This is a genomic window from Streptomyces sp. NPDC097595, assembly GCF_044761525.1.
GTDB lineage: Bacteria > Actinomycetota > Actinomycetes > Streptomycetales > Streptomycetaceae > Streptomyces > Streptomyces drozdowiczii_A.
Genome location: NZ_JBIWCN010000021.1, coordinates 57,232 through 111,921, shown reverse-complemented (window position 1 = coordinate 111,921; position 54,690 = coordinate 57,232). Strand labels below are relative to the sequence as shown.

52 protein-coding genes and 1 pseudogene (2 of these 53 cut by a window edge) are annotated in these 54,690 nt (G+C 72.8%); 22 read left to right on the top strand and 31 right to left on the bottom strand.

Annotation, left to right across the window (positions count from 1 at the left end; all coding sequences use genetic code 11):
- The 4 genes from ACIQZN_RS28440 to ACIQZN_RS28425 form a co-directional block, all read left to right on the top strand.
- Nucleotides 1–2,602, top strand: the 3' portion of a protein-coding gene (locus ACIQZN_RS28440; RefSeq protein ID WP_403999633.1) for a glycoside hydrolase family 2 TIM barrel-domain containing protein. 287 nt of this gene lie to the left of the window's left edge; the window shows 2,602 of its 2,889 coding nt (coding positions 288–2,889); the start codon falls outside the window, past its left edge; it ends in the stop codon at nucleotides 2,600–2,602.
- 151 nt (nucleotides 2,603–2,753) lie between these two features.
- Entirely contained in the window at nucleotides 2,754–3,818 is a 1,065-nt protein-coding gene (locus ACIQZN_RS28435) for a hypothetical protein (protein WP_403999630.1), read from the top strand.
- A gap of 14 nt (nucleotides 3,819–3,832) precedes the next feature.
- Nucleotides 3,833–4,996, top strand: coding sequence for a hypothetical protein (locus ACIQZN_RS28430; protein WP_403999627.1), 1,164 nt, complete (start codon nucleotides 3,833–3,835; stop codon nucleotides 4,994–4,996).
- A 75-nt stretch (nucleotides 4,997–5,071) separates the two neighbouring features.
- Complete coding sequence (locus ACIQZN_RS28425; RefSeq protein WP_403999624.1) at nucleotides 5,072–6,007, top strand: pseudouridine synthase; 936 nt, start codon at nucleotides 5,072–5,074, stop codon at nucleotides 6,005–6,007.
- Between the two features lie 5 nt (nucleotides 6,008–6,012).
- Here the strand turns inward: ACIQZN_RS28425 and ACIQZN_RS28420 are convergent, their stop codons facing one another.
- From ACIQZN_RS28420 to ACIQZN_RS28410, 3 genes are all read right to left on the bottom strand, one after another.
- Nucleotides 6,013–6,642, bottom strand: coding sequence for an MBL fold metallo-hydrolase (locus ACIQZN_RS28420; protein WP_403999621.1), 630 nt, complete (start codon nucleotides 6,640–6,642; stop codon nucleotides 6,013–6,015).
- The gene (locus tag ACIQZN_RS28415; RefSeq protein ID WP_403999618.1) at nucleotides 6,642–7,727 is read right to left on the bottom strand and encodes an S-(hydroxymethyl)mycothiol dehydrogenase; all 1,086 of its coding nucleotides are present in this window, start codon (nucleotides 7,725–7,727) and stop codon (nucleotides 6,642–6,644) included. Before ACIQZN_RS28415 ends, ACIQZN_RS28420 begins: the two co-directional genes overlap by 1 nt.
- 105 nt (nucleotides 7,728–7,832) lie before the next feature.
- Nucleotides 7,833–8,534, bottom strand: coding sequence for a FadR/GntR family transcriptional regulator (locus ACIQZN_RS28410; protein WP_403999615.1), 702 nt, complete (start codon nucleotides 8,532–8,534; stop codon nucleotides 7,833–7,835).
- 142 nt (nucleotides 8,535–8,676) lie between these two features.
- Here ACIQZN_RS28410 and ACIQZN_RS28405 point away from each other — a divergent pair, with 142 nt between their 5' ends.
- Together ACIQZN_RS28405 and ACIQZN_RS28400 are read left to right on the top strand one after the other, a co-directional pair.
- Nucleotides 8,677–9,186: a gluconokinase gene (locus tag ACIQZN_RS28405; protein WP_365686364.1), complete on the top strand. Its 510-nt coding sequence runs from the start codon at nucleotides 8,677–8,679 to the stop codon at nucleotides 9,184–9,186.
- A gap of 11 nt (nucleotides 9,187–9,197) precedes the next feature.
- Nucleotides 9,198–10,595 carry a GntP family permease gene (locus ACIQZN_RS28400; protein ID WP_403999612.1) on the top strand — a complete coding sequence of 466 codons (1,398 nt, stop codon included), beginning with the start codon at nucleotides 9,198–9,200 and terminating at the stop codon, nucleotides 10,593–10,595.
- Here ACIQZN_RS28400 and ACIQZN_RS28395 read toward each other — a convergent pair.
- Together ACIQZN_RS28395 and ACIQZN_RS28390 are read right to left on the bottom strand one after the other, a co-directional pair.
- Nucleotides 10,581–11,198 (bottom strand): cytochrome b/b6 domain-containing protein, encoded by a 618-nt coding sequence (locus tag ACIQZN_RS28395; RefSeq protein ID WP_403999609.1) that lies wholly within the window; start codon nucleotides 11,196–11,198, stop codon nucleotides 10,581–10,583. The two genes, ACIQZN_RS28400 and ACIQZN_RS28395, sit on opposite strands and share 15 nt — an antisense overlap.
- 13 nt (nucleotides 11,199–11,211) lie before the next feature.
- A complete protein-coding gene (locus ACIQZN_RS28390; RefSeq protein WP_403999606.1) occupies nucleotides 11,212–11,964 on the bottom strand; it encodes a molybdopterin-dependent oxidoreductase in 753 nt (250 codons plus the stop codon).
- 112 nt (nucleotides 11,965–12,076) lie between these two features.
- Here ACIQZN_RS28390 and ACIQZN_RS28385 point away from each other — a divergent pair, with 112 nt between their 5' ends.
- On the top strand, nucleotides 12,077–12,517 hold the full coding sequence (locus ACIQZN_RS28385; protein ID WP_403999603.1) for an ASCH domain-containing protein: 441 nt from the start codon (nucleotides 12,077–12,079) through the stop codon (nucleotides 12,515–12,517).
- Between the two features lie 7 nt (nucleotides 12,518–12,524).
- Here ACIQZN_RS28385 and ACIQZN_RS28380 read toward each other — a convergent pair whose 3' ends face one another.
- Both ACIQZN_RS28380 and ACIQZN_RS28375 read right to left on the bottom strand, forming a co-directional pair.
- Nucleotides 12,525–13,766, bottom strand: coding sequence for an aromatic acid exporter family protein (locus ACIQZN_RS28380; protein WP_403999600.1), 1,242 nt, complete (start codon nucleotides 13,764–13,766; stop codon nucleotides 12,525–12,527).
- Between the two features lie 114 nt (nucleotides 13,767–13,880).
- Nucleotides 13,881–15,536: an FAD-binding dehydrogenase gene (locus ACIQZN_RS28375; RefSeq protein ID WP_403999597.1), complete on the bottom strand. Its 1,656-nt coding sequence runs from the start codon at nucleotides 15,534–15,536 to the stop codon at nucleotides 13,881–13,883.
- A 181-nt stretch (nucleotides 15,537–15,717) separates the two neighbouring features.
- Here ACIQZN_RS28375 and ACIQZN_RS28370 point away from each other — a divergent pair, with 181 nt between their 5' ends.
- From ACIQZN_RS28370 to ACIQZN_RS28355, 4 genes are all read left to right on the top strand, one after another.
- Nucleotides 15,718–16,608: a DMT family transporter gene (locus tag ACIQZN_RS28370; protein WP_403999594.1), complete on the top strand. Its 891-nt coding sequence runs from the start codon at nucleotides 15,718–15,720 to the stop codon at nucleotides 16,606–16,608.
- A gap of 68 nt (nucleotides 16,609–16,676) precedes the next feature.
- Nucleotides 16,677–17,204 carry an NUDIX hydrolase gene (locus tag ACIQZN_RS28365; protein ID WP_403999591.1) on the top strand — a complete coding sequence of 176 codons (528 nt, stop codon included), beginning with the start codon at nucleotides 16,677–16,679 and terminating at the stop codon, nucleotides 17,202–17,204.
- A 28-nt stretch (nucleotides 17,205–17,232) separates the two neighbouring features.
- Nucleotides 17,233–17,628, top strand: coding sequence for a YidH family protein (locus ACIQZN_RS28360; protein ID WP_403999588.1), 396 nt, complete (start codon nucleotides 17,233–17,235; stop codon nucleotides 17,626–17,628).
- The gene (locus ACIQZN_RS28355; protein WP_403999585.1) at nucleotides 17,625–17,936 is read left to right on the top strand and encodes a DUF202 domain-containing protein; all 312 of its coding nucleotides are present in this window, start codon (nucleotides 17,625–17,627) and stop codon (nucleotides 17,934–17,936) included. The genes ACIQZN_RS28360 and ACIQZN_RS28355 overlap by 4 nt, the downstream gene beginning before the upstream one ends.
- Nucleotides 17,937–17,945: 9 nt before the next feature.
- On the opposite strand, the gene ACIQZN_RS28350 is transcribed toward ACIQZN_RS28355, so the two are convergent.
- Together ACIQZN_RS28350 and ACIQZN_RS28345 are read right to left on the bottom strand one after the other, a co-directional pair.
- On the bottom strand, nucleotides 17,946–18,890 hold the full coding sequence (locus ACIQZN_RS28350; RefSeq protein ID WP_403999582.1) for an NADP-dependent oxidoreductase: 945 nt from the start codon (nucleotides 18,888–18,890) through the stop codon (nucleotides 17,946–17,948).
- Nucleotides 18,891–18,937: 47 nt separating this feature from the next.
- Nucleotides 18,938–20,227 carry a glucarate dehydratase family protein gene (locus tag ACIQZN_RS28345; RefSeq protein WP_403999578.1) on the bottom strand — a complete coding sequence of 430 codons (1,290 nt, stop codon included), beginning with the start codon at nucleotides 20,225–20,227 and terminating at the stop codon, nucleotides 18,938–18,940.
- A 152-nt stretch (nucleotides 20,228–20,379) separates the two neighbouring features.
- On the opposite strand from ACIQZN_RS28345, the gene ACIQZN_RS28340 reads away from it, so the two are divergent.
- Both ACIQZN_RS28340 and ACIQZN_RS28335 read left to right on the top strand, forming a co-directional pair.
- On the top strand, nucleotides 20,380–21,402 hold the full coding sequence (locus ACIQZN_RS28340) for a phosphotransferase family protein (protein WP_403999575.1): 1,023 nt from the start codon (nucleotides 20,380–20,382) through the stop codon (nucleotides 21,400–21,402).
- A gap of 8 nt (nucleotides 21,403–21,410) precedes the next feature.
- On the top strand, nucleotides 21,411–22,625 hold the full coding sequence (locus ACIQZN_RS28335; RefSeq protein WP_403999572.1) for an acyl-CoA dehydrogenase family protein: 1,215 nt from the start codon (nucleotides 21,411–21,413) through the stop codon (nucleotides 22,623–22,625).
- Between the two features lie 4 nt (nucleotides 22,626–22,629).
- On the opposite strand, the gene ACIQZN_RS28330 is transcribed toward ACIQZN_RS28335, so the two are convergent.
- Nucleotides 22,630–22,794, bottom strand: coding sequence for a hypothetical protein (locus ACIQZN_RS28330; RefSeq protein ID WP_403999569.1), 165 nt, complete (start codon nucleotides 22,792–22,794; stop codon nucleotides 22,630–22,632).
- Between the two features lie 74 nt (nucleotides 22,795–22,868).
- Here ACIQZN_RS28330 and ACIQZN_RS28325 point away from each other — a divergent pair, with 74 nt between their 5' ends.
- Nucleotides 22,869–23,756, top strand: coding sequence for a LysR family transcriptional regulator (locus ACIQZN_RS28325; RefSeq protein WP_403999566.1), 888 nt, complete (start codon nucleotides 22,869–22,871; stop codon nucleotides 23,754–23,756).
- Here ACIQZN_RS28325 and ACIQZN_RS28320 read toward each other — a convergent pair.
- Genes ACIQZN_RS28320 through ACIQZN_RS28310 form a run of 3 tightly spaced genes read right to left on the bottom strand, consistent with a single transcriptional unit; the run spans nucleotide 23,746 to nucleotide 26,802 of the window.
- Nucleotides 23,746–24,339, bottom strand: coding sequence for a TetR/AcrR family transcriptional regulator (locus ACIQZN_RS28320; protein WP_018103668.1), 594 nt, complete (start codon nucleotides 24,337–24,339; stop codon nucleotides 23,746–23,748). The genes ACIQZN_RS28325 and ACIQZN_RS28320 overlap by 11 nt on opposite strands.
- Nucleotides 24,340–24,382: 43 nt before the next feature.
- The gene (locus tag ACIQZN_RS28315; RefSeq protein ID WP_403999563.1) at nucleotides 24,383–26,041 is read right to left on the bottom strand and encodes a class I adenylate-forming enzyme family protein; all 1,659 of its coding nucleotides are present in this window, start codon (nucleotides 26,039–26,041) and stop codon (nucleotides 24,383–24,385) included.
- Nucleotides 26,038–26,802 (bottom strand): SDR family oxidoreductase, encoded by a 765-nt coding sequence (locus ACIQZN_RS28310; RefSeq protein ID WP_403999560.1) that lies wholly within the window; start codon nucleotides 26,800–26,802, stop codon nucleotides 26,038–26,040. Before ACIQZN_RS28310 ends, ACIQZN_RS28315 begins: the two co-directional genes overlap by 4 nt.
- Nucleotides 26,803–27,003: 201 nt before the next feature.
- Between ACIQZN_RS28310 and ACIQZN_RS28305 the strand changes: the two genes are divergently transcribed.
- Entirely contained in the window at nucleotides 27,004–28,296 is a 1,293-nt protein-coding gene (locus ACIQZN_RS28305) for an exo-beta-N-acetylmuramidase NamZ domain-containing protein (protein ID WP_403999557.1), read from the top strand.
- A gap of 88 nt (nucleotides 28,297–28,384) precedes the next feature.
- Here the strand turns inward: ACIQZN_RS28305 and ACIQZN_RS28300 are convergent, their stop codons facing one another.
- Complete coding sequence (locus ACIQZN_RS28300) at nucleotides 28,385–31,222, bottom strand: penicillin acylase family protein (protein WP_403999554.1); 2,838 nt, start codon at nucleotides 31,220–31,222, stop codon at nucleotides 28,385–28,387.
- 229 nt (nucleotides 31,223–31,451) lie between these two features.
- Here ACIQZN_RS28300 and ACIQZN_RS28295 point away from each other — a divergent pair, with 229 nt between their 5' ends.
- Entirely contained in the window at nucleotides 31,452–32,063 is a 612-nt protein-coding gene (locus tag ACIQZN_RS28295) for a hypothetical protein (RefSeq protein ID WP_328899441.1), read from the top strand.
- A 48-nt stretch (nucleotides 32,064–32,111) separates the two neighbouring features.
- On the opposite strand, the gene soxR is transcribed toward ACIQZN_RS28295, so the two are convergent.
- Nucleotides 32,112–32,627 carry a redox-sensitive transcriptional activator SoxR gene (gene soxR / locus ACIQZN_RS28290; RefSeq protein ID WP_403999551.1) on the bottom strand — a complete coding sequence of 172 codons (516 nt, stop codon included), beginning with the start codon at nucleotides 32,625–32,627 and terminating at the stop codon, nucleotides 32,112–32,114.
- A 288-nt stretch (nucleotides 32,628–32,915) separates the two neighbouring features.
- On the opposite strand from soxR, the gene ACIQZN_RS28285 reads away from it, so the two are divergent.
- A complete protein-coding gene (locus ACIQZN_RS28285) occupies nucleotides 32,916–33,377 on the top strand; it encodes a MaoC family dehydratase (protein ID WP_161207181.1) in 462 nt (153 codons plus the stop codon).
- A 67-nt stretch (nucleotides 33,378–33,444) separates the two neighbouring features.
- On the opposite strand, the gene ACIQZN_RS28280 is transcribed toward ACIQZN_RS28285, so the two are convergent.
- The 3 genes from ACIQZN_RS28280 to ACIQZN_RS28270 all read right to left on the bottom strand — a co-directional run bounded on the left by ACIQZN_RS28280 (nucleotide 33,445) and on the right by ACIQZN_RS28270 (nucleotide 35,655).
- Entirely contained in the window at nucleotides 33,445–34,068 is a 624-nt protein-coding gene (locus ACIQZN_RS28280; protein WP_018103660.1) for a TetR/AcrR family transcriptional regulator, read from the bottom strand.
- 85 nt (nucleotides 34,069–34,153) lie between these two features.
- Complete coding sequence (locus tag ACIQZN_RS28275) at nucleotides 34,154–34,444, bottom strand: YiaA/YiaB family inner membrane protein (protein ID WP_028425698.1); 291 nt, start codon at nucleotides 34,442–34,444, stop codon at nucleotides 34,154–34,156.
- Nucleotides 34,445–34,503: 59 nt separating this feature from the next.
- Nucleotides 34,504–35,655 carry an acyl-CoA dehydrogenase family protein gene (locus tag ACIQZN_RS28270; protein ID WP_403999547.1) on the bottom strand — a complete coding sequence of 384 codons (1,152 nt, stop codon included), beginning with the start codon at nucleotides 35,653–35,655 and terminating at the stop codon, nucleotides 34,504–34,506.
- 65 nt (nucleotides 35,656–35,720) lie between these two features.
- On the opposite strand from ACIQZN_RS28270, the gene ACIQZN_RS28265 reads away from it, so the two are divergent.
- Entirely contained in the window at nucleotides 35,721–36,383 is a 663-nt protein-coding gene (locus ACIQZN_RS28265; RefSeq protein WP_403999544.1) for a TetR/AcrR family transcriptional regulator, read from the top strand.
- Here the strand turns inward: ACIQZN_RS28265 and ACIQZN_RS28260 are convergent.
- The 8 genes from ACIQZN_RS28260 to ACIQZN_RS28225 all read right to left on the bottom strand — a co-directional run bounded on the left by ACIQZN_RS28260 (nucleotide 36,380) and on the right by ACIQZN_RS28225 (nucleotide 46,351).
- A complete protein-coding gene (locus tag ACIQZN_RS28260) occupies nucleotides 36,380–37,339 on the bottom strand; it encodes a hypothetical protein (RefSeq protein ID WP_403999541.1) in 960 nt (319 codons plus the stop codon). The two genes, ACIQZN_RS28265 and ACIQZN_RS28260, sit on opposite strands and share 4 nt — an antisense overlap.
- Nucleotides 37,340–37,348: 9 nt before the next feature.
- Nucleotides 37,349–38,428, bottom strand: coding sequence for a Zn-dependent alcohol dehydrogenase (locus ACIQZN_RS28255; RefSeq protein ID WP_403999538.1), 1,080 nt, complete (start codon nucleotides 38,426–38,428; stop codon nucleotides 37,349–37,351).
- Nucleotides 38,429–38,471: 43 nt separating this feature from the next.
- Nucleotides 38,472–39,866 (bottom strand): aldehyde dehydrogenase family protein, encoded by a 1,395-nt coding sequence (locus ACIQZN_RS28250; RefSeq protein ID WP_403999535.1) that lies wholly within the window; start codon nucleotides 39,864–39,866, stop codon nucleotides 38,472–38,474.
- Nucleotides 39,867–39,972: 106 nt separating this feature from the next.
- A complete protein-coding gene (locus tag ACIQZN_RS28245; protein ID WP_403999532.1) occupies nucleotides 39,973–41,331 on the bottom strand; it encodes an ABC transporter ATP-binding protein in 1,359 nt (452 codons plus the stop codon).
- Between the two features lie 138 nt (nucleotides 41,332–41,469).
- Entirely contained in the window at nucleotides 41,470–42,087 is a 618-nt protein-coding gene (locus tag ACIQZN_RS28240) for a TetR family transcriptional regulator (RefSeq protein ID WP_403999529.1), read from the bottom strand.
- Between the two features lie 33 nt (nucleotides 42,088–42,120).
- On the bottom strand, nucleotides 42,121–43,431 hold the full coding sequence (locus ACIQZN_RS28235; RefSeq protein WP_403999526.1) for a hypothetical protein: 1,311 nt from the start codon (nucleotides 43,429–43,431) through the stop codon (nucleotides 42,121–42,123).
- Entirely contained in the window at nucleotides 43,428–44,228 is an 801-nt protein-coding gene (locus ACIQZN_RS28230) for a hypothetical protein (protein ID WP_403999523.1), read from the bottom strand. The genes ACIQZN_RS28235 and ACIQZN_RS28230 overlap by 4 nt, the downstream gene beginning before the upstream one ends.
- Entirely contained in the window at nucleotides 44,225–46,351 is a 2,127-nt protein-coding gene (locus ACIQZN_RS28225) for a hypothetical protein (protein ID WP_403999520.1), read from the bottom strand. The genes ACIQZN_RS28230 and ACIQZN_RS28225 overlap by 4 nt, the downstream gene beginning before the upstream one ends.
- 119 nt (nucleotides 46,352–46,470) lie before the next feature.
- Between ACIQZN_RS28225 and hmgA the strand changes: the two genes are divergently transcribed.
- Genes hmgA through ACIQZN_RS28210 form a run of 3 tightly spaced genes read left to right on the top strand, consistent with a single transcriptional unit; the run spans nucleotide 46,471 to nucleotide 49,942 of the window.
- Entirely contained in the window at nucleotides 46,471–47,799 is a 1,329-nt protein-coding gene (hmgA, locus tag ACIQZN_RS28220) for a homogentisate 1,2-dioxygenase (RefSeq protein WP_403999517.1), read from the top strand.
- Between the two features lie 29 nt (nucleotides 47,800–47,828).
- Entirely contained in the window at nucleotides 47,829–48,629 is an 801-nt protein-coding gene (locus tag ACIQZN_RS28215) for a GntR family transcriptional regulator (RefSeq protein WP_403999514.1), read from the top strand.
- A gap of 32 nt (nucleotides 48,630–48,661) precedes the next feature.
- Nucleotides 48,662–49,942 carry a type ISP restriction/modification enzyme gene (locus tag ACIQZN_RS28210; RefSeq protein WP_403999511.1) on the top strand — a complete coding sequence of 427 codons (1,281 nt, stop codon included), beginning with the start codon at nucleotides 48,662–48,664 and terminating at the stop codon, nucleotides 49,940–49,942.
- 14 nt (nucleotides 49,943–49,956) lie between these two features.
- On the opposite strand, the gene ACIQZN_RS28205 is transcribed toward ACIQZN_RS28210, so the two are convergent.
- The 4 genes from ACIQZN_RS28205 to ACIQZN_RS28190 form a co-directional block, all read right to left on the bottom strand.
- On the bottom strand, nucleotides 49,957–50,565 hold the full coding sequence (locus ACIQZN_RS28205; RefSeq protein WP_403999508.1) for a TetR/AcrR family transcriptional regulator: 609 nt from the start codon (nucleotides 50,563–50,565) through the stop codon (nucleotides 49,957–49,959).
- Nucleotides 50,566–50,731: 166 nt separating this feature from the next.
- Nucleotides 50,732–50,995, bottom strand: coding sequence for a hypothetical protein (locus ACIQZN_RS28200; protein WP_026171590.1), 264 nt, complete (start codon nucleotides 50,993–50,995; stop codon nucleotides 50,732–50,734).
- Nucleotides 50,996–51,179: 184 nt separating this feature from the next.
- Complete coding sequence (locus ACIQZN_RS28195) at nucleotides 51,180–51,962, bottom strand: SGNH/GDSL hydrolase family protein (RefSeq protein ID WP_403999736.1); 783 nt, start codon at nucleotides 51,960–51,962, stop codon at nucleotides 51,180–51,182.
- A 167-nt stretch (nucleotides 51,963–52,129) separates the two neighbouring features.
- Complete coding sequence (locus tag ACIQZN_RS28190; RefSeq protein ID WP_403999505.1) at nucleotides 52,130–52,504, bottom strand: GntR family transcriptional regulator; 375 nt, start codon at nucleotides 52,502–52,504, stop codon at nucleotides 52,130–52,132.
- 69 nt (nucleotides 52,505–52,573) lie between these two features.
- Here ACIQZN_RS28190 and ACIQZN_RS28185 point away from each other — a divergent pair, with 69 nt between their 5' ends.
- Nucleotides 52,574–53,494, top strand: coding sequence for a GNAT family N-acetyltransferase (locus ACIQZN_RS28185; protein ID WP_403999502.1), 921 nt, complete (start codon nucleotides 52,574–52,576; stop codon nucleotides 53,492–53,494).
- A 62-nt stretch (nucleotides 53,495–53,556) separates the two neighbouring features.
- On the opposite strand, the pseudogene ACIQZN_RS28180 reads toward ACIQZN_RS28185, so the two are convergent.
- Nucleotides 53,557–54,690 (bottom strand): annotated as a pseudogene (locus ACIQZN_RS28180) (trifunctional class I SAM-dependent methyltransferase/NUDIX hydrolase/VOC family protein); it runs 227 nt beyond the window's last position.

Here is a 54,690-nt window from a genome sequence, read left to right as displayed (position 1 = left end):
CGATCCGCCGAGGGTGCCGTCGGAGAATCCGACCGGCGACCATCTGCGGGTCTTCGAGCTGCCCGGCGACTGGCCGGACGGCGGCGGGAGCGTGCTGCGGTTCGACGGGGTGGAGTCGGCCGCCCGGGTGTGGCTGAACGGGGTGGAGCTGGGCGATTTCAAGGGTTCGCGGCTGCCGCACGAGTTCGCCGTGGGCGAGCTGCTGCGGCCGGGTGCCAACGTTCTCGCGGTACGGGTGCACGCCTGGTCGTCCGGCAGCTATCTGGAGGACCAGGACCAGTGGTGGCTGCCCGGGATCTTCCGGGACGTGACGCTGCTGCACCGCCCGGCGGGGGCGCCCGGCGACTTCTTCGTGCACGCCGGTTACGACCACCGCACCGGCTCGGGGACTCTGCGGGTGGAGTGCGAGGGTGCGGAGGGGCGGGTCCTGGTGCCCGGGCTCGGCCTGGACATCGCGGCGGGCGAGACGGTGACGCTGCCGGTCGAGCCGTGGACCGCCGAGACGCCCCGGCTGTACGACGGGGAGCTGGTGACGCCCGGCGAGCGCGTCCCGCTGCGCATCGGCTTCCGTACGGTCGCCGTGGAGGACGGCGTCCTGAGGGTCAACGGCCGGCGGCTGCTGTTCCGGGGCGTGAACCGGCACGAGTTCCACCCGGAGACGGGCCGGACGGTCGACGCGGAGACCATGCGGCGCGATCTGGTCCTGATGAAGCGGCACAACGTCAACGCCGTCCGCACCAGCCACTATCCGCCGCACCCCGCCTTCCTGGACCTCTGCGACGAGCTGGGCCTCTGGGTGATCGACGAATGCGACCTGGAGACCCACGGCTTCGCGGAGGTGGACTGGCGGAACAACCCGGTGGACGACCCGCGCTGGACGCCCGCGCTGCTGGACCGGGCGGCCCGGATGGTCGAGCGGGACAAGAACCACCCCTCGGTGATCGTCTGGTCACTGGGCAACGAGTGCGGCACGGGCGCCGGCCTGGGAGCGATGGCCCGGTGGACGCGGGAGCGCGACCCAAACCGCCCGCTGCACTACGAGGGCGACCCGTCGTGCGCGGACGTCGACCTGTACTCGCGGATGTACGCGTCGCACGCCGAGGTGGAGCTCATCGGACGCCGCGCCGAGGAGCCGCTGGAGGACCCGGAGCTGGACGCCCGGCGGCGCGCGATGCCGTTCGTGCTCTGCGAGTACGGGCACGCCATGGGCAACGGACCGGGCGGACTGAGCGAGTACCAGCGGCTGTTCGAGCGGTACGAGCGCTGCCAGGGCGGTTTCGTCTGGGAGTGGATCGACCACGGCCTCGCCCACCCGGAGCTGGGCTTCGCGTACGGCGGCGACTTCGGCGAAGAGCTGCACGACGGGAACTTCGTGTGCGACGGGCTGCTCTTCCCGGACCGCACCCCGTCCCCCGGCCTCGCCGAGTACAAGAAGGTCGTCGAGCCGGTGCGCATCGCCCCGGGCACCGCGCCCGGCACGTTCACCGTCACCAACGGCTACGACTTCACCGGCCTGGACCACCTGGAGTTCCGCTGGTCGCACGAGGCGGACGGCGTCCTCGTCGCCTCGGGCACCCTCGCCGTGCCCCCGCTCGCCCCCGGCGCCTCGGCCGAGGTGGCTCTCGACGCCCCGCCCGGCGACGGGCTGTGGACGCTGCGGGCGGTCCTCGCCGGGGCGACAGCCTGGGCCGGGCGCGGCCACCTGGTCGCCTGGGGCCAGAGCGAGACGGGCACCCCGGCCGCCCCTCCCCCAGCCACCGGAGCGCGCCCGCGCCTCTCCGGCTCCACGGTCACGCTCGGCCCCGGCACCTTCGACGCGGCTACCGGGGCGCTCCTGCGCATCGGGGACCTCCCGGTGGAGGGGCTGCGTCTCGACGTGTGGCGGGCGCCCACCGACAACGACAACGGGGCCGCGTGGCAGCCGGACGAGCGGTACGGGCTGCTGTGGCGGGAGTGGGGGCTGCACCGGATGCGCCATCGCCTGGACGCCGTGGAGGCGGGCGCGGACGCGCTGACCGTGCGCACCCGGGTGGCGCCGGCCGCCCGCGACGTGGGGCTGCGGACCGTGTACCGGTGGACGGCCGACGGGGACCGGCTCGGGCTGACGGTGTCGGTGGCGCCGGAGGGCGACTGGCGGGTGCCGCTGCCCCGGCTCGGTGTGCGGTTCGCGCTGCCCGCCGCGTACGACGCGGTGCGGTGGTTCGGCGGCGGTCCCGGCGAGGCGTATCCGGACACCCGCGCGGCCGCGATGCTCGGGCAGTGGTCCAGGGGCGTGGACGAGTTGCAGACCCCGTACGTCCGGCCGCAGGAGAACGGGGCGCGGGCCGGGGTGCGGTGGGTGGAGCTGACCGACGCGGGCGGGGGCGGGCTGCGCACGGAGGGCGGGGCGCCGTTCTCGTTCACGGCGCGGCGGTGGACGGGCGAGGAGCTGGACGCGGCGGAGCACCTGACGGATCTGGTGGCCGGGGACCGGGTCCATGTGGGCCTGGACCATGCGGTGCAGGGCATCGGCTCGGGGTCGTGCGGGCCGGGCGTGCTGCCCGGGTACCGGCTGGACGCGGCGCCCGCGGAGTTCACCTTCGTGTTCTCGGCGCGGGGCTGAGGTCTCCGGGGCGGGCCCGGTGCCGTACGGAATCGGCAACCGGGTCCGTTCTGTGCCGAGTTGGCCGCGCGACCCCCTTCCGCAGGGTGACCGGTGACGTCGTAGCATCGGCACTTTGCGCGATCTTTACTGCTTCGCAAGGGGGAATGTGATGGGCGTCGGCAGGCGACGGGCCTCGGTCATCGCCGGGGTGGTGGCCGGGGCGGTGCTGGCGACGGGCACCGTCCTGTGGGCCACGGACAGCGGGCCGTTCCGGGGCAGTTACTGCTGGGGGGCGTGGGAGCAGAACAGCGGCCCGTCGTTCCTCGGTGACGAGGCGCTGGGGAAGTCCGGCTCCGAGCGCGGCGCCACCCAGTCCGCCGCGCCCTCGGCGGCCCGCCCGCACGGCACCTGCACGGTGTCCGTCACCTCATCGGTCGAGGACGACGACTCGGACGAGCCGCTGACCTTCGAGGAGTCGGTGACCCTGGAGTACGGGCCGGTGCCCGCCGGGGCGAAGGAGCGGCGGGCCTGGCTGGCGCACTTCTTCCACGGCTCCGCATCCCCGCTGCCGGACGGGCTCGACGGCCTGGTCGGAGGGGACCGGGGCATGCTGGTGCTGCCCTCGTCCTGCGACCGGGACGGCACGCCGTCCGTGGTGACGATCCGCAGCGAGAGCACGGGCGACGGCCATCTCGGCAAGATCCCCATGCCGTTCACGATCGCCACGCGCCCCGATGTGGTCCGGATGCTGCTCGCCGCCGCCAACACCGGCATGGAGAAGGCGGGATGCGCGCCGTCGCAGCCGCTGCGCAGCAGCTCCCCGCTGGTGACGGTGGCCGAGGACGAGGAGCCGGCGGCGTCGCCGCTGTGCCGGATACCGGGCATGACCTTCGATTACGGCGAGGGCTCGCGCTACCAGCAGCAGGTGGGCGCGGTCACCGACCGGCTCCAGACGTGCTCGGTGGTGTGGAAGCAGCTGCGGATGCCCGTGGAGCCGTCCGCGCAGTACGTGATGGCCAACGGAGCCCGTCTGACGGCCCTGTTCAAGGGCCTGCCGGAGGGCACGGAGCAGGGGTTGGTGCGCCGCAGCTGCGACGGGCGGCGGACGGTGTTCTACGGGCATGTGGAGGCGGGTCTCCAGGACCGGGGACGCCCCTCCGACCAGCGGGTCTTCGAACGGTTCGTGGAGTCCGTGGGGCAGCGCATCGGATGCGGAAGCGGTGAGGACGCGTGAGCGAGGAGAACGCCGTGACGGACACGGAGACCCCGGCCGCCCCGGAGGCCCCTGAGGCCCCTGAGGCCCCCGAGGCACCCCGACCCCCGCTCGTCCGCCGTCTGCTGCGCAGCCGTACCGTGCGGGCCGCGACCGCCGCCGCGCTGGCCGGGGTCCTGCTGGGCGCGGGCACGGTCGCCTGGCGCACGGACACGCTGCCGCTGCTCGGGCCCTCCCCCTGCTGGGACTCGCTGGGTTCCGGTTCCATGGACGCCCTGTTCGGCGACCGCCGGACGGAGGTGGAGGAGCAGTCGCTGCTCAACGACCCGATGGGCGACACCGGTTCGTACGGCCAGTGCCGCATCACGAGCTACGAGGGCGACCGGGCCCGCCGCCAGGTGACAGTGAACGTGCGCCGGCTGGACGGGCTCCGGGGCACCGACGCGCAGGACTGGCCGAGCGAGTTCCTGTCCTCGGGGATGGTGCCGCTCGGCGAGGGCCTGCCCGGCATGACCTCGTCGTCGCGCGCCTGGATCGCGCTGCCGCAGGCGTGCACCGGGCGCGACGACTTCACCGGGCCCACAGTGGTGGACATCGGCATGGGCCGGGCGGACTTCGAGGTGTCCTCCGAATACACCCTGCGCGACCGGGCGGCCCTGACCGGGGCGCTGATCGACGCGGTCAACGGCGTCATCGAGGACTTCGGCTGCTCCGGCACGTACCGCGAACCGCGCGATCTGCACCCACCCGTCGAGTGGGACACCACCCGGACCTCCGGCTTCTGCGGGACCAAGGGCCTCACCCTCCCGGCGGCGTACCGGAAGGACCTGCGGGAGACCCGCGTCAGCGGCGAGGGCGGCCCGGCCCGGATCTGCACGGCGGGGTACGGCTCCGACGAGACGTCCGTGCGACTGACGACGGTGACCGACCCGGTGCTGGCCGAGATCTACTCGTCGGACGCGCTGCACTCGGGCGCCCCCGTCAAGGGGACCCGGGGCTACGGCAAGGTGGGCGGGAACCGGGCGGTGTACCGGGCGGTCTGCCAGACGGGCCAGGTGGTGTTCGTACTGGAGCAACTACGCCCGGCAGGCCCGGCCAACCGCTTCACGTTCACCCGCGACCTGCTCCCGGCATACGTGGCGACGGAGGCCGAACGCATCGGCTGCGCCCCGCAGAAGCTGACGGTTCCCGAGTCCTGAGGCCCCCCGGCTCCGTGAAAGGATGCCCGGCACCATGAGAACGATTAGCTTTCCGGTGCCGGGCAGGGCCCCCCGGTGAGGGGCCGCGCGAAGCCGCCGCCGTCGCCGCTTTCCCAGCGTGACGGTGTCGACCCCGTCCGGGTCCGGCTCCCCGCCGACCCGGACGGGCGGTGGGCGACGGTCGAGGATCATCTCCTCGACCGGTTCGCCGGGGCCATCGGTGCGGACCGGGTGGTGGCGCTCCTCGCGGGCGGGCGGTTCGTGTTCGCGGAGGGGCCGGTCCTCGGCGATGAGCCGTACACGGCGGGGCGCTACCTCTGGTTCCACCGGGACTTCGCGCCGGAGGTGCCCGTGCCGTTCCCGGTGGGGGTGGTGTACCGCGACGCGCATCTGGTCGTCGCGGACAAGCCGCACTTCCTGGCGACGATGCCGCGTGGTCGGCACATCACGGAGACGGCGGTGGCCCGGCTCCGCCGCGAGCTGGGCCTGCCCGAGCTCCAGCCCGCGCACCGGCTGGACCGGCTCACGGCGGGGCTGGTCCTGTTCGTGGTGCGGCCCGGGGAGCGCGGGGCGTACCAGACGCTGTTCCGGGACCGGCTGGTGCGCAAGGAGTACGAGGCGGTGGCACCGTACGATCCGGGGCTCGCCCTGCCTCGTACGGTGCGCAGCCGCATCGTGAAGGAGCGCGGGGTGCTCGCGGCGCGCGAGGAGGCCGGCGAGCCGAACAGCGAGAGCCGGGTCGAGCTGCTGGAGCACCGGGGCGGGCTCGGCCGTTACCGGCTGCTGCCCGCCACCGGGCGCACGCACCAGCTGCGGGTGCACATGAACAGTCTGGGCCTGCCGCTGGTCAACGATCCGGTCTATCCGGTGACCCAACCGGACGGCGAGCCGGGTGACTTCTCGCGCCCGTTGCAACTCCTCGCCCGGGTGCTGGAGTTCACCGATCCGGTCACGGGAGAGCCGCGCCGCTTCGAGAGCGGGCTGCGGCTCTCCGCGTGGCCGGGTCAGTAGGACCCTCAGTGGCCCCGGGCGATCCACTCGTCCAGGTGCGGGGCCTCCGCGCCGATGGTGGTGGAGTCGCCGTGGCCGGTGCGCACCTCGGTCGCCGGGTCCAGGGTGAGCAGGCGGTCCCTGATGGAGTCCACGATCACCGGGAACGACGAGAAGGACCGGCCGGTGGCGCCGGGGCCGCCCTGGAAGAGCGTGTCCCCGGTGAAGACCGTGGCCAGCTCGGGGGCGTACAGGCAGACCGCGCCCGGCGCGTGGCCCGGGGTGTGCAGGACGGTCAGCGTGGTGCCGGCCACCGTGATCTCCTGGCCGTCGGTCAGTTCGCCGTCGGGGGCCCGGTCCGGGTGGGTCTGCTTCCACAGCGGCAGGTCGTCCGGGTGGAGCAGGATCGGCGCGCCGGTGGCGTCGGCGAGGGCCGGGGCGGCGTCGATGTGGTCGTTGTGCGCGTGGGTGCAGATGATGGCGCGCAGCGTGCGGCCGCCGAGGGCGTCCTCGATGGCGGAGGCATCGTGGGCGGCGTCGATGACGACGGCCTCGGAGTCGTCGCCGACGATCCAGACGTTGTTGTCGACGTCCCACTCGCCGCCGTCGAGCGCGAAGGTGCCGGAGGTGACGAGGTGGTCGATGCGGGCGGCCATCAGAACACCACCACCGAGCGCAGCACATCGCCGTCGTGCATCCGGCCGAACGCCTGCTCGATGTCGCCGAGGCCGATGGTCTCGGTGACGAACGCGGCGAGGTCGAGGCGGCCCTGCTGGTGGAGATCGATCAGCATCGGGAAGTCGCGGGACGGCAGGCAGTCCCCGTACCAGGAGGACTTGAGCGAGCCGCCGCGGCCGAAGACGTCGAGCAGCGGGAGTTCGAGCTGCATCTCGGGGGTCGGGACGCCGACGAGGACGACGGTGCCGGCGAGGTCGCGGGCGTAGAACGCCTGCTTGTACGTCTCCGGGCGGCCGACGGCCTCGATGACGACGTCGGCGCCGTTGCCGCCGGTCAGCTCGCGGATGGCCTCGACGGGGTCGGTGGAGCGGGAGTTGACGGTGTGCGTGGCCCCCATCGACTTCGCCGTCTCCAGCTTGCGGTCGTCGATGTCGACGGCGATGATCTTCGCCGCTCCGGCCAGTCGCGCGCCCGCGACGGCCGCGTCGCCGACGCCGCCGCAGCCGATGACGGCGACCGAGTCGCCGCGGCCGACCTGACCGGTGTTGATGGCGGCGCCGATGCCCGCCATGACACCGCAGCCGAGGAGGCCGGCGACCTCGGGGGCGACCTCCGGGTCGACCTTGGTGCACTGGCCGGAGGCGACGAGGGTCTTCTCGGCGAAGGCGCCGACGCCCAGGGCGGGCGAGAGCTCGGTGCCGTCGAGCAGGGTCATCTTCTGCTTGGCGTTGTGCGTGTCGAAGCAGTACCAGGGGCGGCCGCGCAGACAGGCGCGGCACTGCCCGCACACGGCACGCCAGTTGAGGATCACGAAGTCGCCCGGGGCGACGTCGGTGACGCCCTCGCCGACGGACTCCACGACGCCCGCGGCCTCGTGGCCGAGGAGGAAGGGGAACTCGTCGTTGATCCCGCCCTGCTTGTAGTGCAGGTCGGTGTGGCAGACGCCGCACGCCTGGACCTTGACCACGGCCTCACCGGGCCCGGGGTCCGGAATGACGATCGTCTCGACGCGCACCGGCTCGTTCTTGCCCGGTGCGATGACCCCTTGTACGTGCTGCGGCATTCCCGTGGACTCCCTTTTCCCGACTCTTCAGTGAGACCGGTGCTCCCGGTTCGTGGCCGGGATCGATCACGGGCAACGGTACGCCGCGCGGGGCGGCGGGCGCCCTCAGGGCGCGAGGACGTCCAGCTCGTGCAGGGCGCCGACGGCGATCTCCTTCGTCAGGCGCTCCGCCTCGGCCGCGTCCCCGGCGCGTACGGCCTCGGCCAGGCGTACGTGCAGGGTGACCGCCGCCGGGTCGGGGTCCTCGAACATCACCTGGTGGTGCGTGCGGCCCGCCAGGACCTCGGCGACCACGTCGCCCAGGCGCGCGAACATCTCGTTGCCGGAGGCGTTGAGGACGATGCGGTGGAAGGCGATGTCGTGTTCGAGGTAGCCCTCCAGCTGCTGGCCGCGCGAGGTGGCGACCATGCCGAGGGCGCGCTCGGTCAGCTCGGCGCACTGCTCCGGGGTGGCGTGGCGGGCGGCGAGCGAGGCGGCGACCGGCTCGATCGCGGAGCGCAGCACGGTGAGGGAGCGCAGCTGGCGGGGGCGGTCGGCGCCGGCCAGCCGCCACCGGATGACCTGGGGGTCGTACACGTTCCACGCCTCGGTGGGCCGTACGGTCACGCCGACGCGGCGGCGGGACTCGACCAGGTGCATGGACTCCAGGACCCGGACCACCTCGCGGACCACCGTGCGCGAGACGTCGAAGCGCTGGGCCAGCTCGTCCGTGCGCAGCACCTGGCCCGGCGGGTGCTCCCCGGCGGCGATCTCCAGGCCCAGGGTGTCCAGGACATGCGTGTGGAGCCCCTGGGCAGGTGTGGTCATGGCCCCAGGGTACGGGGCGACCCCCGGGGCCATTAAGTACGACGTTTATGTCACACCCTCTTGAATAAGTCGTACGTATAGGTTTCAGTGGCGCGACGGACCGATGTCGAGGAAGACATCGCAGAGACAGCGAGGCACCGCTATGAGCACCCCCCACGTCGTCGTGGTGATGGGCGTGGCAGGGACCGGCAAGACCACGATCGGCCCCCTGCTCGCCGACGCACTGGGCGTTCCGTACGCCGAGGGCGACGACTTCCATCCCCCCGCGAACATCGCCAAGATGTCGGCCGGCACCCCGCTGGACGACGCGGACCGGTGGCCCTGGCTCGACGCGATCGGGCAGTGGGCGCACGGCCGGGCGGGGCTCGGCGGGGTCGTCAGCAGCTCCGCGCTCAAGCGCGCCTACCGGGACCGGCTGCGCGCCGAGGCCCCGGGCGCGGTCTTCCTCCACCTCACCGGTGACCGGTCCCTGATCGAGGAGCGGATGGCGGGCCGCAAGGGCCACTTCATGCCGACCGCACTCCTCGACTCCCAGTTCGCCACCCTCCAGCCCCTGGAGGACGACGAGGCCGGCGTCGCCGTGGACGTCTCCGGCACCCCCGAAGAAATCACCCAGCGAGCCGTCGCCGCGTTGCGCCGGCTCGACAGCTAAGGACCACCACCGTGACCAGTCTCAGCGTCGAGACGCTGGCAGCGGACGCCGTCGAACCGATCACCTCGGCCGGCAACGCGCAGTTGGGCATCGCCGTCCTGGCGGGCATCGCCGTCATCGTCCTGCTCATCACCAAGTTCAAGATGCACGCGTTCCTCGCGCTCACCATCGGCTCGCTGGCGCTCGGCTCCTTCGCCGGTGCCGCGCCGGCGAAGACGATAGCGAGCTTCACCGCGGGCCTCGGCTCCACCGTCGCGGGCGTCGGCGTCCTGATCGCGCTCGGCGCGATCCTGGGCAAGCTGCTCGCGGACTCCGGCGGCGCCGACCAGATCGTGGACACGATCCTGGCGCGGACGAGCACGCGGGCCATGCCGTGGGCGATGGTCCTCATCGCCTCGATCATCGGCCTGCCGCTGTTCTTCGAGGTCGGGATCGTCCTGCTCATCCCGGTCGTGCTGCTCGTCGCCAAGCGCGGCAACTACTCCCTGATGCGCATCGGCATCCCGGCCCTGGCCGGCCTGTCCGTGATGCACGGCCTCATCCCGCCGCACCCCGGCCCGCTCGTCGCGATCGACGCGCTGGACGCCAACCTCGGCGTCACGCTGGCCCTCGGCGTGGTCGTCGCCATCCCGACGGTGATCCTGGCCGGACCGGTCTTCTCGCGTTACGCCGCCCGCTGGGTGGACATCAAGGCGCCGGAGAAGATGATCCCGCAGCGCCCCTCCGAGGACCTGGAGCGCCGCCCCGGCTTCGGCGCCACCCTCGCCACGATCCTGCTGCCCGTCGTGCTGATGCTGATCAAGGCGCTCGTGGACATCGTGGTGGACGACCCGGAGCAGGGGCTCCAGAAGGTCACCGATGTGATCGGCTCGCCGCTGATCGCCCTGCTCGCGGCCGTGATCGTCGGCATGTTCACGCTGGGCCGGGCGGCCGGCTTCACCAAGGCGCGGCTCTCGACCACCGTGGAGAAGTCGCTCGCCCCGATCGCCGGTGTGCTGCTCATCGTGGGCGCGGGCGGCGGCTTCAAGCAGACGCTGATCGACGCGGGCGTGGGCCAGATGATCCTGGACTTCTCCGAGGACTGGTCGATCCCCGCGCTGCTGCTCGGCTGGCTGATCGCCGTCGCGATCCGGCTCGCGACCGGCTCGGCGACCGTGGCGACGATCTCGGCGGCCGGCCTGGTCGCCCCGCTCGCGGCCGACATGTCGACCTCGCACGCGGCCCTGCTGGTCCTCGCCGTCGGCGCGGGCTCGCTCTTCTTCAGCCATGTCAACGACGCCGGCTTCTGGCTGGTGAAGGAGTACTTCGGCATGGACGTGGGCCAGACGGTGAAGACCTGGTCGGTGATGGAGACCATCATCTCCGTGGTCTCGCTGATCTTCATCCTGCTGCTGTCACTCGTCCTCTAGCCGGCCGTCCGCCCGCTCGCCGGGTGCCCACAGCGGGTGCTCGCGGCGGGCCCACTCCCGGCTCACCGACCCGGAGCGCATGCCGCGGCGTGCCTCCGGGTCGGCGTACGCCTTGGCGATGTGGCCGGCCAGCACCAGCCCGGCCGCGAGGGCCAGCCAGTCGTGGACGAAGGTCGCGGCGGTGCGCCAGACCAGCGGGGCGAAGCCGGTGAACCACATCAGCAGCCCGGTGCCGGCCATGACGAGCACCGCCCCGGCGATCCACGCCGCGTACAGCTTCTGCCCGGCGTTGAACTTCCCGGCCGGCCGCGCACCGGGCCGCCGGTCCCGCCGCAGGGCCGCCCGCAGCCACGTGCGGTCGTGCGGCCCGAAGCGGTTCAGCCGCCGCAGGTCCGCCCGCAGCGGCCGCGCCGCGAGGCCCGCGAGCAGCGGTACGGGGATGAGCAGCCCGGACCACTCGTGCACGGTCACCACGAGGTGGCGGCGGCCGACGAGTTCGGCGAGCTGCGGCACGTACAGGCAGGCGGCCGAGGCCACGCACAGCAGCGTCAGCGCGGCCGTGGCCCGGTGCACCAGGCGTACCGGGCGGGCGAACCGGTGCACGCGGCCCGCGGGTTCAGACCGTGGGGGCGTCGTCGCGGCCGTTGGACCGGCCGACCCAGGCGTCGACGTCATAACCGAGCTTCTCCCAGTAGCCGGGGCGCACGGAGTCCGTGACGGTGATCCCGGAGAGCCATTTCGCGGACTTGTAGAAGTACATCGGGGCCACGTACAGCCGCACCGGCCCGCCGTGGGCGTGGGACACGGGCTTGTCGTCCATCCGCAGCGCCACGAGCACATCGTCCCGGCGGGCCTGGTCGAGCGTCAGGCTCTCGCTGTAGGTCCCGTCGAAGCAGGTGAAGCGGACGGCCTTCGCCCCCGGCCGCACCCCGGCCGCGTCCAGCAGGGCGGAGAGCCGCACGCCCTCGAAGGCGGTGTCCGGCACCCGCCAGCCGGTGACGCACTGGACGTCCCGGACCGTACGGGTCTGGCGCATCCCGCGCAGCGCGTCCAGCGTGTATGTGGCCGGGCGGTCGACGAGCCCGTCCACCTTCAGCCGGTAGTCGGCGGCACCCCTGGTGGGTACGGAGGAGGCGACGGAGTAGTAGCGGAAGCCGCCGCCGTTGGGCAGCAGCCCGGTGAGCCCGGTGGGGTCCTTGCCGGCGACCGCGCCCAGGCCCGATTCCAGGGTCCGTTGCAGCACGGGCGCGGCGACGAGTCCGGCGGCGCCGAGGCCCAGCATGGCCAGGACCACGCGGCGGCCGACCGGGGCGCCGACACCGTCCGGGCCGGCATCGGGTGGGCCGTCGTCGGGTGGGGAGCTGTTCACCCCCCGATTCGAGCACTCTGGGCGCCCGTGCGCCAGGGGCGGCGGCGGGGCGTCACCGTCCCGTCAGATTTTGCCGCGCGCCAGGATGGCGCCCGATGCCAGACTGGCGCCCATGCCGAACCGTGAAGCGCTCAAGCCCTTCCTGCTCGCCTTCCCGGGGCCGCTGCGCGACCAGCTGGTCGCCGCGGTCCTGGACGGGCGGAAGGTGTCGACGTCCGGACTGCTCGTGGAGTACGAGATCGAGCAGGAGGAGCTGCCGCCGGTCGGTGAGCGGTCCGCCCTCATCGACTCGGACGGTCGGGAGATCGCCGTACTCGAAGTCACCGAGGTCCGGGTGCTGCCGCTGGCGGACGTGGATCTCCAGCACGCGCTGGACGAGGGCGAGGGCTATGCGTCGGTCGCCGAGTGGCGGGCGGGCCACGAGCGGTTCTGGCACAGCGAGGAGATGCGGGACGCGCTCGGCGACCCGGAGTTCACGGTGGACGACGGGACGATGATCGTCGCCGAGCGGTTCCGGGTGGTCGAGCGCATCGATCCGGACGTGGACGGCTGAGCGGACCCTAAGCCTCCGTCCGCTTCTCCCGGTCCGCGCCCTTCACCAGGCCGAGGCGGCGGCGGAACGCGAGCAGCCGGGGGTGGCGTTCGTGCAGCACGGCCGAGCGGCGGTCGAGCTCCTGGCCCAGGCGCTCGGCGCGCTTCTCGATGTCGAGCTCGTCCAGGATGCGGTCCACCTCGGCGAGCAGCGCCCCGTGCAGCTGCCACTTCCTGGGGTGCTCCTGGACGGCGGCCAGCAGCATGTCCGCCACCAGGTCGCGGGTCCTGCGGCTGGCGTCGAGCGCTTCGGTGAGCCGGTCCTCGGCCTCCTCGGCGCTGGCGGCGACCGGGGTCGTGATGAGCACCGAGAAGCTCTCGATGGCCCCCGCCATCTGCTCGAACAGCTCCGTCATATGGGCGGCGACCTCGGCCGGGAACTGGGGTGCGTCGCCGCGGTCCTTGGCGAGGTCGGTCAGCGTCCTGGACAGCACCCGGACGACGACGGCGCAGATCTCCAGCGTGTCCAGACCGGTCCGCAGCACCACGCGGTGCAGCAGCCCCTGCCGCACCCGAGGGTTGTACATGAGGCTTTCCTCGGCCTGCCGCAGGGAGGCGTCCACCTCCACGATGTCGTGGTCGAGCCGGCGGGCCCGGTGGAGCCGTTCGGCCGCCTCCGGGACGGTGACCGGGCGGGCGAGGTCGCTGCCCAGTTCGCGGAACATCTGCCCCATCTCGCGGGCCAGCCCGTCGATGGAGGCGCCCGCGGTCTCCACCCAGACGGGCGGGGCGAACAGCAGGTTGAACAGCAGACCCACACCGGCGCCGATCAGCGTCTCGTACACCCGCTCCCAGGCCATGCTGGAGCGCGCGGCCTGCGAGGTGACGCCGAGGACGAGCATGGCGCTGATCGCCACCTCGGGGACGAACTCGTCGACCCGGACCAGTCTGCCGATGATCAGGGCCGTGAAGATGGTCAGCCCCAGGCTCCACCAGGAAATGCCGACCAGGGCGCTGAAGCCGCTCGCGATGAGCACGCCGACGATGACGGCCACCACACGCTTCACCGACATGTTGACGGTGGCGTAGAGGGTGACCTGGACGACGAGCAGCGCGGTCAGCGGTGCGGTCAGCGGTGCGGGCTCGGTCAGGGTCGCGGTCGCCACGGCATAGGCGATGACCGCGGCGCCCGTGGAGCGCAGGGTCTGCGCCGCCACGGGCTCCGTGGTGCGCCGGACGAGGTTGATGACGGGTTCGGCTACTCCTGGCATCTTCTTCCCATGCCCGGATAGCGGCCTCTCCCCACGGTTCCACCCCCGGAACCCCACCGGACGGACGCGCCCGGGGCCGGGAAGCGCTCGGCCGACGACCGCAGGCGACCGCCCTCAGCCGACCGCCTGCGCCGCCGCCCGGCCCGCCGCGCGGCCGGAGAAGATGCAGCCGCCCAGGAAGGTGCCCTCCAGCGAGCGGTAGCCGTGCACCCCGCCGCCGCCGAAGCCGGCCGCCTCCCCGGCCGCGTACACCCCGGGCAGCGGGGTGCCGTCCCCGGTCAGGACGCGCGAGGACAGGTCGGTCTGGAGGCCGCCGAGCGACTTGCGGGTCAGGATGTTCAGCCGTACGGCGATGAGCGGCCCGGCCTTCGGGTCGAGGATGCGGTGGGGCGCCGCCGTGCGGATCAGCTTGTCGCCGAGGTAGCTGCGGGCGCCCCGGATCGCGGTGATCTGGAGGTCCTTGGTGAAGGGGTTGGCGATCTCCCGGTCGCGGGCGGTGATCTCGCGGCGCAGCGCGTCCTCGTCGATGAGGCCGTCCCCGGTGAGCGCGTTCATGCCGCGTACGAGGGCGCCGAGGTCCTGCTCCACGACGAAGTCCGCCCCGTTGTCCATGAACGCCTTCACGGGGGCCGGGACGTCGGCGCGGGCGCGGCCGATCACACCGCGGACGGACTTGCCGGTCAGGTCGGGGTTCTGTTCGGAGCCGGAGAGCGCGAACTCCTTGCCGATGATCTTCTGGTCGAGCACGAACCAGGTGTAGTCGTGGCCGGTGCGCATGATGTGTTCGAGGGTGCCCAGCGTGTCGAAGCCGGGGAAGAGCGGGACGGGCAGCCGCTTGCCGGTGGCGTCCAGCCAGAGCGAGGACGGGCCGGGCAGGATGCGGATGGCGTGCTTGTCCCAGATGGGGTTCCAGTTCTCGATGCCCTCGGTGTAGTGCCACATCCGGTCGCGGTTGATGTGGTGGGCGCCCGCCTTCTCGGCGACGCCGAGCATCAGCCCGTCGACGTGCGCGGGGACGCCGGAGAGCAGCTTGGCCGGCGGGGTGCCGAGCCGTTCGGGCCACTGGGCGCGTACGAGGTCGTGGTTGCCGCCGATGCCGCCCGAGGTGACGATCACCGCCTGGGCCCTGAGCTCGAAGGCGCCCGCGGTCTCCCGGCCGCTGGCGGTCCCGCGCGGGGCGGCGCTCGGTTCCAGCACCTCGCCGGTCACTGTGTCGACGGCGCCGCCGGTGCGGGCGAGGCCGGTGACCCGGTGGCGGAAGCGGAAGGTGACGAGGCCCTTGGCGACGCCCTCGCGGACCCGGCGCTCGAAGGGGGCGACGACGCCGGGGCCCGTGCCCCAGGTGATGTGGAAGCGGGGCACGGAGTTGCCGTGGCCGTTCGCGTCGTAGCCGCCGCGCTCCGCCCAGCCGACGACGGGGAAGAACCGCATGCCCTGGGCGTGCAGCCAGGAACGTTTCTCCCCGGCCGCGAAGTCGACGTACGCCTCGGCCCACTTGCGCGGCCAGTGGTCCTCCTCGCGGTCGAAACCGGCGGTGCCCAGCCAGTCCTGGAGGGCCAGCTCATGGCTGTCCTTGATGCGCATCCGGCGCTGTTCGGGCGAGTCCACGAGGAAGAGGCCGCCGAAGGACCAGTGCGCCTGGCCGCCGAGCGACTGCTCGGGCTCCTGGTCGAGCACGATGACCGAGCGGCCCGCGTCCACCAGCTCCGCGGTGGCCACGAGCCCGGCGAGCCCCGCCCCGATCACGATCACATCAGCGTCGTACGCCATGGTTTCCATCCTTGTCGGGGCTCGCGAAGTTACTCGTGCGTCAGATCTTGGGCACCGCCCGTCCCCGCGTCAACCGCCCGGTCATCCGCCCGGTCGGCCGCGCCGTCGCCGCACCGGCCGGGGCGGGCGGTTATCGTCGGAACACATCACCCTCCTCCGGCCTGACGTGGGGTGGACAAGCGTGTCGGTGCTCGTCCTCGTGCTCGCCGTGACGGCCGCCTGCTGCCTGGGCTTCGGCTTCGTGTTCCAGCAGGCCGCCGCCGCGCACGCGCCCAAGCGCGACTATCTGACGTTCCGGCTGCTGCTCGACCTGATGAAGGTGCGCAGCTGGCTCGCCGGTATCGGGCTGATGGTGTGCGGCATGGTGCTGGGTGCGCTGGCGCTCGGCAAGGGCGAGGTCTCCGTCGTGGAGCCGCTGCTGGCGACGAACCTGCTCTTCGCGATGGCCCTGTCCCGGCACCGCACCGGCCAGCGGCTCGGCCGGCAGGGCTGGGCGGGGCTCTGGCTGCTGGCCCTCGGGGTCGCCGCGTTCCTGGTGGCGGGCGAGCCGAAGGGCGGCGAGCCGGTGTCGAGCCCGCTGCGGCACTGGCTGGTCGTCGGGGTGGTGGCCGGGCTCGCCCTGCTGCTGACCGCAATCGCCAAGCGCCGCAGGTCGCGGTCGTCCCCGGCGATGCTCGCGGTGGCGGCCGGGCTGCTCTACGGCTTGCAGGACGCGCTGACCCGGGTGAGCGGCGAGCGCTTCTCGGAGGGCGGCTGGTCGGGCCTGCTGACGTCCTGGCAGCCGTACGTGGTGCTGGTGCTCGGGGTGACCGGACTGCTGCTGGTGCAGAGCGCCTTCGAGACGGGGCCGCTGCGGATGTCGCTGCCCGCGCTGACGGCGGCCCAGCCGCTGGCCGGGATCGCCTGCGGGATCGGGTTCCTGGGCGACCAGGTGCGGACGGACGCGGGCGCGCTGGCCTGGCAGGCCGCGGGGCTCGCGGCGATCGTCACCGGCATCGTGCTGCTGGGGCTGCATCCGGCGATGCCGGAGGGCCCCGTGCGGCGCGGTACGCACAGCCTCCAGCGGCACTGAGCACGGGGCGGCGCCGGGCCCGGCGGGGGCCTGCTGCCGGGCGGCGGGTCCTGCTGTTGGATGGCGGCATGAACCCTTCTGACGAGATCCTGGACATCGTCGACGAGAACGACGTGGTCGTGGGGCAGGCGCCGCGCGGTGAGGCGACCGCCCGGGGGCTGCGCCACCGTTGCGTCTTCATCGAGGCGCGGGACGCCGAGGGCCGGATCTTCGTGCACCGCAGGACCGCGAGCAAGCTGGTGTTCCCCTCGCATTACGACATGTTCGTCGGCGGGGTGGTCGGCGCGGGCGAGAGTTACGACGGGGCGGCGCTCAGGGAGGCCGAGGAGGAGCTGGGCGTCTCGGGGCTCCCGCGCCCGGAGCCGCTGTTCAAGTTCCTGTACGAGGGCGGCCACCACACCTGGTGGTCGTCGGTCTACCGGGTCAGGTGCGAGCTGCCGGTGAACCCGCAGGCGGAGGAGGTCGCCTGGCACACCTTCCTGGACGACGCGGAGCTGGAGCGGCGGCTCGGCGACTGGCTGTGGGTGCCGGACGGGCTGGACTGCTACCGGCGGCTGCGGGCGTTCCGGGAAGCCGCCCGAGCCGGTCGGAAGTGAACGTGAAAGCGGCGGATAAGGTCCACGCGTGAACGAATTCGTACAGAGCCTGCGGCTGTGGTTCGCGCCGGAGCGCGTCCGCGCCGAGGGCGAGACCCCCGATTACCGCTTCTCCCTCGCCAACGAGCGGACCTTCCTCGCCTGGATCCGGACGGCCCTGGCCCTGATCGGCGGGGGCTTCGCGGTCGACCAGTTCCTGCCGGAGCTGTCCCGGGCGGTGCGCACAGGTCTGGCGCTCGCGCTGCTGGCGGCGGGGGTGCTGTGCGCGCTGCGGGCGGTCAACCACTGGGTGCGGTGCGAGCGGGCGATGCGGCGCGGCGAGGACCTGCCGGTCTCGCGTTTCCCGACGCTGCTGAGCATCGCGGTCGCCGTAGTGGCGGTGGCGATGGTGGTGGTGGTCCTCTTCGGCTGGGAGGGCCGGTGACCGCCGAGGAGCGCGACCCGGGGCTCCAGCCGGAGCGGACCCGGCTGGCGTGGCGGCGTACGACCCTGTCGTGCACGGTGGCCGCGGTGCTGGCCGTGCGGCAGACGCTGCACGGCGGGGCGACGGACACGGGGGTCATCGCGCTGGCGCTCAGCGCCCTGGCCTGGCTGGGTTTCCTGTGGATCGCGAACCGCCGGGTGCAGTCCATGGGCGGCGCCCGCCCGCAGCCCATGGAGGCGGCGGGCGCGATCACCGCCGCCGCGTGCGTGGTGGCGCTGGCGGTGTTCGCGGCGTTCATGCTGTTCTGAGGCCCCCGCTCAGCCCTCGGGCGCGTCCCAGTCGACCGTGACGACGATCTTGCCGCGCGTCCGGCCCTCCGCGTTGAGCCGCTGGGCCGCCGCCGTCTCGGCGAGCGGGAAGACCCGGTCGACGTGGACCGTGACGATGCCCTGCTCGGCCAGTTCCGCGAGGTGCGCGAGGTCGTCGGCGTCGGGCCGGACGAACGCGTACCGGCCGCCGTACGAGAAGACCTCGGTGTCCACGATGGAGGCGAGGCGTCCGTCGGGGGCCAGGGTGTCGGCGGAGGCGCGCAGGGCGTCCCCGGCCACCGTGTCGAAGGCGGCGTCGATGCCCTCGGGGGCCAGCTCCCGCAGCCGGTCCGCCAGCCCGTCCCCGTACGCCACGGGCTCCGCGCCGAGCGTGCGCAGGTGGTCGTGGTTGCGTTCGCTCGCGGTGCCGATGACGCGGCAGCCGGCGTGCCGGGCGAGCTGGACGGCGAGCGAGCCGACACCGCCCGCCGCCGCGTGGACGAGGACGGTGTCGCCCTCCTGGATCCGCAGGGTGCGGTGGAGCACCTGATAGGCGGTGAGCCCGGCCAGGGGCAGGCCAGCCGCCTCCTCGAAGCTCAGCCGCAGGGGCTTGCGGGCGAGGGTGCGCACGGGCGCGGCCACGTATTCGGCGAAGGTCCCCCGGCTCAGGAAGTCCTCCCGCACATAGCCGATGACCTCGTCGCCGACCGCGAACTCGTCCACGGCGACGCCGGGCTGGACGACGACCCCGGAGACGTCCCAGCCGGGGATCACCGGGAAGACCGTGTCCAGAATGGAGTCGAGCTTGCCCTCCCGGGTCGCCCGGTCGACCGGGTTCACGGCGGCGGCCCGGACCTTGACCAGGACGGTGTCGGGGCCCACCTTGGGGTCGGGCCGCTCGCCGTATTCCAGGACGCCCTCGTCGCCGAAGCTGCTGTAGCTGATCGCCTTCATGGTCCGACCCTCGCGGCGGGCCGGGGTGCCCGCAACTCAGCCGGGTGTCACCAGCGCGGGATCGACGGGGTCCGCCAGCCCGGTTCGGCCTTGCGCATCGCGGCGGCGTCGTCGCGCTCGCGCATCGTGCCGTCGTCGTCCAGCCAGCGGCGGTGCAGTGCGGCGAGCCGGTCCCGGTCGAGTTCGACGCCGAGTCCGGGGGCGTCGGAGACGGTGAGGCGGCCGTCCTCGAAGACATGGCGGGCGGTGAGGACGTCCTCGGTCTGCCAGGGGTAGTGGCTGTCGCAGGCGTAGTCCAGGTTGGGGACGGTGGCCGCGACGTGCGTCATCGCGGCGAGGCTGATGCCCAGGTGGGTATTGGAGTGCATGGAGAGCCCGACGCCGTGCAGGCGGCAGATCGCGGCGAGTTCGCGGGTGCGGTGCAGCCCGCCCCAGTAGTGGTGGTCGGACAGGACGACCTGGACGGCGTCCCGGGCGAACGCCTCGGGGACCTCGGCGAGCGTGGTGACGCACATGTTGGTGGCCAGCGGCACGTCCGTGCCCGCCGAGACGGCGGCCATCGCGTCCGTGCCGCTCGCCGGGTCCTCCAGGTATTCGAGGACGTCCTTCAGCTGCTCGGCGACGTACAGCGAGGTCTCCGCGGACCAGGCGCCGTTGGGGTCCAGGCGCAGCGGCTGCCCGGGGAACGCCTCGGCGAGCGCGCGGACGGCGGCGATCTCCTCGTCGGGCGGGAAGACGCCGCCCTTGAGCTTGAAGGAGGAGAAGCCGTGGTCGCGGGCGAAGCGGCGGGCCTGGGCGACGACCCCGGCCGGGTCGAGCGCCGCGCCCCAGTCGTCGCGCTCGCCGCCCTCCGGGTGCTCCGCCCAGCGATAGAAGAGGTACGCGCTGTACTCGACCCGGTCGCGGACCTTCCCGCCGAGCAGGGCGTGCACCGGGAGCCCGACGGTCTTGCCGAGCGCGTCCAGGCAGGCCACCTCGAAGCCGGAGACCACGGAGAGCCGGAGCTTGTCCGCGGTCTGGACGCCGCGCAGCCCGCCCGCGTCGACCCGCTCGTCGGCCGCCCGTGAGTCGCCGCACACCTCGTCGGCGAGGGCGAACAGCCCGTTCACATCGCTGACCGGACGGCCGGGCAGGGCGGCCGCCAGGGGCCTCGCGAGCTCCAGATACTTGCCGTCGCCGTAGGTCTCCCCGATCCCGGTGACCCCGCCCCGGGTGACGACCTCCACGACGAGCCGGGGCGTGTAGGGCTGGTGGACGCCCTGGGTGTTGAGCAGGGGCGGGTCGGCGATGAGGATCGGGGTGAGCCGGACTTCCTCGATGAGCAGCGCGGTATCCATACGTGAACCCTATTCAGAGATGCGACCTAATGCCAGGGCCGGGCGATACCGGGACCGGAGACTCCGCATCCGGTTCCGGGGACGCACTGGACGACATACCGACTGGTCGGCATCATGAGAGCGACCGTTCGCCCACTCCGGAGGTACGCACGATGAGCCACGTCCATCCGCCAGGTCTCGACCTCGACCGGCTGCGCGGACACCTGGACCGCGAGCGCCCGGGCCTGGTGGGCGGACCGCTCGACGCCCACGTCGTGGAGGGCGGCCGGTCGAACCTGACCTACCTCGTCACCGACGGCACCGGCCGCTGGGTCGTCCGCCGGCCCCCGCTCGGGCACGTCCTGGCCACCGCGCACGACATGAAGCGCGAGCACCGGGTGATCAGCGCCCTGCACCCGACGGCGGTCCCGGTCCCCGAACCGCTCCTGCTCTGCGAGGACGACGCGGTCATCGGCGCGCCGTTCTACCTCATGGAGTACGTGGAGGGCACCCCGTACCGCACGGCGGAGCAGCTGGCCCCGCTCGGCCCGGAGCGCACCCGCGCCGCGGTCCTCGCCCTGGTCGACACGCTGGTCGAGCTGCACGCCGTGGACCCCGAGGCGGTCGGTCTCGGCGACTTCGGGCGGCCCGAGGGCTTCCTGGACCGGCAGCTGCGCCGCTGGGGCAAGCAGCTGGCCGCCTCCCGCAATCGCGAGCTGCCCGGAATAGAGGAGCTGCACGCGGCGCTCGGCCGCGCGCTGCCCGTCTCCCCCTCGCCCACCGTGGTGCACGGCGACTACCGCCTGGACAACGCGCTGATCGGCGCCGACGACGAGATCAAGGCCGTCCTGGACTGGGAGATGTCCACGCTCGGCGACCCGCTCACCGACCTCGGGCTGCTCGTCATGTACAGCTCCGACCTGGGGCTGCCGGAGTCGCCGGTCTCCACGACCAGCGGCGCGCCCGGCCACCCGTCCCCCGCCGAGCTGATCGAGCGCTACGCGGCCCGGTCCGGCCGCGACACCTCCGCCATCTCCTGGTACACGGCCTTCGCCTGGTTCAAGCTCGCCGTGATCCTGGAGGGCATCCACTACCGCTACACCCTGGGCCAGACGGTCGGCGGCGGCTTCGACCGCATCGGCGACCTCGTCCCCGTCTTCATCGAGCACGGCCTCACCACCCTCCAGGAAGGCTGAACCCCCCCATGGACTTCGCATTCGACGCCCGTACCGAGGAGCTGCGCACCCGGCTCCTCGCCTTCATGGACGAGCACGTCTACCCGGCCGAGCGGATCGCGGACGAGCAGCGCGACGGGCTGGACTCGCCGTGGCAGACCCCGCGGATCGTGGAGGACCTGAAGGCGGAGGCCCGCCGGCAGGGCCTGTGGAACCTCTTCCTGCCGGGCACGGAGCACGGGGCCGGGCTGAGCAACCTCCAGTACGCGCCGCTGGCGGAGATCCTGGGCCGCTCGCCCCGACTGGCGCCCACCGCGACGAACTGCGCGGCGCCGGACACCGGGAACATGGAGGTGCTGTCCGAGTTCGGCACGGACGAGCAGAAGAAGCGGTGGCTGGAGCCGCTGCTGGCCGGGGAGATCCGGTCGGCCTTCGCGATGACGGAGCCGGAGGTCGCCTCCTCGGACGCGACCAACATCGAGACCCGGATCACCCGCGACGGCGGTGACTACGTGATCAACGGCCGCAAGTGGTACATCTCCGGGGCGATGAACCCGGACTGCGAGATCTTCATCGTGATGGGCAAGACGGACCCGGACGGTGCGGACATCCGCCGCCAGCAGTCGCAGATCCTCGTCCCCCGCGACACCCCGGGCCTCACGGTGAAGCGCGCCATGCAGGTGTACGGCTACGAGGACCACTGGCACGGCGGCCACGCGGAGGTCGTCTTCGAGGACGTACGCGTCCCGGCGTCGAACCTGATCGGCGAGGAGGGCGGCGGCTTCGCCATCGCCCAGGCCCGGCTGGGTCCGGGGCGCATCCACCACTGCATGCGGCTCATCGGCATGGCGGAGCGGGCGATCGAGCTGATGTGCCGGCGCGCGGTCTCGCGTACGGCCTTCGGCAAGCCGCTGGCCCAGCAGGGTGTCGTACAGAACTGGATCGCGGACGCCCGGGTCACCGTCGAGCAGCTGCGGCTGCTGGTGCTGAAGACGGCCTGGCTGATGGACACCGTCGGCAACCGGGGCGCGCACACGGAGATCCAGTCCATCAAGATCGCCACCCCGCGCGCGGTGGTCGCCATCCTCGACCAGGCGGTGCAGCTGCACGGCGCGGGCGGGGTCAGCCAGGACTTCCCCCTCGCCGAGCTGTGGGCCTCGGCCCGGACGCTGCGCCTCGCGGACGGCCCGGACGAGGTGCACCAGCGCTCGCTGGCCCGGCGGGAGATCAAGAAGTACCTGTAGCGCTTCAATAGCCCCCGTACGGCACGTGGTCGGCCAGGGCCAGTTCCCGGGCGAAGGCCCGTACCCGCAGCAGGGTGCGGGCCAGCAGCCTGACCGGGAGGGAGCGGCGGCGGCCGTAGGCCACGGCCCACAGGGCGGGGATGCGGGTGGAACTCTGGATGTGCGCCATGAATCCAGCTTGGCCCCGGTGCGGGAGGCGGTCCAACAGATGGATTCGCTGCCACCCATCGATAATGTAGATGCATGGAGATTCGCCAGCTCCGCCACTTCATGGCGGTGATCACCCACGGCAGCTTCACCGCCGCCGCCCGCGCCGAGCTGATCGTGCAGTCGGCGCTGAGCACGTCCGTGCGCAACCTGGAACGGGAACTGGGCGCCGAGCTCTTCGACCGCACCGGCCGCCGGGTGGTCCTCACCGAGGCGGGCCGGGCGCTGCTCCCCGCCGCGCGGACGGTACTCGCGGGGACGGACGCCGCCCGGGACGCGGTGGCGGCCGTGTCGGGGCTGGCCAGCGGGCGGGTCAGGGTCGGCACGATCCAGACGCTGACCTGCGTCGACCTGGCCGCCGAACTGGCCGCGTTCCACCGGCTGTGGCCCGGGGTGCAGATCTCGCTGCGCGAGGCGACGACACCGGAGCTGGTGGCGGCGGTCCGCGCCGGGGAGCTGGACCTGGCCTATCTGGCGCCGGACACCGCGGAGCTGCCGGAGGGCATCACCGCGTTCGCCACCTGGCACGAGGACCTGGTGCTGATCACCGCGCCCGGGCACCCCCTCGCGACGGCGGGGCGCACCCTGATCAAGGACCTCGCCGACGAGCCGTTCGTGGACTTCCGGGCGGGCACGGGCCTGGAGACGGCGGTGCGCAGGCTGGCCGCGCACTGCGGTCTGGAGCGCCGGATCACCTGTGACGTCACGCAGATCCGGCTGCTGGTCGACCTCGTCCGGGCGGGCATCGGGGTGGCGATCGTGCCGCGCCGGATCGGCGAGGACGCGGGGCTCCCGTGTGTGACGATCCGGCAGCCCGAGCCGGGCCGGACCGTGCTGCTGGTGGGCCGGGCGCCCCGGCCGCGCAACCCGGCGGCGGAGGCGCTGCTCGGGCGGCTGTGCGGCGGGGAGCCCGCTACGGTCTGAGCGCCCGGAGCAGCAGGTCGGCCAGGTGGTCGGCGACCTCCTGCGGGGTCAGGGGGCCGTCCGGGCGGTACCAGGTCGACAGGTGGTGGACCGAGCCGAAGTGGTAGTCCACGATGAGGTCCGCCGGGGTGGCCGTGGAGAAGACGCCGCTGCGCTGGCCCTCCTCGACCAGGGCGCGGAAGCGCTCGTGGTAGCGCCGCCGCTCGCCCCGTACCTGCTTGTTCTTCTCCGGGCTCAGGTGGTGCATGGAGCGGAAGAAGATCGAGGCGTCGTCCAGGTTCTCGATGGTGGTGACGACGACATCGGCCGCCGCGTCGCGCAGCCGCTGCTCGATGGGCGCCTCGGCGTTCGCGAAGGCGTCGAGCCGCTCCTGCTGGAGCCGCAGCACCCGGGCGTACACCTCCTGGAGCAGGTCCTCCTTGGAGCCGAAGTAGTGGTACAGCGCCCCCTTGGTGACGCCGGCCGCCTCCACGATCTCCTGCACCGAGGTGCGGTCGTAGCCCTGCTCGGCGAAGAGCCGGGTGGCGGCGGCCAGCAGTCGCTGCGGGACGGGGGTGCCGCTCCCGTCCGTCTCCTTGGCCATAGCCGCCGCCTTCCTTCCGTGCGTACGTACGCGTATGTCTGTTCTAGCGGGCTGAACGCAGTTCCCGCCTGAGGATCTTCCCACTTGCCGTCTTGGGCAGCTCGGCCAGGATCTCGACCTCGCGCGGGTACTTGTACGCGGCGAGCCGTTCCTTGCAGTACGCGCCCAGCTCGTCCGGCTCCACGTCCGCGCCCGGGCGCAGGCTGACGTAGGCCCGGACGGTCTCGCCCCGGTAGGCGTCGGGCACGCCGACGACGGCGGCCTCGCGGACGGCCGGGTGCGTGTAGAGGACGTCCTCCACCTCGCGGGGCCACACCTTGAAGCCGGAGGCGTTGATCATGTCCTTCTTCCGGTCGACCACGTAGAGCCAGCCCTCGCGGTCCATGAAGCCGATGTCCCCGGTGCGCAGTTCGCCGTCGGGGAAGGCGGCCGCGGTGGCCTCGGGCAGTCCCCAGTAGCCGGAGACGACCTGCGGGCCGCGCACCGCGATCTCGCCCTGCTCCCCGAAGGGCACCTCGGCACCGTTCTCGTCCAGGATGCGGACGACGGTGTCGGGGCCCGGCACGCCGACCGAGAGGGTGCCGGAGACCGGGTCGACGGGCGCCTCGCGCTCCGGGGGCACGGAGGCGCAGGGGGCGGTGCACTCGGTGAGCCCGTAGCCGTTGCGTATGTACGGGCCGAGGCCCGCCCGGAACTGCTCCACGAGCGCGGGCGGCAGCGGGGCGCCGCCGGAGGAGATGACCTGGAAGGACGCGAAGTGCTCGGGCGTCACGCCGGGGGTGGCCGCCAGCGCCATGAAGGCGGTGGAGGGGCCGACGGTGTACGCGGGCCGGTGCTCGGCGAAGGCGTCGAGGACGACGCCGGGGTGGAAGCGGTAGGCGAGGACGAGGGTGCCCCCGTTGGTGAGGCAGGCGGCCAGCTGGCAGACCATGCCGGTGATGTGGAAGAGCGGGGCGAGCGCGAAGTAGGCGGCGCCCTCGGGGACGGGGTGGCCGGTGCGCTGGCGTTCGGCGTTGACCATGATGTTGCCGTGGGAGTTCAGGGCGCCCTTGGGGGTGCCGCTGGTCCCGGAGGTGTAGCTGATCAGCGCGGTGTCGGCGGCGGTGAGCTCCCGTCCGGCGGGCGCGGCGAGGCCCTGGCGGGCGACGGCGACGAGGTCGTCGGCGTCCCCGGCGGCAGGCAGCCGCTCGAAGTTGAGGACCCGCTCGTCGTTCTCCGTCTGGAGGTCCAGCTCGCAGGCGGTGAGCGCGATCCGGACGCCGGGCGCGGCCGCGGCGGTGTCCCGGAGGTACGCCTCCCAGGCCCGGTCGGAGCAGATCAGGGCGGTGACCTGGGCGTCCTTGAGTACGTGGCCGACCTCGGCGGACTTGTACATCGGGTTGAGCGGGACGACGGTGGCGCCGGCCTTCCAGGCGCCGAGGAGCGCGAGGACGAACTGCGGGGAGTTCTGGAGCATGATCGCGACCCGGTCGCCGCGTTCCAGGCCCCGGGCGGCGAGGTGGCCGGCCACGGAGTCGGAGAGCGCGTCCGTCTCGCGGTAGGTGAGGCGTCCGTCGAAGTAGGCGAGCGCCGGGTGGTCCGGGGTGCGGTCCACGGACGCGCGGAAGGCGTGGACCAGGGTCTCGGCGGGGTGGACGGGGGCCCGCTGGGCCTCGCTGAGCAGCGGGAGCCAGGGCTTCGCCGCGTAGATGGACTCGGTCATGCTCCGGTCTCCTCCCAGGTGCGCTGGAGGCGGTTCATGCCGCGGATCCAGCGGTCGGTGTCGGCGGCCCTGGCTTCGTAGTAGCCGGCGACCTCGGGGTGCGGCAGGACCAGGAAGCGGTCCTCGGCCATGGCGTCGAACAGGGCGTCCGCGACGGCCTCGGGCTCGATGGCGCCGGGGGCGAGGACGAGCTCGCCGGCCGATCCGGCGGCGGTGAGCATGTCCGTACGCACGCCCTGCGGGCAGATCGCGTGGACCTTGACGCCCCGGTGCCGGTAGGTCAGCGACAGCCACTCCGCGAAGGCGACCGCGCCGTGCTTGGTGACGCTGTACGGGGCGGCGCCGATCATGGTGAGCAGCCCGGCGGCGGAGGCGGTGGCGACGAACCGGCCGCCGCCGCGCTCCAGCCAGTCCGGGAGCAGCGCGCGGGCCGCCCGGACGTGGGCCATCACGTTGACGTCCCAGGCCGCGGCCCAGACCTCCTCGTCGGCCATCGGGTCGCCGGGCGAGGCGAGGCCCGCGTTGGCGCAGTACACGTCGACGGTGCCGTCCAGCGCGTCGCGGGCGGCCTCCACGATCCGGGAGGCGTCCCCGGCGACGGCGGTGGCGCCGATCTCGTCGGCGAGCGCCTCGATCCGGGACGCGTCGAGGTCGTTGACGACGACCCGTGCGCCCTCGGCGGCGAATCTGCGGGCGAGGGCGGCGCCGATGCCGCCTCCGGCCCCGGTGACCACCACGCCCGCGCCCTGCACCGTACTCATCGCTCTCGCACCTCTCAGCCGACTGCACGGGCAGACTAACCAGTCGGTATGTCGTGTGGGAAGGGGTGGCGTGCGGGAAGGGGTGGCGGCGTCCCCTCGGTCACTCCCGGCGCGGCGGCCCCGTCCGACACGTTCCCCCGGGCCGCTCGGCGCGCTAGCGTGCGTGGCCATGACACTCGTCGCGATCTTGGAGGTAGCCGAATGAGCCTGTCCAGGCGTGGTTTGCTCAGTGCCGGCGGTGCGATGGGGGCCCTCGCGGCCACGGCCGCCTCGGCCGGCCCGGCGGCCGCCGGTACGTCCCACGGCAAGGGCCACGGGCACGGGAACGGCCACGGGGGCGGGCAGCGGGTCCGTACCGGCTTCGACCGGCTGGCGGCGGACGGTTACGCCCTGCTGAAGGGGCAGCGCGTCGGCGTCGTCACCAACCCGACCGGGATCACGTCCGACGTCCGGCACATCGTGGACGTGATGCACCCGGACCGCCGGGTGAACCTCACCGCCGTCTTCGGCCCCGAGCACGGCTTCCGGGGCACCGCGCAGGCGGGCGGTTCCGAGGGGCGCTACGACGACCCGGCGACCGGTCTTCCGGTCTACGACACGTATCTGAAGAGCGGTCAGGCACTCGCCGACGTCTTCACGGCGTCCGGCGTGGACACGATCGTCTTCGACATCCAGGACGCGGGTGCCCGCTTCTACACGTACATCTGGACGCTGTACGACTGCATGGAGGCGGCCGCGCTCGCGGGCAAGAAGTTCGTCGTGCTGGACCGGCCGAACCCGGTGTCGGGGCGGGCGGCGCTCGGGCCGGTCCTCGACCCGGCGTTCGGTACGTTCGTGGGGCGGCGGGAGATCTCCCAGGCGCACGGGATGACCGTGACGGAGCTGGCGCTGCTGTTCAACGGGGAGTTCCTGAAGGACCGCCCGGCCGAGCTGGAGACCGTGAAGATGACGGGGTGGTCGCGCTCCGACTTCTTCGACGCGTCGGGGCTGCCGTGGGTGCCGCCGAGCCCCAACATGCCGACGCCCGACACGGCCCTCGTCTACTCCGGCACGTGCCTCTTCGAGGGGACGAACCTCTCCGAGGGGCGCGGCACGACGCGCCCGTTCGAGCTGCTGGGAGCGGAGGGCATCGACCACAAGTGGGCGGACGCGGCCAACGCGCTCGACCTGCCCGGAGTGGCGTTCCGCGAGGCGTACTTCGCGCCGACGTTCTCCAAGTTCCAGGGCGTCACGGTGGGCGGGGTGCAGCTGCACGTACAGGACCGCGAGGTCTTCGACCCGGTGCGTACGGGGATCGCGCTGCTGATCACCGCGAAGCGGTCGTGGAGCGGGTTCGCGTGGCGGTCGGACAACTGGATCGACAAGCTGACCGGCAATACGCGGGTGCGCACGATGATCGACGCGGGGGCGGACCTGGACGAGGTCGTCGGCGCCTGGGCGGCGGACCTCGCGAAGTTCCGGGCCGTGCGGAAGCGGTATCTGCAGTACCGGTGAGCATGCGGGCGGGCCCGCGCGCGTGTTGCCTGTGCGTGCGGGCCCCCCGGCGAGCCGGTTCCGTCCTCAATCGCCGGACGGGCTGGGTTTATCGGTGGCTCGGGAACTCCACCACCTGTTGGTACGTCGGGCGGTTCTGCCAGTGGATGGACTTCTGGGCGATGCCGCCCAGCGCGCGGTGGATGATCGAGTCCGTGCACCACTGCTCGCCGGCCTTGCAGTTGTCGTCGGCCGGGTAGACCTCGGCCGCCGGCACCGCCGCCGCCTCCTTGAGCGAGGCGAGCAGCGCCGTACGACAGGCGCTCAGGTCGCCGCCGCCGCAGTACGACTTGGCCAGCGGGCCCTTGACCTGCTGCCCCAGCACCTGGCGCAGGTCCTTGTCGGCGAAGCCCCACCAGCCGTACTGGAAGGCCGATCCGCTGTGCGCCCCGCTCGGTCCGTGGCTGGCGGCCGGGGACTCGTCGGTGGCGAGGTTCGCGGTGAGCGCCCCGTACAGGTCGTCACCGAGGCCGGGCCGGAACTCCGCCTCGATCAGCCTCGGCCACCACGCGTCCATGATCCGGACCGCGTCGGCGTGGGTGTACGTGTGCGAGCCGGGGCTCGTCTCCTTGCGCTGGGAGCCCGCCGCGCGCCAGGAGTCCAGCTGCTGGACCACCGCGTCCAGGTCCGGGTCGGTGACCGGCTGGGAGCGGATGACCTTCAGCAGCTCGGGCAGCAGCTGCTCGCCGCGCAGGTCGGTGAGGGCCGCGTCCGCCATGGCCCGGGTGAGCGAGGCGCGGGTCACGCCGCCCTCGTCGACGAGCTTGGAGACCCGGTCGTCGAGCAGGTCGCCCCGGTGCACCGCGCTGAGCCCGAAGCCCGAAGCGGCGTATCCCTCGGCCTGCTTGTTGTTCCAGGAGATGTAGTAGTCCTGGCCGCTGGAGTGCGGGTGCTCGGCGAAGGCGGTGTACGAGGCGGTGTTGGCGCCCGGGTCGTAGCCCTGCCACTCGTACGCCTTCTCGGCGCGGATCGGAAGCGCCGGGTCGACGCCGGACGGGCGCACCGGGTTCATGCCGCTGTTGTAGTAGGCGGCGGTGCGGGAGTCGGCGTAGAACCAGTTGAAGGCGTAGTCGATGTTGCTCGCCGCCTGCTGGAAGGAGGCCGCGTCGGTGACGTACGCCGGGTCGTTGAGCATCTGGAAGCCGATGATCGAGTCGGCCTCGTGGCGGTACGTCGAGCGCAGCGTGGTGTACGCGACGGGCTTGCCGCCCACGGTGGCGCGGTGGGTGACGATGCCGTAGTTGGTACGCCAGACCTGCATGCGGTACGAGCCCTTGGCGGTGGAGTCCGCGACGGTCGGCTTCCAGGAGTTGGACTTCTCCATCTTCTCCATCGCGGTGCAGGTGCCCCGGTAGAGGTAGTGCGTGGAGTCCTTGGTGGGCGTGGAGCCGTCGGGCTCACAGAGGTCGATCGCGTACGTGTCGGTGATGTCCTGGCCGGCCGAGGTGGCGCTCCAGGCGTAGTCCTGGCCCCGGCCCATCTGGATGTACATGCCGACACCGGCGAAGGAGACGCCGCGCGCGCTGATACCGGGGCCCTGGAGCTCCTGGAGCATCATCAGCTGCGGGGCGAAGTAGCCGGTCTGCGGCCCGAACACGGCGATGGGGTGCCCGCTCGCGGTGCTCTTGCCGGACACCACCAGTGCGTTGGACATGCCGCGCTTCTGGGCGCCGGAGCCGGAACCGGGCAGCGAGCCCTCCGGGATGACGCCCTTGTCGAAGATGCCCTGCGCCTTCTTGAGCGAGGCCGGGGCCTTGACCGGGGCCTTCACGCCGGTGCCCGCCGAGCCGGTGCGGTCGTGGATCAGGGGTTCGGCGGTGACGGAACCCTGGTCCGGGAGTGCGGTGCCGACCGCCTTGTCGGGCTTGTTGGCGTACGGGAAGGAGGTGCCGTCGTGGATGGTGAGCACGGCCTCGGGGTCGTTGCGCTGGCGGAACGACTCCCAGACCTTCGTGCCCTCGGCGACGCCGTACTTCTGCTGCGCGGACAGGAGCGACAGGGCCGCCTGCACCTCGCCGCCGCCCCCGCCGCCGAACTGGCCGCCCACGACCGAGGCGATGGAGATCAGATCGGTCAGCTTGAACGGCTGGATCTCGCCGATGTTGGTGATGGCGTCGATCTTGCCGGTCAGGACGTACTCGCCGGGAAAGTAGCGGCCGTCCTTGGACTTCTTGCGGTAGGCGTTGATGCCGTCGATGTACGCCTGCGCGTCGGCCATGGCCTGTTCGCCCCTGGCCCCCTCATGGGTCCTGATGTATTCGACCTGGGCCTCCAGATCGGCCTCGGTGTACGGGGCCTGCGGCCAGAACTGCTGCTCCAGGCCCTGGTTGGCCAGCGCCCCGCCGGCGAACGAGGTCAGCTCGCCGCGCCCGATGTGCCGGAAGAGATCCATCAGCCACAACCGGTCCTGCCCGGCCGCGTACCCGGCGCCGAACTCGGTGCCGTAACGCGTCGTGCCCTTGATGTGCGGGACGCCGGAGGACTTGTCGCGGGTGATCGTGACGTCGTCGCGCGGTGAGGTGACGGACTCCACCTGGTCCTTCGGGACGCCGAACGAGGCGTCGTTGAAGAAGTCGGTGAGCTTCTGGTCGGTGAGCCCGGTGTGCCCGGCGACCAGCCCGTTGTAGCGGTCGAGCTGGTCGTCGCTGTGCGCGGGGTGGGTGCCGAACGCCTTGTTGCCCAGGATCTCCACCAGGGTGGCGTTGCCGTTCTCGCCGGGCGGCAGGATGTCGTCGCACTGGCCCTGGCAGTAGTCGGGGACGGGGTCCGCCTCGGCGGCGCCCGCGTGGGGTGCGGCGGCGAGCAGGGACGCGCCGAGGGCGAGAGCCGCGGCGAGGGCGGCGGCTCTGGTGGTACCGGTGCGGGTCATACGGGTGCGTGGGGGCATGCGTACTCCTCCGAGAGGCCGATGCGCGGCAGGTTACTGGCGGTATGACCGGCCGGTAAGATGAACATCGGTCACCTTTTCCGAATCGCCACATGCCGCCGGATTCTGTGCGGCGTCTCATCTTTCGGACGCTTCGGCCTTTGGATGGAGCCGATCCGGGCAGGCGTACGTCCATCCCCTGACGCCGAAGTACGGGCGACGGAGTACGAGCGACGGAGGTGGCGGCACAATGGCCGGTTTCCGGAGTCTGGCGAGACAGGTCCGCGACCCGAGAAGCGATCTGGCACTGCGGCGGTACTCGCTGCGCAAATGCCTGGAACGCTTCGCCCCCTACGGGCACCGGGCGACCTGGGACCATCTGTGCGCACGGCACGGCATAGCACCCGAGGACCGGGACCCGGACCCGGTGCGGCTGGTGCGGGCACTGGACGAGCTGGAGCGGGCCCGCACGGTCTGGCTCGGTTACGAGGCGGGCTTCGCGGAGCGCCGCAGGCGGGAGAAGCACCGGGGGCTGCGCCGGCCCGGCGCCTTCGACGACTGGCACCGGCGCACCTGGGGCGGCAACGGGGTCGCGCGCTGCGACGATCCGGCGGTCCACCCCTCCGCCCCGCTCGCCGAGGTGCTGGCCCGGCTGATCTCGGCCCTGGAGGCGGAGCCCGGCGCCGGCTGCCCGGTGTGCGGCAAGACCGGGATCACCTGGCGGCACGACCTGGACACCGAGCCGTGGTCGGGCCCGGTCTGCACGGGGTGCGGGATCGTGGTGCCGCAGCCCGTGCTCACCCCGGCGGCCCTGGCGCGGGCCCGCCGGGACCGGGCGGGCGAACTGGCGACGGTGGCCTGAGGAACGGGCGGGCGGCCCGCCGCGCGCGGACCGCCCGGCACGCGTCGGTCAGCAGCAGCCCTCGGCGCTCTCCACCGGCGCGCGCTTCGCCGGTGCGCGGCCGGCCGCCTTGCGCTCCGGCATCAGGCGCGAGCCGCTGATCTTCTCGCCGTTGACGTCGTCCGGGTTGGACAGGACGCAGGTCTCCAGCGAGAGGCAGCCGCAGCCGATGCAGTCTGTGAGGTGGTCGCGGAGCCGGCCCAGCTGCTTGATCCGGTCGTCCAGCTCGGAGCGCCAGGCGTGCGAGAGCCGCGCCCAGTCGTCACGGTTCGGGGTGCGCTCCTCGGGGAGTTCGGCCAGCGCCTCGCGGATGGTGGCCAGCGGGATGCCCACCCGCTGGGCCGCGCGGACGAAGGCCACCCGGCGCAGGGCGTCCCTGCTGTAGCGGCGCTGGTTGCCGCTGGTGCGGCGGCTGCTGATCAGGCCCTTGGCCTCGTAGAAGTGCAGGGCCGACACGGCGGCGCCGCTGCGCGCCGAGAGCTGGCCGACGGTGAGTTCGTGAAGTGTCTGCGGGATCTGGGGCACCCGTCGAAGCCTACGTGGCCGCCCCGGCACCGGTCCGTCGTTGACAGGAACGCACCCGCGCACGATGCTGAGCAAGCGCTTAGACCGACCGGCGAGTGGAGGGCGGGTAAAGGAGCGGGGCTGGGTGCGTGCAGCTGCAAGGCGGAGGATTGAGGCAACGCGGAGCGTTGGTGATTGACGACAACGCCGCAGGTGCGCGTGCCCAGCCCCGCGACGCCGCCCTCCACTCGCCGGTCGGTCTGAAAAAGCGTGGACGATCAGTGGAGCGTGAAGGGCAGGAGCAGGGACATGGCTGAGCCGAGGATCTTCGAGTCCGCGCAGGAGCTGCGGGACGGCGTGGGCGAGCAGCTGGGGTACAGCGACTGGCTGGAGGTCGACCAGAAGCGGATCGACCTGTTCGCCGACGCGACCGGCGACCACCAGTGGATCCACGTGGACCCGGAGAAGGCGGCGGCCGGCCCGTTCGGGAAGACCATCGCGCACGGCTATCTGACGCTGTCGCTGCTGCCGGTGCTCGTCCCGCAGGTGATGGCGGTCGAGGGCGCGAAGATGGGCATCAACTACGGCACCAACAAGGTCCGCTTCCCCTCCCCCGTGCCCGTGGGCTCGCGGGTGCGCGCGACGGCCGTCCTGAAGAGCGTCGAGGAGGCGGGCGGCGGCGTGCAGATCACCGCCGTCGTGACGGTCGAGCGCGAGGGCGGCGACAAGCCGGCCTGCGTCGCCGAGTCGGTGTCGCGCTACTACTTCTGAGCCCGCGCCCGCGTGCGTACGCGAACGCCCCCGGCCTCACGAGGAGACCGGGGGCGTTCGGCCGTGCTCAGCGCCCGGCGGCGACCATCCGCAGCACCAGGCCTGCGTACAGCTCGGCGACCTCGTCGGGGGTCCGGCTGCCCTGCGCGTTGAACCAGCGCGCCACGTCGATGCAGAGCGACAGCACCGCGAGCGTGGTGCCCGGCACGTCCGGTACGTCGAACTCGCCGGAGGCGACGCCCTCACCGATGATCCGGCGCACCACCGCGTCGGTCCTGCGGCGCAGCGCGATGATCTCGGTGCGGTGCTCCTCGCCGAGCGCGTCCAGCTCGTACTGGACGACGCGGGCGGTGGTGTGCCGTTCGGCGTGCCAGCGGACGAAGGAGCGTACGGCGGTGGCGAGCCGTTCGGCGGCCGTGCCGTCGCCGTCCGCGGCGGCCTCCAGCACGGCCAGGGCCCGGTCGTGGCCGATCCGGCTGATCCGGTGGAGCAGCTCTTCCTTCGTCTTGTAGTGGATGTAGAGCGCGGCGGGGCTCATTCCGGCGCGGCCCGCGATGTCCCGGGTGGTGGTCGCGTGGTACCCGCGCTCGGCGAAGGCGTCGACGGCCGCGACGAGGAGCCGCCGGGCGGCCTCGGGCGTCACCTCGGCCCACGGCGGGTCCTCGGCGTCGGTCTCCTGCGCCGTGCTCATCGTCGCTCGCCCCTCTCAGTCAGCAGGACGCACACCATACCCCGATCCTGAGCAAGCGCTTAGGGAAAGTTTTCGCGGAGGGCCCTCAGAGCTTCTGGAACGGGTCGTGCTCGGCGAGGATCTTCTCCAGCCGGGCCTGATCGACCCGGCTGACCAGCTGGCCCGCCTCCTGCCGGTCCCGGATGACCTTGGCCAGGGTGAAGCAGGACGTGACCAGGTAGAGGACGCCGATGGCGAGGAAAGCGCGCACCCAGGCGTCGGCGTCGAGGAAGTAGATTCCGAGGGTCACCGCGGCCATCGCGATCCCGAAGGACGCGACGGCCTGCCCGAAGTAGGCGCCGGTGGTCTGCTGTTTGACCGATGTCGTCTCACTCATGGCGCCCAGCATCCGGCGGTATGACGCACGCCACATCCGTTCGGATACTCAGAAGATACTTAGAACGCCGAGACTCCGGTCAGGGCGCGGCCGATGATCAGCTTCTGGATCTGGCTGGTGCCCTCGTAGAGCGTCATCACACGGGCGTCCCGGAGCAGCTTGCCGACCGGGTACTCATCGATGTAGCCGTAGCCGCCGAAGACCTGGAGCGCGTTGTTGGCGGCGCGGACGGCGGCCTCGGAGGCGAAGAGCTTGGCCCGGGACGCGGCCGTGGCGAAGTCCTGGCCCCGGTCGATGAGGTCGGCGACCCGCCAGGTGAGCAGGCGCGCCGCCTCGACGTCCACGGAGATGTCGCTGATGAGCTCCTGGACGAGCTGGTAGCCCGCGATGGGCCTGCCGAACTGCTCGCGCTCACCGGCGTATCCGACGGCCGCGTCCAGGGCCGCCTGGGCGATGCCGACGCAGCCGGCGGCCACCGACATCCGGCCCTTGGCCAGGGCGGACATGGCGATCGAGAAGCCCTTGCCCTCGGGGCCCAGCAGGGCGCTCGCGGGCACCCGGACGTCCTCCAGGACCAGTTCGGCCGTGGCCTGGCCGCGCAGGCCGAGCTTGCCGTGGATGGTGCGGCGGGTGAGGCCGGGGGTGTCGGCGGGGACCAGGAAGGCGGAGACGCCCTTGTGGCCGGGGGTGTCGTTGGTGCGGGCGAAGAGCAGCACCACGTCGGCCCAGGTGCCGTTGGTGATGAACATCTTGCTGCCGTTGATCACGTAGTCGGCGCCGTCCCGCACGGCCCGGGTCGCCAGGCTGCCCGCGTCCGAGCCGGTGCCGGGTTCGGTGAGCCCGAAGCAGCCGACCGCGTCGCCCGAGGTGAGCCGGGGCAGCCACCGGCGCTTCTGCTCCTCGTCGCCCCAGGCCGCGACGGTCTTGGCGACCAGGCCGAGCGAGACCGAGACGATCCCGCGCACGGAGGAGTCGCCCCGGCCCAGCTCCTCGGTCACCAGGCAGTACGCGAGATGGTCGCCGCCCGAGCCGCCGTACTCCTCGGGGACGGTCAGGCCGAGGAAGCCGAGGGCGCCGAGCTTCTTGACGATCGACTTGTCGACGTTCTCGGACCGGTCCCACTCGGCCGCGTACGGGGTGACATCGCGGGCCACGAAGTCCCTCGCGAGCTGCCGGACGGCTTCCTGCTCCTCGCTCAGCTCCAGGTTCATCGGCCGCACCCTCCGCCTTAATTAGCACTGCTAGTTTTTGGATCGCAGGGCCTACTATGTGCCGCATGGCCCGCCCGCGCAAGCCCCTCCTGAGCAGAGAACGCATCGTCGAGACGGCGAGCGCCCTCGTGGACGCCGAAGGGCTCGACGCGGTGTCGACCCGCCGCCTGGCGGCCGAGCTGGGGGTCAGCGGGCCCTCGCTGTACAACCACTTCCGGAACAAGGACGAGATCCTCGACGCGGTCGCCGACGCGGTCTCGGCGCAGGTCGATCTGTCGATGTTCGAGGAGTCCGATCCCCGGGACTGGCGGGCCGCGCTGCACGACTGGGCGGTCTCCTACCGGGCCGCGCTGGCCGCGCATCCGCACATCGTCCCGGTGCTCGCCCAGGGGCCCGGGCGCCGCCCGGCCGGTCTGCGGGTCGCGGACGCCGTGTTCGGGGCCATGGTGCGCGCGGGGTGGCCGCCGGCGCAGGCCACGTACATCGGCGCACTGATGCGCTACTTCATCACCGGCTCGGCGCTCGGCTCCTTCGCCCGGGGGTTCGTGGACGACGAGACGGCGTACGACCCCGCCGACTACCCGCACCTGGGCCAGGCGCATCTGCTGGCCGAGCGGCGGCAGCAGGTGGACGAGGGCGCCTTCGAGACCGGTCTGCGGGCCCTGGTGGACGGGCTCGAAGCGCAGTACGCGCAGCTGGAGCCCGCCCGGCCGCGTCCGGGCGGCTAGGAGGCGCGGGCCGCACGGGCCTCGTTGCCCGAGGTGCGGGTCTCGTCCGCCGTCAGCCCGCCCACGTCGACCGGCACCAGCGTCACCGTGATGGCTCCCTGGGAGAAGGACTGGCCGTGGCGCCCGTGGAAGCTATCGGGGAGTTCTTCGCCGATCTCGGTCGCGGTCTTGTAGATGTCGAAGATGCCGGCGACGCCGACGGCCGGATCGGCGTCCGTGGAGCCGGCGGTCTGCTCGACGGTGATGCGGTCGCCGCCGTCCTGCGCGACGACACCGGCGACGTGGTAGGGCCACCGGGTGCTGTTGACCGGAACGTCCCGCGCCCACTCCGTCTCGATGATGGAGTACGCCTCTCCGACGCCGGGGGCCTCGTCGTGGTTGCCCCCCTCGCGGCTCTCGGCGTAGGCGCGGGCCCGCTCGACGTTCTGCTCGTCGCCTTCCCCGAACAGGCCGCCGCCCTTGAACGCGCTGGCGTCCTGCCCCATCTGCAACGCCTGGGCGTGCATGACCTCTTCGGCGGAGTGCGAGCAGTCCTCCAGGAAGGACTTCATCGGCGCGTACGGGATGTACTCGGCTTCGCCGATGGTCGCCTTGCGCCGCCTCGTGGCCACCTCGCAGTAGCGGGGCGGGGCGACGTCGCTGCGTACGTACAGCTCGTACTGGTCGCTGCCCTTGGGGCCGCGCAGGGCGTACTTGCCGGTCTGGGAGACCCGCCAGGTGACCGTGCCGACCTTCTCCTCGGTGTACCGCTGCACCACGGGCGCGCTGTCCTGCGCGTAGGAGTGGCCGGACCGGCGGAGCATCTGCACGACCGCCGCGTTGCCCAGGGCGGCCTGCATCCCGGACAGCGCGGCGGACGGCTCCTGCCGCTCGGCCACCGCGAACTCCCGCTGGGGCGCCCGCAGTACGTCATCGGCCCTCTGGTCCTGCCCGCCCCGACGGTGCCTGGAAGTCACACGATCACCTTAGAACACCACCAGCGCCCGGCCGCCCTTGCCCGCGATCATGTGGTCGAAGGCGGCCGGGATGCCGTCCAGGCCGATGCGTTCGGTGACCATCATGGAGAGGTCGAAGCGGCCCGCCCGGATGTGGTCCGCCAGCACCGGCAGATCGCGGGCCGGGTCGCTGTTGCCGTAGACGCAGCCGGTCAGGGTGCGGCCCCAGTGGAAGATCTCCAGGGCGTTGAAGGTGACCTGCTGGTCCTTGCCGCCGATGCCGACGACCGTGGTGCGGCCGCCCCGGCGGGTGGACTCCCAGGCGCTCCGGATGGCGGCCGCCCGCCCCACGCACTCCACGGCCACGTCCGCGCCCTGGCCCCCGGTGAGCTTCCGGATGTCCCGGGGCGTGGTGTCCGAGGCGATGACGAAGTCCGTGGCGCCCGCGCGGCGGGCCAGCTCCTCCTTCTCCGGGGAGACGTCGACCGCGATGACCTGCGAGGCGCCCGCGATCCGGGCGGACTGGAGCACGGCGAGCCCGACGCCGCCGATGCCGAACACCACGACGGACTCCCCCGCGCGGACCCGGGCGCTGTGGTGGACCGCGCCGTAGCCGGTGAGCACCGCGCAGCCCAGGAGCGCCGCGTCGGTGAGCGGGATGCCGTCCGGGGCGGGCAGCACGCAGTTCCCGGCGACGACGGTCTCCTCGGCGAAGGCGGCGACGTTGAGGCCGGGGCGCAGTTCGGTGCCGTCGGCGGTGCGGGCGTGCACGTTCGCCGCACCGGCCAGGGCGTTCGCGCAGAGCCACACCTCGCCGATGCCGCAGTGGTGGCAGCTGCCGCAGGAGGGCGCCCAGTTGAGGACGACGCCGTCGCCCGGGGCGACATGGGTGACGCCCTCGCCGACCGCGACGACGGTGCCGGCGCCCTCGTGGCCGAGGACCGCGGGGACGGGCACCCGCATGGTGCCGTTGGACAGCGAGAGGTCCGAGTGGCAGACCCCGGCGGCCGCGAGGCGGACGCGCACCCGGCCGGGTGCGGGCTCCGGCAGGACGATGTCGGTGATCTCCAGCGGAGCTCCGACGGCGGGCAGTACGGCGGCGCGGACCACGGACTGGCTCCTTGCTGATGGCTGAGGGTGGCTGGTACGGGGCTCAGAACTGGAGGGACTTGGTCTGGAGGTACTCGGCCAGGCCGTGCGCGCCGAGTTCGCGGCCGACGCCGGACTGCTTGTAGCCGCCGAACGGCGCGAGCGGGTTGAAGCGGCCGCCGTTGATGTCGACCTGGCCGGTGTCCATTTGGCGGGCGAAGGCCACGGCGGTCTCGTCGTCGGCGGCCCAGACCGCGCCCGCGAGCCCGTAGACCGTGCCGTTGGCGATGCGGAGCGCGTCGTCCTCGTCCTCGTACTTCAGGATCGAGACGACGGGCCCGAAGATCTCCTCCTGGGCGATCGTCATCTCCGGGGTGACGTCGGCGAAGACCGTGGGGCTGACGTAGTAGCCGGTGGGCAGCGGGGCCTCGGGGCCGCCGGCGACGAGGCGGGCACCCTCCTCGACGCCCTTCTCGATGTAACCGCGCACCCGGGCCTGCTGCTTGGCGTTGACGAGCGGGCCGACCCGGTCGCCGGGCGCGTACTTGGCGACGGCCGCCGCCGCGAGCGCCACGGCCTCCTCGTACCGATCCGCGTCCACCAGCATCCGGGTCCAGGCGCTGCACGTCTGCCCGGAGTTGGACATCACGTTGGCGACGCCCACGTTGACCGCCTTGGCGAGGTCCGCGCCGGGCAGGATCACGTTGGCGGACTTGCCGCCCAGTTCCAGCGCGACGCGCTTGACGGCGGCGCCGGCCGTGGCGCCGATCTGCCGGCCGACCGCGGTGGACCCGGTGAAGGAGACCAGGTCGACGTCCTCGTGCGCGGCGAGGGCCTGTCCGGCGACCGGGCCGAGGCCGGTGACCAGGTTGAACACGCCCGCGGGCAGCCCGGCCTCGGCGACCGCCTCGGCGAAGAGCTGGGCGGTGAGCGGGGTGTCCTCGGCGGGCTTGAGGACGACCGTGCAGCCGGCGGCCAGCGCGGGGGCGACCTTGGCGACGATCTGGTGCAGCGGGTAGTTCCAGGGGGTGATCGCGCCGACCACGCCGACGGGCTCCAGGTACACCGTGGAGCTGCCGTGCCGCTCCTCGAAGGCGTACGTGGCGGCGAGCTCGGCGTACGTCCCGGCGACCAGGACCGGGAGGCCCGCGTGCACGGAGACGGCGAGCGCGGGCGGGGCGCCCAGCTCGGCGGTGACCGTCTCGGCGATCTCCTCCGCGCGGACGCCCAGCACGTCGCGGAGGGCGGCGATGCGGGCGGCGCGCTCGGCGGGCGGGGTGGCGGCCCAGCCGGGGAAGGCGGCGCGGGCGGCTCGTACCGCGGCGTCGACGTCCTCGGCGGTGCCGGCCGGGACATGGCCGATGACCTGCTCGTCCGCCGGGTTCACGACCGCGATCGTGTCCGTTCCCGCGGCGGGCCGCCAGGCGCCGCCGATGTACATACCGTCGTGGGCCTTCATCGCTGTTCCTCCCGGGCGCGGTGACGGACGGGATCGTCCGGAGCCCAAACTAGCGCTGTTAGTTTTCAGGCGCCAGAGACCCCCGTCACGTGCCGGGCTCCCCCGTCTACATGTCCAGCCCCGGCACGTCCTTCGGCAGCGGGCAGATGCGGCGGCCCTGGTGGTCGAAGACGTACAGGTGCGCGAGGTCGACCAGCAGGGGCACCTGCCCGCCGGTGCGCAGCATCATGTCGGGCCCGGTCCGCACGACCAGGTCGCTCGCGGTGACGGCGGGGCGGTCCGGGCTGTGCATGCCCGGCGGCAGGTCGTCGGCCTCCGGCGCGTCCAGGACGGCGACGGACCCGCCGACGTAGGAGGTGGCGCGCTCCCGGATCCGGTCCAGCATCCCCGTACCGCCCTGGCCGCCGCGCCGCCTGCGCACGGGTCCCCGGTCGGGGCGGGCCGATTCCAGCTCGGGGACCACGGCGGGCCGGGAGCCGGTGTTGAGGTGGACCAGCGCCTCGTGGCCCTGGTATTCGACGTGCTCCACGATGCCGCTGAGCGCGACCTCACCCGGGCGGGCGTGGCTGGGCGGGGCGATCCGGACCGCCTCCGAGCGGAGGCCGACGATGATCGGGCGGCCCTGCTGGATGCGCAGGAGCTGGTGGTCGGGGCTGAGCGGTTCGGGCAGCGGGAGGCGCTGGCGGCCCAGGTCGATGGACATCCGGCCCTCCAGGGGCGCGTGCACCACGGCCTGGAGGAGGTTGATCCGGGGCGTCCCGATGAACGCGGCGACGAACACGTTCTCCGGCAGGGCGTACACCTCGCGCGGCGGGCTGACCTGCTGGAGGACGCCGCCGCGCATGACGGCGACCCGGTGGCCCAGGGACATGGCCTCGGCCTGGTCGTGGGTCACATAGACGGTGGTGACGCCGAGTTCCTTGGTGAGCTGGGCTATCTCGGCGCGCAGGTGGTTGCGGAGCTTGGCGTCGAGGTTGGACAGCGGCTCGTCCATGAGGAAGGCCGAGGGCTGGCGCGAGATGGCCCGTCCCATGGCGACCCGCTGGCGCTCGCCGCCGGAGAGCTGGCCGGGCAGCCGGTCCAGGACGCGTTCGATCCCGAGCATCCTGGCCGTGTTCTCGATGCGCTCGTTGTGGTCGGCGCGCGGGTTCTCCAGCTTCAGCGGGAAGCCGATGTTGGCCCGGTTGGTCATGGTCGGGTACAGCGCGAAGTTCTGGAAGACCATGGCCATGCCGCGTTCGCGCGGGGTGAGGTGGTTGGCCGGTTCGCCGTCGAGCAGGATCTCGCCCTCGCTGGTGTCCTCCAGACCGGCGATCATGCGGAGCACGGTCGACTTGCCGCAGCCCGACGGGCCCAGCAGGACGACGAATTCGCCCGGGTCGATGGAGAGCGAGAGACGGTCGACGGCGCGCGGGGACCGTCCGTATGCCTTGCTGACGTTGTGCAGGGTGATGGCGCGAGTCATGTGGTTCCGCCCGGGAGGGTTCGTGATGGAGCGGTGGGGAGCGGCAGCAGTGGCCCGAAATTAGCCCACTACGCCCGGTGAGGGAATGACTCGCGCAAAGTTGGGTACGCCCCGGCAGCATTCACAGCCGCAGGGGGCTCAGTCGAGCCTCCGGGCCAGGTAGGCGTGGATGAGTTCGCGGGTCTCGGCGACGAGGGCGTCGTCGCCGGACGGGTCGCCGCGGAAGGCGAGTTTGAGCAGGGCGTCGGCCGCCTCCACGCAGACCAGGATCGCGCGCAGCAGGTCCGCGTCGGCCTCCCGGCCGAGCTGTCCTGCGAGGAGTGCGGTGAGCCGGGACGCCACCCGCTGGTTGGCCTCGTCGGCCGGGTCCTCGTCGGGCGCGGGGGCGCCGAAGTCGACCAGGGCGAAGCCGGGGACGGTGCGCTTCATCGCCAGGTACTCGTCCAGCACGGCGTCGATCGCGCCGCGCCAGTCGGCGGTCTCGATGGCGGTCAGCCGGGCGGTGATGCGCTCGGCGTAGCTGTCCAGATTGCGGCGGGCCAGCGCGTCGGCCAGGGCCCGCTTGTTGGAGAAGAAGCGGTAGACGGAGCCGATGGGCACCCCGGCCCGCTGGGCCACGGCCCGGGTGGACAGCTGTTCGTAGCCGATCTCGTCCAGGAGTCCGGCGCAGGCGTCGAGGATGCGGGCGAGGCGTTCGGCGCTGCGCTGCTGCACCGGGGCGCGGCGGAGGTTGTTCGTGTCGGGCACGCCTTCCATGATGCCGTGGGCCTCCTGGGCTGATGGCGGCGGTCAGGCGATGAGCAGGGCGAGCCCGCCCACGGTGTACGCGATCATCAGGACGAGCAGCGGGAGTTGGCCGATGACGGCGCGCCGGGGCGGCATGAGGCGGACGGACCGGTCGTGCGCGGCGATGACCCCGAGGACGTGGCCGGTGACGATGGCGAAGACCTGGAGGGTCGCGACGCCGCCCGGCCCGAGGGGTGGTTCGGGCACGGTGGGCCGGTCGGCGCCGAACGCGAGGCGCACGGTGTGCGGGCCCTCGGTGGCGAAGAGCGTGAAGTAGTGGGCGACGAGGTAGCCCAGCGCGATCGGCACCAGTGAGTGGGCGAACGCGGTGAGCGGGTGGGGCAGGGTGCCGCAGACGAGCCGGGTGGCGCCGGCGCAGAGCCCGTACAGGGTGGCGACGAGGGCGACGGCGCCGAGCAGCCCCAGAGTGGCGGTGGTGGTACGGCCCAGCTCCGAGGTCTGCACGGTGGTGATCCAGCGTGGTGCGTCGGAGAAGCCGTCGTACGCGGTGGAGCCGAGCATCACGCAGACCGTGGCGACGAGTCCGGGGAGCCGGGGTGTGGCGTCGAGCCCGTTGAACGGTGAGCGGACGACGAGGCGCCCGTCTGCGGGACGGCGGCCGAAGAGGGCGAGCCTGCCGAGGAGGCCGGAGTAGACCTCGAAGGCGTCGGCGTGGTCGAACCAGGGGGCGCCGTACACCGCCGCGCCCGTGAGGTGGACGGCCGCGTAGACGCCGAGGAACACCAGCAGGGCGGTGGGCGAGGCGGGGTCGGGGGCGACGAGTTCCAGCCAGGTGAAGGCGAGGAGCCCGGCCGCGGCGGGCCACATCCCGAGGCTTACGGGGAGGGGCCGGCCGGTGTCCGGGTCGCGGCCGAGCGCCCGGCAGGCGAGGAGGTGCAGGGTGCGCAGGGGGTTGAGCGGGCGCCAGACGGGGCCGAGGAGCAGCGAGGCGGGGACGAGCCCGACCCACAGGAGGACGTAGACCGCGCCCGGCGCCGGGTTGCGGTCCGGGTCGGCGGGGCCGAGGAGCAGCCACAGCACGACGGAGAGCGCGGCGGCCAGGCCGAACGCGCGGGCGGTGAGCCGAGTGGCGCGGGCGTCGGCCAGGCGCTGGACGGCGGCCGGGAGCGGGCGGCCCGCCGTGTCGCCCTTGAACCGCGAGTCCGACCAGAGCAGGCCGAGCGCGAGGAACGAGACGAACAGCGCGGCGAAGGCGCCGGCGAAGGCGTAGAAGGGCGAGAGGGGCAGGTCGTGCTGGGCCCCGATCCCGTGGGCGAGGACGCGCACGGCACCGGGGGCGGGGGCGCCCGTCACCGGACGACGAGCTGGGTCAGCAGGAGGTCCGACTCATGGGTCTCCACCTCGAAGAGGCCGGTGCGGTCGGCGGTGAAGGTGATCGTGACGGTCTGCCCGGCGGGGAGCTTGGCCTCCTTGTCGTAGCCGTGGACGTGCAGGACGTCGTCCCGGTCGCTGCGGACCCGCAGGCGCACGGTGCGGCCCTTCTTGATCTCGGTGCGGCCCGGGGCCGGGCTGACCTTGCCGCCCTTGAGGGTGATGTCGACGGTGGTGGTGTTCTCGTCGGGCGGGGCGGCGGGGCTCGCGGAGGCGTCGCCGAGCGTGGCGGCGGCCCGGACCGGGGCGGAGCCGACGGCCCAGGCGGTGTGGTCGTCGGCGTACAGGCCCGCGGTGAGGCGGGTGCCGCCCCCGGCCGCCCGGAGCAGCGATGCGGGCAGGTGGAACCAGGCGCCGTAGACCCGGGCGAGCGGGTGGCCGTCCAGGAAGAGCCGGGCGTGGCCGCGTCCGGCGAGCGCGCCGCCGCCCACGCTGTCCGGGGTGAAGCGGAAGTTGCGCACGGTGAGGTGGACGTTCCAGCCGTCCTCCGAGTCGGGCTGGACGGCGAGGTCCACCTCGGGGGCGCCGTCGGCGCCGACCTGGCGGAGCCGGTGGCCGTCGCCGTCGTCGGCCTTCAGCAGGCGGCCGTTGCTGCCGGTGTCCTCGGCGTGGCTGGTGCCGGGCTTGTGGTGGGTGGTGGCCCTGCCCCCGCAGGCGCCCGCGCCGAGGACGAGGACGGCGGCGGTGAGCAGGGCGAGGGCGGGGCGGGCTCGGGTCATGAGGGGTCGCCTTCCGAAGCGGTGGCGTCGGGCTTCGCGGAGGGGGCGGGCGCGGCAGGCGCGGAGGGGGCGGCAGACACGGGCTCCGGCGCGTCGGAGTCCTCCGCACCCCCGTCCGGGCCTTCGGCGCGCTCCCCGTGCCGGGCCGCGGCCACCACCGCCCAGACCACCCAGACCAGGCCGAGCAGCCCCCGTACCCAGGCCGGGCTGAGCGGGATCCACGGGATCATGAACACGCCCTTGTCCAGCGCGTCGAGCAGCGTCAGCGCGCCCAGGACCACGGTCACCCAGCCGAACACAGGCCGCGCCGGACGCAGCGCCAGGCCGATGCCGGTCCACCAGAGCCCGGTGAGCAGCAGTGCGAGGGCGGGGACGTAGGTGGCGGCGAGGCCCATGGTGGACCCGGCCACGTCGAGGCCGAGGCCGATGACGCCGAGGGCGGACGCGACCGTGGCGAGCCGGCTGGTGCGGAGCCGCCGCCACCAGAGCACCCCGCCGACGAGTACGAGGACCGCGGCGATGCCCAGGGCGGCCTGGACCTCGATACGGGCGATGCCGCGTGCCCCGTACCAGTCGCAGCCGGCCGGGAGCCGCCGGGCGCGGACGTCGTAGTCGGCGCAGACCAGCAGCTGGGCGAGCTTGACCGGTTCGCCGAGGAGCCGGTCGGTGGAGCCGGAGACGTCTCCCCGCTCCGTACCGCAGCTGGGTAGGGAGCGCGGGGTCGAGGCGCCGGTGTCGGACTGCCAGCAGTTGCCGTCGCCCTGGCCGTCCCACCAGACGTCGGTGGCGTTGGGGCGGGACTTTCCGTTCTTGTCCTTGCCCAGGTGGTTGCCTGCGTAGCGGTTGTGGTGCGAGGTGTCGGTCTGCTTGCCGAGGGCGTTCTCGCCGCGGATGAAGGCGGGTACGGCGCTCAGGAAGAACGCGGCGCGGTTCTGGCCGTAGATCCAGTTGTCCTCGTAGCGGTTCCAGTTGCCGCCGGCGGTGATGATGCCGGTGCCCGGGGGCATGGAGATCTGCGGGCAGACGACGCCGTCCTCGTAACCCCGCTCGGCGGGCGGCTCGGCGCAGGTGCCGTCGGCGACGTAGCGGTAGTAGTCGGCGTTGTTGTCGTGGATCAGGTTGCGTTCGAAGCGGGCGTGGTTCTGCGGGAGTCCGGGGTGGCCGGGGAAGGCGCTGTCCATCGAGGCGCCGCCCATGTTGTGGTCGAACTCGTTGTCGTGGACGTAGACGGAGTCGCCCGCCGTGCCGGAGTAGCCGACCATGCTGTGGTGGCTGCGGCAGCCGGTGATCTCGATCGAGTAGCGCGGTACGTCGTAGCCGTAGCCGTCGTTGATGTCGGAGGCGCTGCCGGGGTAGATACCGGAGTCGCCGTTGCCGTAGGACTCGCAGTTCTTGTACAGGCCGTGGTCGCTGGCGAAGGTCAGGAAGCCGTACTCGTCGTTCCAGCGGGTCAGCACGTCGTCGATGACGAAGCCGTCCTGGGCGAGGACGTAGAGCGAGTTGAAGGTGGTGCGCTGGGCGGTGAAGTTCTTGAAGTAGATCCCGTCCGACTTGTCCGAGCGGATCGCGTTGAGCTTGCGGTACTTGGCGTCGATGACGACGTCCGTGCGGGCCGCGCCGGTGCCCTCGATCTGGAGGTCCTTCTTGCCGAGGATCGCCACCAGGTTCTGGTTGTGCGGGCACTGGGCCTGCTGCTCGTAGCTGAGGATCTGGTAGCCCAGCTTGGAGTCGGGGGCCTTGAGCCGGGTGCACTCCCCCTTCGGCGCGGGAAGCGAGGGCTCCTCCTCGTACAGGCCGGGAAGGATCGCGATGTTCTTCCCGGGCGCGTCGACGGCGTCGACCGCCTGCTGGAGGTGGCGGTAGCCGGAGGTGCGGCACCGCTCGAAGAGCGTGAGGTTGCGCGCCTTCAGGGCTTCGGGGAAGCCCGAGATACGGCGCTCGAAGTCGGCCCGGTCGGTCTTGCAGACCAGGAGGTCGGGCTCGCCGGTGCGGTACACGGGGACGCTGCCGGTGCCGTCGGGCAGGGTGACCGGCCGTTCCTCGTGCGCCTGGGCGGCGGGGGCCGCGAGCAGTGCGGCGGCGAGCACCGCCAGAACCGCCAAAAGTCTTCGTGTCCACGACATGTGCGGGAGAGTAGAGCATTGTTCAGCTTTTTGAACCCCTTCTGCACGACGAATGCCGTTGACGCGCCACGCTTCCATTCCTACGGTTATGCATAGGATTCCTTCGGACGGGAGCGCACATGGGCGGTATCGAGCAGGCGAGGAAGACGGCGGAGGGGCTTGAGTACTCCACCGGTTTCGGGAATCAGCACAGCTCGGAGGCGGTGCCGGGAGCGCTCCCGCACGGGCGCAACTCGCCCCAGCGCGCCCCCCTGGGGCTCTACGCGGAGCAGCTGAGCGGGTCCGCGTTCACCGAGCCCCGCGCCCACAACCACCGCAGCTGGCTGTACCGCATCCGCCCCTCGGCGGCGCACCCCCCGTTCGTCCGTGCGGACAACGGCGCGCTGCGCACCGCCCCGTTCACCGAGACCGTGCCCGACCCGAACCGGCTGCGCTGGGACCCGCTCCCCGAGCCCGCCCCCGGCACGGACTTCGTGGCGGGGCTGTGGACGCTCGGCGGCAACGGCGACGCGGCGCAGCGCACCGGCATGGCCGTGCACCTGTACAGCGCCAACGCCGCGATGACGGACCGGGTGTTCAGCGACAGCGACGGCGAGCTGCTGATCGTCCCCCAGCACGGCGGGCTGCTGCTGTGCACCGAACTGGGCCTGCTGCGCGCCGAGCCCGGCCATGTCGCCCTGATCCCGCGCGGCGTCCGCTTCCGGGTCGAGCTGCTGGACGAGACCGCGCGCGGGTACGTCTGCGAGAACTACGGCCGCCCGTTCACGCTCCCCGATCTGGGCCCGATCGGCGCCAACGGCCTCGCCAACGCACGGGACTTCCTCGCCCCCGTCGCCGCGTACGAGGACGTGGAACGCCCGGTCGAGGTGATCAACAAGTACTGCGGCAACCTCTGGACGGCGACCTACGACCACTCCCCGCTCGACGTCGTGGCCTGGCACGGCAACCACGCCCCGTACGTCTACGACCTGCACCGGTTCAACGTCATCGGCTCCATCAGCTACGACCACCCGGACCCGTCGATCTTCACGGTGCTGACCTCGCCCTCGGACACACCGGGCCTGGCGGGCGTCGACTTCGTGGTGTTCGCGCCGCGCTGGCTGGTCGGCGAGGACACCTTCCGGCCGCCGTACTTCCACCGCAACGTGATGAGCGAGTACATGGGCCTGATCGAGGGCGCGTACGACGCGAAGACGGCCGGAAAGGGCGGCTTCGTGCCCGGCGGCGGCTCGCTGCACAACATGATGTCCGCGCACGGGCCCGACCGGGAGACCTTCGACCGGGCGAGCGCGGCGGAGCTGAAGCCGCAGAAGATCGATGACGGGCTGGCCTTCATGTTCGAGACCCGCTGGCCGGTCACCGCGACCGCGCAGGCCGCTGCGGCGGACCACCTTCAGCAGGGCTACGACGACGTATGGCAGGGTCTGAGCCGCAACTTCAGGCCGTGACGAGCCCGCCCGGGGCCCGGTGACGACGCATGCAGGAGGACCAGGTGCCGCAGCCCGCCGCGAACAGCCCCGCGCCCCGGGGCACCGCCTTCGCGCCCGACTCGCTGGTCCTGAACCGCAAGCTGCCGCTGTGGTACCAGGTCTCGCAGTCGCTGCGGGCGTCCATACTGGGCCGCGCCCCGGACGCCACGCTCCGGCTGCCCACCGAGGAGCAGCTCGCGGCGCACTACGGGGTCAGCGTCCTCACCATGCGCCAGGCCCTCAAGGAGCTGGAGGCGGAGGGCCTGATCAGCCGGCACCGGCGGCGCGGCACGTTCATCGAGCCGCACGCCCGCCGGGGCTCCCCGGTACGGCTGCTCGGCTCGATCGACGCTATCGTGGCCCAGCAGTCGGGCGAGCGCTCCACGCTGCTCGGCCACGGCCCGGTCCCGGTCCCGGGCGAGGTGGCCGAGCACTTCCCGGGCTGCGCGGAGGTCGTCGGCTACCGCCGGCTGCGGTGCGACGGGACGACCGGCGAGCCGACGAACTGGGCGCAGAACTGGGTGCACCCGGAGGTCGCGGCCGGCCTGGACCCGGCGGACCTCGACCGGTGGCCGATGACCAAGGTGCTGCGCGACCGGGTCGGCGTCCCCATCTCCCGGATCACCGACACGGTCGAGGCCCGCCTCGCCGACCCGCCCACCGCCGAACTGCTGGGCGTCCCGCTGCTGAGCCCGATCCTCTACTACACGGGCATCACGTACGACGAGAGCGGCCGGGTGGTCGACGTGGCCCGGATCCACTACCGGGGCGACCGGTTCTCGTTCTCGGTGACGGTGGAAGCGCACTGAGGGGTGCTCCGGACCAGGCGGACCCCTCTACGATGCCAGGGAAGGCGGCAGGCGGGGAGGGCGACACGGTGGCAGCACCGGCAGCGGCCGGGTCCGGCGAGGGCCCGCGCGGCCCCCTCCTGGACGACCTCATGCCCTGGTCGGTCCGCCCGCTGCGCACCGGCCGCGCCTGGGTGACCGCCCCGGACGCGGCCTCCCTGCGGGCCCGCTGGGACCGCCTCGTGCGGGCGTCGGGCGAGGAGCGCGAGCGGCTGTTCGCCCCGACCCGCGCCCGTACGCAGCAGAGCGCCGTGGCCGCGCTGCCCGGCCGGTCCGGCGCCACCGGCCGCTTCGCCCGCGAGAGCGGCCCCTGCCCGGCGCCGGTACGGATCCTGCACGGGCCGTACGACGAACAGTGGCTGCTGCCCGACCACCGCCTGATCGACACGGCCAGGCCCGAGCTGTGGCGGGTCGCCGACGACCACCAGCTCTTCCTGGTCGAGCACGGCCGGGTGCCGAACGATCCGGGCCCCGCCGTGTCGGTGACCACGCTGCTGCCCGACGGCCACTCCCCCGCCGGCCGCCCCGGCCGGGTCCGCCCGCTGTACCGCCGCCCCGGCGGCCTCGAACCCAACCTCGCCCCGGGCCTGCTCCCCGCGCTGCGGGCCCGGTACGGGGACGCGGTCACCGCCGAGTCGGTGCTCGCCTGGATCCTGGCGGCGGCCCGCCCCTCACCGGCCGGCTGCGTGGTCCCGCTCCCGGCGGACGCCGCGCGCTGGGCGGAGGGGGTGGAGCTGGGCCGCGAGCTGCTGCGGCTCCAGCTGCGCGGGGCGCGCGGGGCGGAGCGCCCCCGGCTGCCGGGCGGGCAGCGCCCCTACGTGCGGGCGGCCGTCCCGCCGGTCCCGGATTCCCTGTCGTACGAGGCCGAGGAGCGGGTGCTCGTCCTCGGCACCGGCCGCGTCTCACCGGTGCCCGCCGGTGCGTGGGAGTTCCGGGTGAGCGGGGTGCGGGTCCTCGATCTGTGGTTCGAGCGCCGGGCTTCGGTGTGCGGGGCGCCGGGGGCGGACGCGGCGGGGCTCGACGCGGTCCGGCCGCGCGCCTGGCCGCAGGAGTGGACCTCGGAGCTGCTGGACCTGGTCACGCTCCTCGCCCTCCTCGCCGAGCTGCGGCCCCGTCAGGAGGCGCTGGCCGAGGCGCTGGCGGCGGGCCCGGGGAGCGGCGAGGAGAAGCTGCGGGCGGCGGGGGTGCTGCCGGTCGGGGAGGCGGCGCGGCGGCCCGCTTCGGTCCTGGACCACCAGGAGGAGGGGCCGGACGGGCAGTTCGCGCTGCTGTGAGCGGGGGCGCCGCGCTATTCGGCCAGGGCGGCCGGCCGGTCGAGGTTGCCCAGGAGGCGGACGAAGCCCGTCTCCAGGAAGGCGCGGAGCTCGTCCAGCGCGTCCGGCTCGTCCAGCGGCCAGCCGGTGACCGCCTCCTCGGCGAAGGCGAGCCAGGCCCGGGCGGCCAGGGTCAGCCGGGGCGACGGCTCCATCCCGAGGCGGCGCTGCCCCTCCACGACCCGGCGGGCGAGGGTGGCGCGGGTGGCCTCCACGATGTCGCCGGCGGCGGGGTGGCTGCCTGCGGCGCCCCGGACGAGGGCGCGGTAGATCTTGCGGCGCCCGGTCACGTACGCGACGAAACCGGCGATGAACGCGCGCATCCAGGCGACCGGGTCCAGCGAGGCGTCCGGTTCGGTGGCGGCGGTGAAGTCGTCGCACTCCTGGCGCACCACGGACCGGTAGAAGTCGCGCTTGGAGTCGAAATAGTGGAAGAGCAGGCCGCGCGATATGCCGGCCCGCCGGGCCACGGCATCGGTGGAGAGCTCGTCCAGGGAACAATCGGCGAGCATGTCCACGCCAATCGCCACCAATTGCGCCCTTCGCTCGTCGGGGCGCAGACGCGCGGCTCGCTTCTCGGGCATGGGCACAGTGTAGAAGTAGTTCGGCACCGAATTACCTCGGCACCCATGCGGGCCTGTCGGACACAGCGCGTGACCGGGTGCGGACACGGCGACGCGCCACTGCCGGCTCCGGGGATGACGGAAGAGCGGGCAGCAGCGCGCTGCGGGAGTCAGGACCGCGGTCGGGTCAGTGGCGGCTGCCGAAGAGCGAGCGCCGCAGCCGGCGCAGTGGCGCGAAGAGCGACACCCGTGCGCTTCTGCTGCGCCGGGTGTGTCCGGCGTCGCGCGAGGTGAGCTCGCGCATCAGCAGCGTCGCTTCCGCCGCCTCGCGCTGCGGCACGACGGGACCGCCCAGCACCGCGAGATGGCGGTCGAGGCGCGAACTCGTCGCGCTGCTCCCGCATGTAATGGCAGGCACACGCGCCCTGCTGCGCACCGTTATCTGTTCCATGTCACTCCCCACCCGTACGAGGGCACTCGGCCCGGGCAGGTTAACCCTATCGCCTGCCACCGACACTCGTGTATCCCGGGAGCGGGATTGCGCACACATATACGGAGGTTGACGAGGCGTCGGTGAATCTGCCCGATTCCGGGGCGAGTTGACGGGCGCGCCCCTCGCGGGGCGCGCCACCGGCCTAGTCGAGCGCGTTCAGGACGGGCAGGTAGCCGCCGGACTGCCCGGCGGCGAAGGGGTGGTACGACTCGCCGATGTTCAGCACGTTGAGGCTGTGCAGCCAGACGCTGCTTGAGCAGATCTCGTGTCCGGTGAACTTGGAGGTGACGTCGCCGAAGCTGAAGCCGTGGTCGGCGGCGCGCTTGGCGGTGGCCGCGTTGAGGTAGTCGGCGGCGCCGTTGATGGCGGTGCGCACCTTGTCGCTCAACCCGACGACGCAGCTGCCGCCGATCTTGTAGAAGCGCGGGTAGCCGAGGACGACGACATGGGCGGCGGGGGCCTTGGCCTTGATCGCGTCGTAGACCGAGTTCAGCTTGCCGGGCAGGGTGCTGTCCACGTAACTGCGGGCGGTGGCGATGCGGGTGAGGCAGGTGGACTCCGACTGGAGGACACAGGTCGTCATGACGTCGGAGAAGCCCGCGTCGTTGCCGCCGATGGAGATCGACACGAGGTCGGTCGAGGAGTTCAGCGGCCCGAGCTGACTGGCCAGCACATCGCCCGTACGCGCCCCGGAGCAGGCGGTGAAGGAGAAGGAGGCGGGCGCGTGGGCGGAGGCCCAGAGGGAGGGATAGGCGAGGGTGCTGCGCTTGCAGTCGCCGCTGGAGCCGATGTAACTCCCGGAGCCGACACCCGAGGAGTACGAGTCCCCGAGGGCGACGTAGTCGACGGACGATGCGGCGTTCGCGGTGGCCGCCCCGGTCAGGGCGATGACGGCGCCGAGCAGGAGCGAGGACGAGAATGCCACAAGTCTGGACAATTTCACGGAATCTCCCTTGGACCGACCGGCAGGATCTCTGCCTACTCAGTGGTAGCAGCGCGGACGGCCATTCCGGAAGTGTTCATGCCAAGTCCAACGGATGAGCTTTTGCCGAAGGCGCCGTGACGGCCAGTCAGCCAGTGATCGCCGGGCTGTCAGTCGGAGAAAACCGCGCGCACCGCGTCCTCGGCGAGTTCCAGGGCGCGGGCGCGGGAGAGACCGAGGCGGCGGGCCTGTTCCGCGTACGCGCGGGCCGCGGCGGCGGCGTTGCGGTCGGCGGTGTCTCCGGCGGCGGCGACGAACGTGCCGTTGCGGCCGCGGGTCTCGATGACGCCGTCCGCCTCCAGCGCCCGGTACGCCTTGGCGACCGTGTTGGCGGCGAGGCCCAGCTCCTCGGCGAAGCCGCGTACCGTCGGGAGCCGGTAGCCGACCGGCAGCACGCCGGAGCGGGCCTGTTCGGAGATCTGGGTGCGCAACTGCTCGTACGGGGCGGTGCCGGAGTCCGGGTCCACAGCGATCTTCAGGGTCACGGGCCGATTGTCCCCCACCGGCGGAAAATGGGAGGCGGACGGGTCCGGGGCGCGGCTAGCGTCCGGCGCATGACTGTCCTCGTACGCGACTTCCGGCCCGATGACGCCGAGGGGTGGGTGCGGGTGCGGCGCGCCGCCCTCCCGTACATGATCACCACGCCGGAGCAGACCGTGGCCGAGCTCACCGGGGCCCCGGCGGGGCGGCGTTACCGGATGCTGGTCGCCGAGGAGGACGGCGAGATCATCGGGACGGCGCAGGTGGGCCTGGCCCATGAGAGCCCGGAGCCGGGGCAGGGGTTCTGCAATCCGTACACCCACCCGGAGCGCACCGGCCGGGGCGCGGGCACGCTGCTGCTGCGGACCGCCGAGGAGTATCTGGCCCTGGCCGGGGCGAGCTCGGTCCACACCTGGGTCCTGGACACGCCCGGCGACCGGGCGTTCGCCGCGAAGCACGGCTACACACCGAGCCGGCCGGCCCACTTCCTCCATCTGGACCTGGCGAACGGCTCGCTGCCGCCCCGTCAGGAGCTTCCGGCCGGGGTCGAGCTGCGTACGGCCGCCGACTTCGCCGACGATCCGCGCCCGCTCTTCGAGGCGGACGCCGAGGCCACGGCGGACGAGCCCAGCGACACGCCGGCCCGGCTCGACGACTACGCGGAATGGCTCGCGGATACCTGGAACGACCCCGGTCTCGACCACCACCTCACCTCGGTCGTCCTGGTCGACGGCGAGGTGGCGGCCTTCAGCGCCGCCCGGACCGACGGCGTGAGCCGCTACGGCTCCGCGATGACGGGCACCCGGCGGGCGCACCGGGGCCGCGGCCTCGCGAAGCTCGCGAAGAACGACTCGCTGCACCGGGCGCGCGCCGCCGGGTACACCGACGCCTACACCGGCAACGACGCCGGGAACGGTCCGATGCTGGCGGTCAACCGCTGGTTCGGCTACGAGGTCTGTGCCACGGAGGTACGCCATGCCCGCAGGCTCGGCTGACATCCCCGGAGGGCTGGTCTTTGTCGGGCCGAGCCCGGCATAACGCCCGGGCGGACGCCCCCTCAGCGCACCACCAACTCCGGCTCGTACCCCACCGCGTCCTCCAAGTAGGCGGCCAGGCAGTCCTCGCCGCCCGCGTGCGGATGACGGTCCGCGAAGAGCAGCCGCCAGCCGTGGTCCGGGGCCCGGGCCAGGCGGCCCGGTGCTCGACGTGGAACGCCAGGTGATGGAAACCGGGGCGCCGCCGCTCGTGTGCCCCCGGGGACCAGGTCCGGCGACTGCTCGATCACCACGTAGCCGCCCCCGCGCCGCCGTGGTGAACCCGCTCCGTGCGGGCACCGCTCACCGGCAGCACCACCGCCCGGCGCTCGCCCTTCGGTTCGTACGCGATCGGGTCGGCGTCCTCGTGCCAGTGGATCAGGAAGCGCTCCCCCGCCCGGTAGCCGTCGAGGCCCGCGCGGCAGTACGCGACCATGTCGTCGGGGAGGGCGTCCAGCGGATACCAGGACAGCTCGGAGCACTTGTCCGGTTCGCGGTTGTACGGGGGCCGCGCGGGGTCGTACGCCGCCTCGAAGAACCAGCCCGTGCGGGGGCTGCCGCCCGGGCCGCGGTGCTGCATGACCAGGGCCACGCGCAGCTCCGCCGGGTCCAGGGTGAGGCCGGTCTCCTCGGCGGCCTCCCGGATCATCGCGGCGCGCACGTCCTCGCCGTCCTCCACATGGCCGGACGGGGCGTGCAGCAGGCCGTCCGCGTACCCCGTGCCGGACCGGCGGGCGAGCAGGACCTCGGAGCCGCGACGGAGGATCAGGTGCACGTCGACCACCTCGGTGTGACGGTGCGTCCCGCGCGCCCGGGCGACCAGCGCGTACCGCTCGTCGTCCACGTCCTTGCCCCACAGGTCGCGGTCGCCGGAGAGCCGTTCGTGGTGGACGCGTTCGGTGAGTGGGGCGAGCAGCGCGGTGAGGCGTTCGGCGGGGATTCCCGTCCCGTTCCACACGCCCTCCACCAGGACCAGCCTGCCGCCGGGGCGCAGGAGCCCCGCCCAGTGACGCAGGACGGCCGCCGGGTCGGGCAGCAGCCACACCACGTGCCGGGCGAGGATCACATCGAACCTGCGGTCGCCGACGGGCGGCCGGGCCGCGTCCCCCACCAGCACCTCGGCGCCCGTGCCGGCGAGCTTGGCGCGGGCGCGCTCG

Excerpts from the sequence above, each read along its gene's own strand:
- ACIQZN_RS28375 (WP_403999597.1), bottom strand. The coding sequence starts at position 15,536 with ATGGCGTACGACGCTGATGTGATCGTGATCGGGGCGGGGCTCGCCGGG.
- ACIQZN_RS28420 (WP_403999621.1), bottom strand. The coding sequence starts at position 6,642 with ATGGCCGCCCGCATCGACCACCTCGTCACCTCCGGCACCTTCGCGCTC.
- ACIQZN_RS28310 (WP_403999560.1), bottom strand. The coding sequence starts at position 26,802 with ATGAGTACGGTGCAGGGCGCGGGCGTGGTGGTCACCGGGGCCGGAGGC.
- ACIQZN_RS28200 (WP_026171590.1), bottom strand. The coding sequence starts at position 50,995 with ATGGAACAGATAACGGTGCGCAGCAGGGCGCGTGTGCCTGCCATTACA.
- ACIQZN_RS28335 (WP_403999572.1), top strand. The coding sequence starts at position 21,411 with ATGGACTTCGCATTCGACGCCCGTACCGAGGAGCTGCGCACCCGGCTC.
- ACIQZN_RS28435 (WP_403999630.1), top strand. The coding sequence starts at position 2,754 with ATGGGCGTCGGCAGGCGACGGGCCTCGGTCATCGCCGGGGTGGTGGCC.
- ACIQZN_RS28350 (WP_403999582.1), bottom strand. The coding sequence starts at position 18,890 with ATGAAGGCGATCAGCTACAGCAGCTTCGGCGACGAGGGCGTCCTGGAA.
- ACIQZN_RS28380 (WP_403999600.1), bottom strand. The coding sequence starts at position 13,766 with ATGCCAGGAGTAGCCGAACCCGTCATCAACCTCGTCCGGCGCACCACG.
- ACIQZN_RS28275 (WP_028425698.1), bottom strand. The coding sequence starts at position 34,444 with ATGAGTGAGACGACATCGGTCAAACAGCAGACCACCGGCGCCTACTTC.
- ACIQZN_RS28320 (WP_018103668.1), bottom strand. The coding sequence starts at position 24,339 with ATGGCCAAGGAGACGGACGGGAGCGGCACCCCCGTCCCGCAGCGACTG.
- ACIQZN_RS28295 (WP_328899441.1), top strand. The coding sequence starts at position 31,452 with ATGGCCGGTTTCCGGAGTCTGGCGAGACAGGTCCGCGACCCGAGAAGC.
- ACIQZN_RS28205 (WP_403999508.1), bottom strand. The coding sequence starts at position 50,565 with ATGCCCGAGAAGCGAGCCGCGCGTCTGCGCCCCGACGAGCGAAGGGCG.
- ACIQZN_RS28225 (WP_403999520.1), bottom strand. The coding sequence starts at position 46,351 with ATGTCGTGGACACGAAGACTTTTGGCGGTTCTGGCGGTGCTCGCCGCC.
- ACIQZN_RS28270 (WP_403999547.1), bottom strand. The coding sequence starts at position 35,655 with ATGAACCTGGAGCTGAGCGAGGAGCAGGAAGCCGTCCGGCAGCTCGCG.
- hmgA (WP_403999517.1), top strand. The coding sequence starts at position 46,471 with ATGGGCGGTATCGAGCAGGCGAGGAAGACGGCGGAGGGGCTTGAGTAC.
- ACIQZN_RS28280 (WP_018103660.1), bottom strand. The coding sequence starts at position 34,068 with ATGAGCACGGCGCAGGAGACCGACGCCGAGGACCCGCCGTGGGCCGAG.
- ACIQZN_RS28305 (WP_403999557.1), top strand. The coding sequence starts at position 27,004 with ATGAGCCTGTCCAGGCGTGGTTTGCTCAGTGCCGGCGGTGCGATGGGG.
- ACIQZN_RS28265 (WP_403999544.1), top strand. The coding sequence starts at position 35,721 with ATGGCCCGCCCGCGCAAGCCCCTCCTGAGCAGAGAACGCATCGTCGAG.
- ACIQZN_RS28185 (WP_403999502.1), top strand. The coding sequence starts at position 52,574 with ATGACTGTCCTCGTACGCGACTTCCGGCCCGATGACGCCGAGGGGTGG.
- ACIQZN_RS28405 (WP_365686364.1), top strand. The coding sequence starts at position 8,677 with ATGAGCACCCCCCACGTCGTCGTGGTGATGGGCGTGGCAGGGACCGGC.
- ACIQZN_RS28415 (WP_403999618.1), bottom strand. The coding sequence starts at position 7,727 with ATGCCGCAGCACGTACAAGGGGTCATCGCACCGGGCAAGAACGAGCCG.
- ACIQZN_RS28210 (WP_403999511.1), top strand. The coding sequence starts at position 48,662 with ATGCCAGGGAAGGCGGCAGGCGGGGAGGGCGACACGGTGGCAGCACCG.
- ACIQZN_RS28340 (WP_403999575.1), top strand. The coding sequence starts at position 20,380 with ATGAGCCACGTCCATCCGCCAGGTCTCGACCTCGACCGGCTGCGCGGA.
- ACIQZN_RS28285 (WP_161207181.1), top strand. The coding sequence starts at position 32,916 with ATGGCTGAGCCGAGGATCTTCGAGTCCGCGCAGGAGCTGCGGGACGGC.
- ACIQZN_RS28250 (WP_403999535.1), bottom strand. The coding sequence starts at position 39,866 with ATGAAGGCCCACGACGGTATGTACATCGGCGGCGCCTGGCGGCCCGCC.
- ACIQZN_RS28410 (WP_403999615.1), bottom strand. The coding sequence starts at position 8,534 with ATGACCACACCTGCCCAGGGGCTCCACACGCATGTCCTGGACACCCTG.
- ACIQZN_RS28245 (WP_403999532.1), bottom strand. The coding sequence starts at position 41,331 with ATGACTCGCGCCATCACCCTGCACAACGTCAGCAAGGCATACGGACGG.
- ACIQZN_RS28325 (WP_403999566.1), top strand. The coding sequence starts at position 22,869 with ATGGAGATTCGCCAGCTCCGCCACTTCATGGCGGTGATCACCCACGGC.
- ACIQZN_RS28300 (WP_403999554.1), bottom strand. The coding sequence starts at position 31,222 with ATGCCCCCACGCACCCGTATGACCCGCACCGGTACCACCAGAGCCGCC.
- ACIQZN_RS28345 (WP_403999578.1), bottom strand. The coding sequence starts at position 20,227 with ATGGATACCGCGCTGCTCATCGAGGAAGTCCGGCTCACCCCGATCCTC.
- ACIQZN_RS28240 (WP_403999529.1), bottom strand. The coding sequence starts at position 42,087 with ATGGAAGGCGTGCCCGACACGAACAACCTCCGCCGCGCCCCGGTGCAG.
- ACIQZN_RS28230 (WP_403999523.1), bottom strand. The coding sequence starts at position 44,228 with ATGACCCGAGCCCGCCCCGCCCTCGCCCTGCTCACCGCCGCCGTCCTC.
- ACIQZN_RS28215 (WP_403999514.1), top strand. The coding sequence starts at position 47,829 with ATGCAGGAGGACCAGGTGCCGCAGCCCGCCGCGAACAGCCCCGCGCCC.
- ACIQZN_RS28385 (WP_403999603.1), top strand. The coding sequence starts at position 12,077 with ATGCCGAACCGTGAAGCGCTCAAGCCCTTCCTGCTCGCCTTCCCGGGG.
- ACIQZN_RS28315 (WP_403999563.1), bottom strand. The coding sequence starts at position 26,041 with ATGACCGAGTCCATCTACGCGGCGAAGCCCTGGCTCCCGCTGCTCAGC.
- ACIQZN_RS28365 (WP_403999591.1), top strand. The coding sequence starts at position 16,677 with ATGAACCCTTCTGACGAGATCCTGGACATCGTCGACGAGAACGACGTG.
- ACIQZN_RS28330 (WP_403999569.1), bottom strand. The coding sequence starts at position 22,794 with ATGGCGCACATCCAGAGTTCCACCCGCATCCCCGCCCTGTGGGCCGTG.